This is a genomic window from Polaromonas glacialis (assembly GCF_000709345.1).
Lineage (GTDB): Bacteria > Pseudomonadota > Gammaproteobacteria > Burkholderiales > Burkholderiaceae_C > Polaromonas > Polaromonas glacialis.
The window spans coordinates 3,490,808-3,544,671 of record NZ_KL448323.1 but is presented as its reverse complement, the minus strand read 5'-3'; the positions used below and the strand labels follow the sequence as shown (position 1 = coordinate 3,544,671).

Genomic DNA, 53,864 nt, shown 5'->3' with positions numbered 1-53,864 from the left:
GACCGGGTGCTGGAGATCGGCTGCGGCTGGGGCGCTCTGGCCGAAATGGCGACGACCGAATTCGGCGCCATGCTGGTCGGCGTGACGCTGAGCACCGAGCAGCTCGACTGGGCCAAGCAGCGCATGGCCCGCCTGGGCGTACCCGCTTCAAGCCAGCCGGGGCCGCGGAACCGGCTTTGCCGGGCCGCAGGCGCAGCGGCCCCCTCGGGGGGCAGCGAACCACACGATGTGGGGAGCGTGGGGGCTGCAGAACTGCGGCTGCAGGACTATCGCGACATCGGCAAGACCACGCCGGACGAGCCTTTCGACGCGATCTGCTCGATCGAGATGGTCGAGGCGGTCGGCCGCGAATACTGGCCCGAGTATTTCCAGACCGTGGCGCGCCTGCTCAAGCCCGGCGGCCGTGCCTGCATCCAGAGCATCGTGATTGCCGACGAGCTGTTCGACCGCTACATCGGCTCGACCGACTTCATCCAGCAGTACATCTTTCCCGGCGGCTGCCTGCCGTGCCCGCGCGAGTTCCGGGCGCAGGCCGAGGCGGCCGGTTTTGACATCGTTGACGAGTTTTCCTTCGGCCTGGACTATGCGCGCACGCTGCGGCTCTGGCGCGACGATTTCCTGGCGAAGGAGCAGCGCGTGCTGCAACTCGGTTTTGACAAAAGGTTCATCCGCATATGGGAGTTCTACCTGGCTTACTGCGAAGCGGCTTTTGCGCAGGCCAACACCAGCGTGATGCAGTTCACGCTGCGCAAGCGCTGACGCCGGCCATGAGGCACGCGCTGCCCGCTGGACTGGCCGCGCTGTTGTGGACCGGTGCGGCGCTGGCGCAGCCGTCCGCGCCTCCCGCCGCGCTTGCGGCGCCCAGCATCGCCGGCGCGCCGCAAGCGCGGCCCGAACTGAGCGCCCTGCCCCGGGCCCGGCTGGTCGGCCAGGCGCGGCTGACAGTCTGGGGTTTCGACATCTACGACGCCCGCCTGTGGGCGCCGGCCCATTTCAGCGCTGCCGGCTTTGCCGCGTCGGCGCTGGCGCTGGAACTGAACTACCTGCGCAATTTCCAGGCGGCCGACATCGCCGAACGCTCCCTGAAGGAAATGCGCCGCAGCCAGCCGTTCAGCGACGCGCAGGCCGCACAGTGGAAGGCCGAGCTGCTGCGGGTGATTCCGGACGTGCGCAAGGGCGACCGCATCACCGGCGTTCACCGGCCCGGTGTCAGCGCGGCCTTCTGGGTCAATGGCCGGGCCAGCGGCGAGATCCTGGACGCCGACTTTGCCCGGCTGTTCTTCGGCATCTGGCTGTCGCCCGACACGTCCGAGCCCCGGATGCGCGAAGCCCTGCTGTCGGGAAGCGGCGAATGACACAGGCGGCGGCTTCGCAGGCCACCCGGGCATCCGCGCCGGCTGCGGCCGGGCCTGAGGCATTTTCTGCCCGCAACGGCCTGACCTACGGCCTGCTGGGCCTGCCGCTGGCCTTCGTGGCGCTGCCGCTCTATGTCATCCTGCCCAATCACTACGCACGCGAATTCGGCATGCCGCTGGCGCTGCTGGGCGCGATCTTGCTGGGCGCCCGGTTGTTCGATGCGCTGATCGACCCGCTGCTCGGCCGGCTGAGCGACCGGCTGTTCGCGCGCTCGGCGGCGTCGGTGCTGCGGCTGGGCGCGCTGGCCGCGCTGGCGCTGGCGCTGGGCTTCACGCTGCTGTTCTTTCCGCTGCAGGCCGTGCAGCACGCGCCGGTCGCGCTCGCCGCCTGGGCCGGCGCCAGCCTGGTGCTGACCTACGCGGCCTACAGCACGCTCAGCGTGTCGCACCAGTCGTGGGGCGCGATGCTGGGCGGCGACGAGGCGCAGCGCAGCCGCATCGTCGCCTGGCGCGAAGGCCTCGGCCTGGTCGGCGTGGTTTTGGCATCAATCATGCCGGTGGCGCTTGGCCTGCCTGCGACGACAGCTCTCTTTTTCATAGCGCTTTCAGCCGGCTGGCTGGCCTGGCGCCGGGCGCCCGTGCCGGTGGCGCGGCGCACCGGCCACACCCCGGCGGCCGGCGCGCTGTGGCTGCCCTGGCGCTCGCGCGCCTTTCGCCGGCTGCTGGCGGTGTTCATGCTCAACGGCATTGCCAGCGCCGTGCCGGCGACGCTGGTGCTGTTCTTCGTCCAGGACCGGCTTCAGGCGCCGCAAAGCATGGAGCCGCTGTTCCTGGGCAGCTATTTCCTTGCGGCGGCGCTGTCGATTCCGCTCTGGCTTGCCGTGGTCAAGCGGCTCGGGCTGGCGCGCACCTGGCTGATTGGCATGGCGCTGGCGATTGCCGTGTTTGCCTGGGCCACGCAGCTTGGCGCCGGGCAGACCGCCGCGTTTGCGCTGGTCTGCGCGCTGTCGGGCGTGGCGCTGGGCACCGACCTGGCGCTGCCCGGCGCGCTGCTGGCCGGCGTGATCCAGGCCGACGGCCAGTCGGGCCAGGCCGAAGGCGCCTACTTCGGCTGGTGGAATTTCGCCACCAAGCTCAACCTGGCGCTGGCCGCCGGGCTGGCGCTGCCGCTGCTCGGCGCGTTTGGCTACACGCCCGGCAGCCGCGACGCCAGCGCGCTCGATGCGCTGGTGGTGGCGTACTGTGTGCTGCCCTGCATCCTGAAACTGCTGGCGGCGGCCAGCACCTGGTTTTTCCTGATCCATCCTTCTGAAAGCGTTCCGACATGACCTGCATTTCGACACCCACCCGGCTTTTCAAGGGCGCGTTGCCGGCGCTCGTGCTGTCGCTCACGCTGCTGGCGGGCTGCGCCGGCCCGCAGGTCAGCGACTATGCCAGCGAGCAGCCGGTGCTCGACATGCGTCAGTATTTCAACGGCACGCTGGACGCCTACGGCCTGTTCACCGACCGCTCGGGCAAGGTCGTCAAGCGCTTCACCGTCGTCATGAAATGCAGCTGGCAAGGCCCGCCCGGCGCGGAGACCGGCGTGCTCGACGAGGACTTCACCTATTCCGACGGCACCAAGCAGCGCCGCATCTGGACGCTCAAGCGCCAGCCCGACGGCCGCTTCACCGGCACGGCCGATGACGTGGTCGGCGAGGCCGCCGGCCAGGAAAAAGGCAACGCCTTCCGCTGGGGCTACACGCTCAAGCTGCCGGTCGAGGGCCGCGTCATCGAGGTGCAGTTCGACGACTGGATGTACCTGATGAACGACAAGGTGATGCTGAACAAGGCCGAGATGCGCAAGTTCGGTGTCAAGCTGGGCGAGGTCACGCTGTCGTTCGTGAAGCGCTAGAAATCCGCCAAATAATGCATAAAATCGGCCTCTTTCGCAATCAGGACGGTCGCTTCCAGCTATCAAATTAATAACAAGAAAAGCAGTCAGCCATGCCCTTCAATCCCCCCCTGCCCGACTGGCGCGGCAAGAACGTCTGGCTGGTTGGCGCGTCCAGCGGCATCGGCCAGGCCACGGCGCATGCGCTGCATGCGGCCGGCGCCAAAGTGTTCGTCTCTGCCCGCAATGCCGGTGCATTGGCCGGCTTCGTGCAAAGCCATCCCGGCGCCGTGGCGCTGGCGCTCGATGTCACCGACCGGCCAGCGCTGAAGGCTGCGGCGCAAACCGTGCTGGCCGCAGGAAAGCTCGACCTGGTAATGTATTGCGCCGGCTATTACAAGGAACTGCGTGCCACCGGGTTCGAGCTGGCCGAGATGCTCAGGCACAGCGAGGTGAACTACCACGGCGCGCTCTACCTGCTGGACGCGGTGCTGCCGGCCCTGCTGGCGCAACAGTCCGGCCACATCAGCCTCATCAGCAGCGTGGCAGGCTACACCGGACTGCCCAAATCCCTGGCCTACGGGCCGACCAAGGCGGCGCTGATCAACCTGGCCGAAACGCTCTATCTCGACCTGAAGGACAGCCGCATTGGCGTGAGCCTGGTGTGTCCGGGTTTTGTCGAGACGCCGCTGACCGCGCAAAACGAATTCACCATGCCCGCGCTGATCACGCCCGAACAGGCCGCACAGGAAATCTTGCGGGGCTGGCGCCAGGGCGAGTTTGAAATCCACTTTCCCAAGCGCTTCACGCGCTGGATGAAGGCCCTGCGCCTGCTGCCCTACGGCGCGCGTTTCGCGGCCGTTCGCAAGATCACCTCTCTGTGAGGCGCCACGCCATGAAGACGAACCCGGAACATGAAAAAGCCCCGCCCATGCGCGAGGCGGCGTCGCATGTCGTCGATTTTTTTGAAAGCTTGAGCCCGGCCAGCCTGGACCGGCTCGGCGCGTTGTACGCACCCGGGGCGTATTTCAAGGACCCGTTCAACGAGGTGCGCGGCTTGCCCGCCATCCGGCAGGTGTTCGACCACATGTACGCATCGCTGGCGCAGCCGCGCTTCGTGGTGACCGGCTGCATCGTCGATGGCCGCGAGTGTTTCCTGACCTGGGATTTCATTTTCCACTTCAAACGCTTTGACACCGCAGCGCTGCAGACCGTGCGCGGCGGCTCGCACCTGAAGTTCAACCAAGCAGGGCTGCTCGATTTTCACCGCGACTACTGGGACGCGGCCGAGGAACTGTATGAAAAGCTGCCGCTGGTCGGCTGCCTGATGCGCTGGCTGAAAACCCGCGCCAACGCATAGGATCTGGTGGAGCTGCCCGGCTTCAGCCGGCCTGCGTTTCCACAAAACTGGGCCGCAGGGCCAGCTTGTCGTACAGCCTGGCCAGCTTGGGGTGCGCTTCGCGCCACTGGATTTCCGGAAAGCGAAAATCCAGGTAACCCAGGACCGATCCCACCGCCACGTCCGACAGGCTGAAGTGAACGCCGCTGCAATAGGCCTTGTCGCCCAGGCCCTTGCTCATGGCGTGCAGCGCGGTGTCGATCTTCCCCATCTGCCGCGCGATCCAGGCGTCGCAGCGCTGCTCGGCGCTGCGGCCGGACCAGGTGGCTTCCAGCCGGGCCAGCAGCGCGGCGTCCATGACGCCATCGGCCAGCGCTTCCCAGGTCTTGACTTCGGCGCGCTCGCGACCCTGCGCGGGAATCAGCTTGCCCACCGGCGAAAGCGTGTCCAGGTATTCGACAATCACGCGCGAGTCGAAAATCGCCTCGCCCGCCTCCATGACCAGACACGGCACCTTGCCCAAGGGATTGGACAGGCTCATGGCGGTTTTTTCGGCCCAGACGTCTTCGATCACAAACTGGTAGTCGAGCTTTTTCTCGGCCATGACAATGCGCACCTTGCGTACATAGGGACTGGTGACGGATCCGATGAGTTTCATCATGTGCTGTGTTCTTGTCGTGGCAGGGGGAAACAGCATTCTATCGATTCAGGGCGCGCGCTCAAGGTTAGCGGCGTCCGGTCAGGAAATTGTGCTGCAACGCAGCAGGGCCGGCAAGGGCGCCTGTGCGGCCTACAATCGCGCCCATGAGCTTTTCACCCATCAACGCCCTGTCGCCGCTGGACGGCCGATACGTCGCCAAACTTGCCACCCTGCGCCCCCTGATGTCCGAGCAAGGCTATATGCACCGCCGGGTCCAGGTGGAAATTGCCTGGTTCATCGCGCTGTCCGACGCCAAATTCGCCGAATTCAAGCCCCTGAGCCCCGGCGCGCGCACCTACCTGCTCGGCCTCGTGAAGAACTTCAGCGAAGCCGACGCACTGGCCATCAAGGCCATCGAAAAAACCACCAACCATGACGTCAAAGCCGTCGAATACTGGATCAAGTCCAAGTTCGAGGCCCGGCCAGAGCTGCAGGCAGCCAGCGAATTCGTGCATTTCGCCTGCACCAGCGAGGACATCAACAACACCAGCCAGGCGCTGCAGCTCAAAAGCAGCCGCGAGCAGGTCGTGCTGCCGGCGCTCGACAAGGTCATCGACAAGCTGCGCCAGATGGCGCATGCGCATGCCGACGTACCCATGCTCAGCCGCACCCACGGCCAGACCGCCAGCCCGACCACTGTCGGCAAGGAACTGGCCAATGTCGTGGTGCGCCTGGTGAACACGCGCGAAAAGATCGCCGGCATCAAGCTGATGGCCAAGATGAACGGCGCCGTGGGCAACTACAACGCGCACCTGGCCGCGTGGCCCGACTTCGACTGGGAGGCCTTCAGCCGCCACGTGATCGAAACGCCCGAGCCGCTGGGCCTGGGCCTGACCTTCCAGCCCTACAGCATCCAGATCGAGCCGCACGACTACATGGCCGAGCTGTTCGATGCGGTGGCGCGCACCAACACGATTTTGATCGACCTGGCGCGCGACATCTGGGGTTATGTCAGCGTCGGCTACTTCAAGCAGCGCCTGAAGGAAGGCGAGATCGGCTCCTCGACCATGCCGCACAAGGTCAACCCGATCGACTTTGAAAACGCCGAGGGCAATCTGGGCCTGGCCAACGCGCTGCTGCGCCACATGAGCGAGAAGCTGCCGATCAGCCGCTGGCAGCGCGACCTGACCGACTCGACCGTGCTGCGCAACATGGGCGTGGCGCTCGGTTACGCCGTGCTGGCCTACAACTCGCTGTGCATCGGCCTGAACAAGCTGGAGCTCAACGAGGAAAACCTGGCCGCCGACCTTGATGGCGCCTGGGAAGTGCTGGCCGAGCCGATCCAGACGGTGATGCGCCGCTATGCCGTCGCGGGCGCCTACGAAAAGCTCAAGGAAGTCACGCGCGGCAAGACCGTCAAGCCGCAAGACCTGCACGCGCTGATCCGCTCGCTGGAGATTCCCGAGGCCGAAAAAGAGCGCTTGCTGGTGATGACGCCCGCCAGCTACGTCGGCATGGCTGCCGAGCTGGCCCGGCGAGTGTAAGAAGCCCCCACGCTTGTCGCTTCGCGTACTGCGCTGCCCCCCCGAGGGGGCCGCTGCGCCTGCGGTCTGGCAAAGCCAGTCCCGCGGCCCCTGCTGGTGGGATGTGCCCTCCACGCTTGTCGCTTCGCGTACTGCGCTGCCCAGGGGCTGAACTGACCCGGGGCTGCGTTCAGGCCAGGTCCGCCGGCATTGCGGCGCCGCACTGCCAGCACTGCTCGAAGCCACCCTCGACGGTTTCCCCGCAGCGGCACAGCCAGCGCCGCTGCGGCATGTTGCGCAGCGCATCGAGCAAGGCCAGCGCGCCGGCCTGCTCATGGTCGTGGGTCAGCCAGATTTCCGGCTGGCACTGGTCGGGCGGCAACTCGCCGGCCACGCTGCCCAGGAAATAGCGCTGCACGCTGGCCGAATAGCCGGCCTGCTGCAGCGCGTCCGTCCACAGCGCGGCAATGGCAATGTTGGGGGCACGGGTCAGGCGAAGCATGTTGGCAGTTTACGCCGGAATCAGGAAACTCCTGAATTGATAGCTGTCGGCGCAAGCTGTATATGCAGAAACGGCTTTTTTTTACTTGAAAATCAGTCGCTATTAACGCTTTCGGTTCGCTCGCTGCTTTTGTTCTTTGGCTTTGGGTGGCTTCTTCTCTGGTTTCAGGGGTGAGCGCCTTCCCGCCGGGCAGGCGCTCCAAACCCAAAACCCAAGAAAAGCAGGAAAAAGAGACCGCAACCCTGCGCCATGCCAAGCAAGGCCAACGCGAAGGACCGACAAAGCCGTTGACCTGCGACAAAGTAAGTAGTGACAAAAAAGCAGGCACTCGCCAGGCTACTTGTTCTCCAGCGCCCGGTCGGCATAGCGGCCAAAGCGCCAGGCCGTGGCCTGCTGGGTGATGCGCCGCCAGGTGATGCGCTTTTCAACCGGGCTCATCGCCAGCCAGTGCTGCACCTCCTCAAACGTGCGGCCGCAGCCCTTGCACAGGTCATCGCCCTGGCTCGTCGAACAGATGGCAATGCACGGCGTGTCGGCGGTGGTGTCGTACCAGGCATGCCAGGCCGCCAGCGCCTCGGATGAAAAAGCGGCTTCATCGGCCGCGTCCTCACGGCGAAACACCATCAGCGCATACACCTCGGCCAGGGCGCGCACCTCGGGCGCCAGCGTGGTGCCGTCGGGAGAAGGATTTCTGGCGCGCCAGTAATTGATGGCGGCTTCAAGGTCGATGATGTGGATGCCAGGCATGGGAAGCGCATCATAGCCATCCCGGCCAGGCCGCGCTCTGCGGCTTGCCGGCTGGGGCTTATCCGCGTTTCACATCGGCCGACGCCGAACGCACGCTGAGCAGCATGGTGACTGCCAGCACGCCGACCACCACGCCCAGCGACACCATCACCGGAATCTTGTAGATGTCGATCAGGCACATCTTGGCGCCGATGAACACCAGGATCACTGCCAGGCCGTAGTTCAGCAAATGGAACTTGTTGGCCACGGCGGCCAGCAGGAAGTACATGGCGCGCAGGCCCAGGATGGCGAACACGTTGCTGGTCAGCACGATGAACGGGTCGCTGGTGATGGCGAAAATCGCCGGGATCGAGTCCACCGCGAAGATCACGTCGGTCAGCGCCACCAGGCAGATCACCATGAACAGCGGCGTGGCGATCTTCTTGCCATTCTCGACGGTCCAGAACTTCTCGCCGTCGTAATGCTTGCTGACCGGCAAAATGCGGCGCAGCAGCTTGAGCGCCGGGTTGTCGTCCAGCGCCGGCTCCTTGCCGGCGGCCCACCACATCTTGATGCCCGTGAGGATCAGGAAGGCGCCGAACACGTACAAGATCCAGTGAAACTGCTGCAGCAGCCAGCCGCCCACCAGAATCATGACGGTGCGCAGCACGATGGCGCCGATGATGCCGATCATCAGCACCCGCTTCTGGTAATGCGACGGCACCGCGAAGTAGGTGAAGATCATCAGGAAGACAAAGATGTTGTCCACCGCCAGCGATTTCTCGATCAGGTAGCCGGTCAAAAATTCCAGCGACTTGGTGTTGGCGATCTCGGTGGAACCGGTGCTGTCCTTCACCGCCCACCAGAAAAGGCCGTTGAACAAAAAGCTCAGCGCGACCCAGACCAGCGACCAGTTGAGCGCCTCCCTGACGCCGATGTCATGAGCGCCCTGCTTTTTCAGGACGACGAAATCAACGAACAGGGAAACAAGAACAATGCCGATAAAAGCGGCCCACAGCCACAGCGGCGCAATGGTTTGCATGACAAGACCTTTCAAAATTTGGAAAACGCGGATGCGCACCAAAAGGTCTTGCGGGAAAGAGCCGCACGGCTCTTTTTATGTGTTCCGGCTGCCGGTTTGACGGGCAACGTATTGACGAAACACAAGCGCTTGCGGCGCATTGGCCACAAGGTCGCTACTCCCCTTTCAGGTGAAAAAAGTATCGGTGATTTGGAAATTCCACACGGTTCCTGCGGATTTGCGTAGCTGGCTGCCGGCCCGCGCCGCAGGCGGTGCGGCGGGCCAGGTGCTATCCTTGAAGGCATGAAACTCATCCTCAAATGGCTGCTCAGCGCAGCCGCCCTGCTGGCGGTGGCCTACCTGTATTCCGGCGTGACGGTGACCAGCTTCACCGGCGCGCTGATCGCGGCGGCGGTGCTGGGCGCGCTGAACATGGTGGTCCGCCCCCTGCTGGTGCTGCTCACGCTGCCGGTGACGGTGCTGACGCTGGGATTGTTCCTGTTTGTCGTGAATGCCCTGATGTTCTGGGCAGCCGCCGGCCTGGTCAGCGGCCTGAACGTCAACGGCTTCGGCGCGGCGCTGCTGGGCTCGCTGATCTACTCGGTGCTGCAGCTAGCGATCGATTTTCTCCTGGAGCGCCTGTTCCTTAAGGATTGACTCGATCTGCCGCGTGCGCGTGTCAATGATCGAGCCCTCCACATAATCGGCGCTGCCCGGCTGGCTGCGCATCAGCCCCTGCGCCGCCTTGAAGCGGTCCAGCGCGGCGGCGTAGTCGAGCTGGGCGGCGCGGCTTTCGGCATCGGCCCGGATGGCGCGCACCGCCTGGCCCTGCTGGCCGTAGGCGGTGGCCAGCAGCTGCCAGGCGCCGGCATCGCGGGGATGCACGGCCACCCAGGTCTGCAGCGCCTGCGACACGTCCGGCGCGCGTTTCGCCGCCATCAGCGCCCTGGACATCAGCAGCAGTTCGGCCCGCGAGCCGGTCTTGCCGATATCAAGAGTGGCGGCCGCAGCCGGCAGCTTGCCTTCCATCAGGTCCACCTCGACGGCCAGCAATTGCACCGCCTTGCCCGCCGGGTCCGTCGCGGCGGCAAGCGCCCCTAGCCGGTCGAGCAGGCTGCGCGCTAGCGCGAAATCACGCAGTTGCGCAGCGGCAAAAGCGCCGCCATAGAGCGTGCCGGCATCGCGAGCACTGGTGGGCGAGGCCGCCGCCCTGCGCTGCGCTTCGGCCAGCAGGGTGCGCAGCACGTCCACGCCGGGAACGGCCAGAATGCGGGCGCGGACGGCCATCATCGCGTGCAGGCGCTGCGTGCGTTCGGCGGCCGCCTGCTGCCCGGCTGACGGCGCGGCGGCTGCCGACGCCAGCTGCACCCGGGCCTGCGCCTCGGCAATCCGCTCGGTGGTCAGCGGGTGCGAGCGCAGGTAGGGAAACGAGCCGTTGTCGTTCAATCGGTTGGCCTGCTGCAGCTTTTCAAACATGCCCGAGATGCCCCGGCTGGCATAGCCGGCGTCATTCATCACGCCAAAGCCGACGCGGTCGGCCTCGCGCTCCATGTCGCGCGAAAAATTCAGCTGGCCCTGCGCCAGGATCGCCTGGCCGCCGACGATCGCCGCCGAGCCGGCCTGCGGATTACGGCTGGCTGCCAGCGCCCCCAGCACCATGGCGGCGATCATCCACGGCGCCTGCCGCGACTGCTGCGTCATCAGCCGCGAGATGTGCCGCTGCGTGACATGGCTCATCTCGTGCGCCAGCACGGCGGCCAGCTCATCGGCGCTGCTCACGGTGCTGATCAGGCCCAGGTGTGCGCCGAAATAACCGCCGGGCAGCGCAAAGGCGTTGATGCTGCGGTCGCGGATCAGGAACACCTCCCAGGCAAAGCGCTCTTCCAGTTCAGCCGACAACTCGCCGCGCGCACGCGCCGCCGCCATCAGCGGCTGCCAGATGCCCTGCAGGTAATCGGCCAGCACCGGGTCCTCGACCAGGTCGGGGTCGCGGTAGATGCTGGCCGCGATGCGGTCGCCGATGCGGCGTTCGGCGGCTGGGGACAGGTCGGAGTTGTCGCCCAGCGACGGCAGCGAACGGGCGCCGCCCGGGGAGGAAACCGTTCCGCCGCCCGGCGCCTGGGCCAGCGAAGCAGTCGAGACCGCTACCATAATCATAGCTGCCAGCGCCCGCTGGACGTGCGCAAAAGCACGTTTTGGCTTAAAAATTTCGGAGCAGGTCAATAAAGTCAAGGGCAGTCACCTTTGGGGCCTAAAGAAAGACGCAAGCAGGCCTCTTATGATGCGGCATCGCTGTAAAGGTTCTGTATCACCATGACGACGCCCACTTCCCCCCTCACCCATTTCGACGCGCAGGGCCAGGCCCACATGGTCGATGTCGCGGCCAAGGCGGCCACGCACCGTATTGCCATTGCCCAGGGCCGCATCGCCATGCTGCCCGCCACGCTGGCGCTGATCATGTCCGGCACGGCCAAAAAGGGCGACGTGCTGGGCATTGCCCGCATCGCCGGCATCATGGCCGCCAAGAAAACCAGCGACCTGATTCCGCTGTGCCACCCGCTGGCGCTAACACGCGTTGCCCTTGCGTTTGTGACAAGCCCCGTTGAAGGCGAAACCGGCAGCGTGACCTGCACCGCCACGGTGGAAACCGTCGGCCCCACCGGCGTCGAGATGGAAGCGCTGACCGCCGTCACCGTCGCCCTGCTGACGATTTACGACATGTGCAAGGCCGCCGACCGGGGCATGACGATCACCGACGTGAAGCTGCTGGAAAAGCACGGCGGCAAGTCGGGCAGCTTTGTCAGCGCGTGATTTTCAAAGGCTTTGCAAGCCAGGGACAACGATGGGGGGATGACCTACTTCTACGGCGCCTTGCCGTTCCTGTTGTCGGCCGGCCTGGCCGCAGGCGCTGGCCTGACCGTGACGGAAAGCCGGTCGGCATCGCTGCGGGCAGACACCGGTTCAGGCGCCACGCTGGCGCCCTGAACGACCTCGGTATTCGGGAAGCTCGACAGCGAAATCTGTGACATGGCCGCCCTTCGCTCCACATCGGTCAGCATCACTTCGAACACCACAACCTCCTTCTTGAGCTCGACAATCTTTGAGCGAATCAATCGGGACTGGCCTTCCAGCGACAGGTTGGTAGGGGCCGGGGCCACCTTGGACCCTGTGCCTGAAGTGGAAAATTCGGGCACTGCGCAGCCCGAAAGCAGCAAAGCCGCCAGTCCGGCCAGGGTCATCAGTTTCTTCATCTCGTCCTCCCTTTCGTTGTTGATCTTTAGACGCCATCGACCGCCATCGCCTGCGGGCCGGTCCTGTTCATGGGGATTTTCATTAGCGCCAGGCCGTGGGACCGGGCGGCGTGCGCCCTTCGATCTCGCTCATCAGCTGGTCGCGCCGGTAGGCATACCAGCGCAGCAGGCAGCCGCGATCCCGGCACATCGACTCGCGCCGGCTCGCCTCCACATCATTCTGGCGCTGGAAAGCTGCGCGGTCAGGGGCGGCATTTTTGGCGCGCGCGTACACCCGGCCGACTTCATGGTTGAGCTGGAAAAGCTCGGCGTCCGAGCAAATCATCTTTTCCGGGGCGGACCGCGCCCTGCTGCAATCGAAACTGGCGTCAGAACGCATTCCCGGCCGTTGATTCTGCGGCGCTTCGGAGGCGGGCACAGCCGCTTTTGCAACCTCGACCCTGCGGACCGGCGGGCGGGCCACGGGCACCGGGGAAGTCGCCGGACCGCTTTGCTGCAGCGCCGGGCTGGCCGACGCAGTGGCTTGAGGCGGCGTCTCGGGCACAGGCGTGGGCTGCGCTGGCGGCGCCTGCGCCAGCGTCTGACGCACCGCCGCCAGCTCGTCGGCTGCAGACCGCGACCTGGCATCAGCCTGGCCGTGGACGGCGGAATAGATGCGCAGGCTGTCCAGGTAGAGGAATTCAGCGCGCCTGAGCAGTTCTGGCCGGCTGGCGTCAAGGGCGGAACCCGGGCCCAGCGCCAGCTTGGCATAGTGCGCGCCCAGCAGGTATTTGCCATCGGCCGATTCGGCCGAATCCGCACCCTTGAGCTTGTCGGCCAGGCGGCACGACATCAGGAAAGCCACCTCGGCATCGCGCGGCCGGCTGGATGCGGCGGCATCCTTGCCAATCACGATGAACGACGCCATGTCGGTCGCCGTCAAGCCGGGCACGTCGGGCTGGAAAGGAAACTTCCCGTCCTGGCTGCCAGAGGCGGTCGTTGCCGGCACCAGGGGACAGGTCGCGACCTGTCCCGACGCCTGCGGCGCCGAAGCCGAAGCAATCGTTACCGGCTTGCCAGGCATGGGTAACCCCAGGGGGTCCAGCAACAGCCATGCGCCGGCAATGGCGGCAGCAGCCAAAAAGCTGCCCGACACAAAAACCTTGAGCTGCCGTGCCGTTGGCGCGGCGGGCGGCAGCGGCGGAACAGCGGTTGTCAGCGACTCGGGCCAAGGCTGCCCTGGCGGAACCCGTGCTTTTGTTGACCTGCTTACAGTCTCGCGGGCTAGCGCCTGCGGTGGCGATACATTTTCCTGCGTTGGCCCGGCCACGAGCTGTGGAGACTGGGTACTTGCGTCCGGCTTGCCAGGCACCAGGCGAGGCGAGGGAACGCTGGTTTTCGGGATTTCCGGTGCCTGCGGTGAAGCAGGGCCACGTCTTTTCAATGCCCTGGCGACAGCCACGGCCCCGAGCAGCACCCCCGACGCAAAAACAGCCCCCTGACGCTTATCGATAGTCATGCCAGCACCATAGCGCGCCTCAGGATCAAGGGAATGCATAAGTCACACTTTGATGCAAAAGTTGCCCTTCTTGCCAGGCAGCGATTTACATGCCTTCGAGACGTTCGGGGCATGCCGCTCCGCTGGCTTTTTCCGGCGCCCGGCAAGCATCAGACCGCCCGCCGCGCCCCTGCGTGAACCGGCAGGAAGGCTTGCGGCCGGCCCTGCGTGCCGGGCGCCAGCGGAGCGGCATTTTTCCGGACCCAGCGCGCGTGTTCCTTTGGAAAAGCCGCCCGGTAGCGCACCAGGTAATACAGCGCCTCGTCATGGCGCCCCAGCATCACCGCGCTTTCAATCACCCTTTCGATGACGCGCGGCTCGGGCGAATAGTGGAGCAATTCAATCGCCATGGCATGCAGGGCGGCGGCATTCGCAGGCGTGAGCGGCGTGATGCTCAGCTCCGCAAAGCGCGCCTGCGGGCGAAACATCCAGTTGCCGCGCACCTTGGCCAGCGTATCGTCGCGGTAGGCGGCGCTGCGCTGGTCAGGCTGCAGGTAAATCTGGCTGACCCGGTAATAGCTGACGGCCACGCCGGCCATAACCACTATCATAATAATAGCTAGAAGCACCCGCAGATATTGCGGGAAAGGCATATTTTGTTTAAATTTTGAGATGTATGCGCCGTTCAAGGCGGGCACCGGCTCGCGCGGCGCAAACAGCAGCCAGGCCGCCAGCGCCGCAGCGATCTGGAACGGCCCGTACCACAGCGGATACTCCAGCAGGCTGTGCAGCGCGATGACCGCCAGCACGCCCCAGGCCATCTGCCGCACCGGGTTTTCTTCACGCCACGGCCGGGCGCGCCACGCCATCCACCCCAGGCCGCCGCAAATGGTGATGGCCGCCGGAACGCCCAGCTCGACCGCCAGGTGCAGCGGCAGGTTGTGCGCGTTGTCCAGTATTTCGCAAAAGCGTGGCCCCGGGTACAGCGTGACGAAATGGGCATAGTCCAGCTCGCCCCAGCCCCAGCCCAGCCATGGCTTCTGGGCAATCAGCGTGAGCACGTTGGACCACAAAACCTTGCGGCTGGAGCAGGCCGGTATCTCCTCCACCAGCCGGCCAAACAAGCCGCCGCTTTGCGCGCCCGTCGCCCACTCCAGCAGCCCCGGCAGCGCAAGCACGGCGATGCCGTAGGCCAGCAAGGCCTGCACGGCAAACACCCCCAGACGCCAGCGCCCCGGCAGCGCCCACCAGGCGGTGAGCACGGCAATCAGCCCCCATTGCAGCAGGCCGGTGCGCGAACTGCTGGCGGCATTGCCCAGCGCCAGCAGCAAGGCCAGCGGGTAAGCCCACCCCGGCACGCGCCAGGTTTCGATGTGCGACTGCTTGACCCGCAGCCCTAGCCAGCCGATCAGCGCGAGCAGGCCGATGCTGGTCAGCGTGGCGAACTGGTTGCGCTGGCGCAGGTTGGCAAACGCTTCGCCAGCCTGCTGCGTCTGGCTAACCCACGGCTCCAGCGCTGGCGCAAGCCCAAAATACTGCGCCAGGCCGATGAACGCGCTGCTTACTGCGGCGACCAGCCAGCCGGCGGTGACCAGTTGGGGCGAGAGACGATGGCGGTAAAACCACAGAAGAAGCGCGCACAGCGCCGACAGCAGCAGCGGCCAGACATTGGGGGTGGGGCCGGCGGTGAAAGGGCTGAGCCAAGGCAGGATCAGGAACGCAAGCAGCCACCCGTTCGGCCGGTCATGGATGTTGAAGGTTGGGGGCACGGGGAAAGCTAACGGGTTACGGGTTAGGGTTGACGTGGGGCCAGGGACAAAAATCGGTCTGACGGACGGTTGCCGATGGATTGGAACATGAGAACCTGAGCTGATGGGCTCGATACCGCGATGGACAAGGGCTACCGCGCCATGAGCAATGACCGCCAGCGCGTAACCGAGGCATCGGAGTGGATCAACGGCTTGATTGGGGATGCGGCGAATGCAGCGCGGTGAAGTGTGGTGGGTGGAGTTCGATCCGGCCGGGAATCATCGTCAGCAACAGCGCTGCCAACCGCAATCTGTCCCGCGTCATCGTCGTGCCATTGACCAGCAACACTCAGTAGGCTCAGTGCGCTTGCCCAGCTCAATGCCGTTGTTGGCTCACCCGGCCTATGGCGAAAGTTGCATTATTGGTGCAGAATTAGTTCTGATAAATGAATGACAACTGTCCGGAGTACGTATGAATCCCCAAGCCTCAACCTGCAGCCCTCCCAGCTATGACGACTTCTTGTACTCGCTGCAAGACCCCGAGATTCCGGCTCCGGCTTTGTCTCCCAGGCTTTTCAGCCAGGCGCTGCAACTAGACCTTCAAAGCCTGGCGGATCAGGCTCATGTCCACCGCAACACCTTGCGCCGGGCGCCTACCACGCCGAGCGTTCAACGCTATATCAGGGAGTCGGTGAAAGTGATCAAAGCCGCTTTCAGCCTGTCAGGCGACATGGCAAAAGCTCTGACCTGGTATCGTAACGATGGCATTGAGTCTTTCGGCTATAAAACAGCCGAAGAGTTGGTGAGTGACGGTCGCACAGACGATATATTGCGGTACATGGCATCTTTGCAGGCAGGGGCCGCAGGGTGAAATCCGTTCAAGCTTATGCCGGTACTGCGTATCGGATGCATGCCCCACGTTGGGCTCACAGCCCGACCAGCGGTGCCGGTGCGGGAAAGCAGGGAGGCCGAGCAAATCGAGTGGGCGTCAACGCGCTGTATCTCTCAAAAGAATCTCAAACTGCAGTCAGTGAATATCAGCAGCTTTCAAGCCTGATGGCGCCTGGCACGCTGGTGTGTTACGAGCTGAATATAGGGCCGGTGCTGGACTTCGCCAACGGCTATCAATCGGGCGAGTGGGACGAGCTGTGGGAGGATTTCTTTTGCGACTGGCGCAGCCTGTGGTTTGACAAGCGTATCGAGCCGCCCTCGTGGGTGCTCGGCGATATCGCTATTGCTGCAGGAGCCAAGGGCATTTTGTTTTCTTCCAGGCTACCTGCTGGCGGTGTCAATCTGGTGGTTTATACCGACCAGCTTGGTCCTGGCGACATTCTCAAGCCTTACGATCCCACAGCTCTGCTGCCCAGGAACGCTGACTCATGGAAATAGAGACGCTTGAGCACTAACGCCATGCGCGCAAGAGATTGAATTGGAATCTGACCCCTGTACTTAACCTCCGTTACCTTGAAAGAAGGTTGAATTAGCTCTATATTAAGAGCTTAATTTACTCATCTTATGGAGCAAGCCATGGACGCTATTTTTGCTGATTACACGGTCAGCATGTCGGAGTTCAAGAAAAATCCCGCACAGGTGCTGCGCACCGCTGGCGAAAAACCGGTGGTCGTGCTCAACCACAATCGCCCGGCGTTTTACATGGTCACCCCCCAGCTGTTTGAAGCACTGCTGGAGGACGTGGCTGATCTGGAACTGATTGAAGTAGTCAGGCAGCGCCTGGCCCGCAAAGACAGCGCGATCGAGGTCGATATTGAGCAAATCTGAGAATGCAGCCCAGCCCGCTCCCTACCGCCTCAAGTTTTTGCCTGAAGCGCTGGCCGAATGGAACGCGCTGGACGGAAGTGTGAAAGAGGTCTTGCGCAAAGCCCTTAAAAAGCGGCTCATGCAACCGCGACTGCCCGGCGCCGAGCTTCACGGCTCATTGCGCGACTGCTACAAAATCAGGTTGCGCCAGAAGGGTTATCGACTGGTCTACAACGTCGATGACGGTGTACTTACCGTGCTGGTACTGGCCGTTGACAAACGCGAGAACATGGCGGCCTACCAATCTGCCCTCGAACGTCTTCTTTCGCGCAGATAAGGCAGTACCAAATTGGAATCCGACCCTCAATATCACCCTCAATATCTATGGCATCTTTGCAGGCAGTGACCGCAGGGTGAAATTCGTTCAAGCTTATGTCGGTACGGCCTATCGGATGCATACCCCTTCATTGCTAAAAAGGAAGCACCGCATAACTTGCATCTTCTGCCGCCAGCTTCAGCAATTGCGCATCGTTTGTCACCAATATCGCCTGACGCCATACCGCGCTCGCCGCGACAATCGCATCCGGCAACTTGACGGCGCTAGCAGCCCTTCATGCCCTTGAAGCAAAGCGACTAAAGCGTTGGTATCGAGCAGATAACGCTTAGGGAGACGGAAATTGCAAAAGTGCCGGTTTCAAATGGCTTTCATTGCGGCCCCGGATCAGGTCCGGGGTTTCAGCACCCGCAATCCATGGCTCCGAATTCATGGATGCCAGGTCAAGCCCGGCATGACATGGGTACATCGGAAATTTCCGTTTCCCTTACCAGGCGTCACGCTGCATCCGCTGGGCCTGAAGTGCATCGCCATGCCATTGCAACCGGCCCGCCAGATCAGCCAGTTGATAGTGCCTGTCTGGGCTCGCTTCTGCGACCGTTTTTGAATCTTCCACCACAACCAGTACACGTTGGCGCACCAATCGCTTAGGCGGCTTTTCAAGCCAGACAAGCTGGGAACCATTTAGCTCTGCGCTGTAGCTACGTAACATGGCAGTACTTTCAGGGTGGTTGTACGAGGAAGCAAAGCACATTCTATTCAATGCGGCCTTCACGGTATTTGACGAGCCAGCGCATTGGTCAGAGTTTGGTCGCCAGCGCTTTCAAGCTTCACTCCGTCCCGATATTTGATCACCCATTCAGCCTCTGGCACTCGTCCTGCAAGCGCAGGCAGCTACTAAAATAATAGCAAATTGGGTTTAATTGGAATCTGACCCCCTATTACTGTTCAAAGCCATCAAAAGGCGCAAAGCCGAGCACCTCGCCTGCGGCGTCCAATAAAACTACCCAACTCCCGGCCCTTGCTTCCAATGGCAGGAAGCGAACCTCGTTGATAGCACAAGGAGGAAGTAAGTAGGCCTTACAAAATTCTGGGGCCGAAAGTGAGAATCGACTCAATAGCTCTGATAAAGGTCTGCCACGCAAATAGGCTTGCTGCTGTTGCTTCGAGAGTGGCTCCCAGTACATAGGACGCTGAGCCAAGTCATAGCCTTGAGAGGCCAAGAGGACCGCGTCGAATGTCTCAGTCCCAGCTGATAGTCGAGTAGCGAGCAACCGAGGCCCCGACCATGACAAACGCTGAAATTCTGACGCAGCGTGTGGCAATTCTTCTTGACGCACATTGTTTGCAGAAACCAAGGTGAACCGATCAACCGAAAACACCAATGCGACTGGCCTGGCCTCCACCGCCACCGAAATACCGTAGATCAGCGCTGCGGCTTGCAGGAGCGCCACCAGCAATAAATCACGCTTCAGAATTGCAGGTGACTTTCGCGCATCAAGCACCAAAAAAGTCACCAGTGGGCCTAAACACATATGAATACCGAGCAGCAGAGAGAAAAGACTCCATCCTCCAGCAACATTCCGATAGGCCGCCGGGTACCACAGCGGCAGCACAACAGCGGCCACAAAACCGGCAACAAAAGCCGAAACCAGAAAATGCATGCCCGCCACACGCAGTCTTCCACGCCATGCAGATACATTCGCGCCAGCAACCTTTATCCCGTTTATCTTCATTTACTACCCACTTACTTATTGACATTCTGGTAACTAACTGATGCATTTAGCAAGCGCTGCGGCGGGCGTTAATTGCGTGAACTCAAGATAGGCCACAGGGAACATGTTCTCAAACCGCCTTGCCAACTCCCTTGCCTGTACGCCGCCTCCAAGTTGACAGCGTGCAGCCAACCCAGGCCATAAATTTAACGGCGCTGGACCTGCGTGCATCAGATGCTCAGAAAGCTGCCACATGGCTTGGGCATTGCCCGGTGTCACCCTGGCGTGCTCTGCCAAAACTCTGTCGGCATAGACACCAAAAATCCAGGTTTTTTTCGCTCCAACATAAGCTTCTGGATCGGCAGCAGCGCGTCCGTCGCCGGAGAACGCGGGCAAAATACGCACGTAGTCGTAGCTTGCTACAACAGTTCCAACTAAGAGCACTAGGGCAGCGCCAAAGACAACAAAGGGCCTATTTTTCCGGACTTTAATATCAACAAGCTGCGCTTCTTTATGGCTCACAACAATGCCGAATGCCAGAGCCATAGGAATGATGAAATTCATGTACCACAAGGGGTACTCGACCATACTGTGCAATCCGATGGTCAAAATAACCAGCCATGCCCAACGGACAGACAAACTTGTGCTGCGCCACGGTTTTCGGGAAAACAACAACCAAACCACTGGCGCGAGGATCAGAAAGGTACTCGCAAAACCCACATTGGCCAATAGATGCAAAACCAAATTGTGGGCATTGTCAGTAATTTCGCTGCCGGCAACGATAGGCTCTTCCATAAACTGGGCATATCTAAACTCTTCCCAGCCGACTCCCTGCGTCGGATGCTTGATAGCCAAATTCCATGCCGCTTGCCAAAAAACCCAGCGCGTTGATAGCGATTCTGTGCCACGGTCAGAAATTGCTAGCGCCGTGGTGGAGAACCAAACCGAAAAGAACTGCAGCGCCAGCGACCAGGTAAAAACCCAGAGAGGGGCCAAACCGAAAAGAATGCGATTGAACTTTGTTTTCCCATCGGTCCAGCACGTTACAAACACGGCCAGTGCAATCATCTCCACCCACCCGATGCGCGAAACCGATAAAGCCAGCCCCGACATCGCCACAAGGGACACAGCCCCCACCACCCCGCTGCGCCAATAACCAGACTGGCCAGCCCACCAAGCACTGGCCAAGCCCATGACACACAAGGTAGCCAAGTGGTTGGCTTGGCGGAGGTTGCCGTAGGGCCGCGCCCCGTCGTGCATGCTCACGAATGGGTAAAGGAGAAGCTCCTGATCAAAAAACTGTAGCCACGCCACCAACACGTTCACGACCATGCTTACCACCAGCACAAAAACAAATGCCCGCATCAGGCCGTCTTTGGCCGCGCATGCTTGACCGAGCGCCATCGCCACCCAACTCGCCAAAGCAGCCCCCACAACACTCCACATCATGAGAGATTGCGTCCATGGTCCCAAGGTGATGAGGCCCAGAACCAACAACAACCATGCGGCCAAGCGCAGGTTCCCATAGGGACGAATGGCCAGCCCGGCCACCGCCACTGCGGCCAAGCCCATTAAAAATGGTGAGATCATCAATGATGGCCCATAGCTGCGCGGCCAAACCAGTGATAGTGCATAAGGCAAAAAAACAAGCCCAACCCACCACGAGGGGCTGGGCCGAATAAATTTCATCTTCATGGCGGGCAGATCGGAAAATTCGTGAATACGGGGATGCTGAAGGCAAAAAAAAATAGGCGCACAAGGCGCCTATCTTCAAACCATCAAGCAGTTTTTACTTACGGCATTCGGAAGGCACGTACTTAGCAGCAAGCGTACCGGCACTGCCGTTTGATGCGCCAGTCGTTCCAGCGGAGTTGCAATACCAGTTGATGGAGCCCGACGTTGGCGGAGTGCCTTGTGCGAGCGCATTGGCTCCGTCGCGAGGCGCCAAAACCAGCGTATTGGAACCAGAAGCAGCCACTTTTGTGGTGTAAGAGATGGTGATTTCACCGTTGCTGGATGAGACAGCTAGGCCGGATACTGCTGCCGTGGCAGTAGGCGCGGTCCAGCCAGAAGCGAAAGGACTGCCATTTGCGGCGTTTTCTGATACGGCCGTTTTGGCGGATGAGGCCAAACTCAGACCTTCGGTCACTTTTGCCCGGACCGTGTAATCTTGGTAAGCCGGCAAAGCCACGGCCGCCAAAATACCAATGATCGCCACAACGATCATCAATTCGATTAGGGTGAAACCCTTTTGAACCATCTGCATAGAACGCTTCATGAAAAACTCCTTGGTTGATAAAAAACTTGCCAAAAAGTATTGCAGATTGTGTGCCAGGTTATGAGAAGTTACTTTCACGCCTAGGACAGCGCATTTTCTTGAAGTTTTGACGAATAAAGTTACTCTTTTGGCATATCAGGCAACGGCAAGTGACATTTTTGTCGTGTTTCGGTTACCCAAACCACTGGTTGCCCTCAAAACGCCGGTTTCAAGCCAACTGGTTACGCAGGTGGCGTCAATCGCCATGGCGAAAGCGCATCGCTGGTGACTTTTCACGCCCCAAGCGGCTTTCATCGCAATCCGCCTTCTTCTCAGGCTTGGGCCATCAGCCGCCTGATGCTGAAAGGAACGGCGCTGTTTCAGCGCCATGGTCCTGTCCACCGATTCGATGCTTCGAAAACTGAAATGGCCTGCTTGCACTCTCAGAAAGTTAGAAGTAAGATAAAAAATAAGCTTTCTTACTATTGACTACCGAATCTGGAGCCTTATGGCGCAAGTCACTCTCCGCCCCAAGGGGCAAGTCACTATTCCGTCAAGTATTCTCGCGCAATGGAATGCCCGGCCCGATGACGTCCTGGACGTGCAGCTGGCTAATGGGGTTGTCATGTTCACGCCCGTAAGCCGCCGGCAAACGCCACCCGATCTGATGGCTTTTGCAGGCCTGGGCAAAGGGTTGTGGGGCGATACGCCTGAACAGGTGGACGCCAGCATTCAGAGTCTTCGCGACACATGGGTGCGCTAGGCGCAGCACTCGCCCGCATGGCGGGTCAGCGCGTTTACTTCGACACCAACGTCTTCATTTACTTTCTGGATCAGGGCGCGCTGTTTAACATGGTGGCTCCCTTGCTGGCGGCCTGTGTTGAAGGCCGAATGACGGGTTGCACGGGAGACGCTGCCGTGGCAGAAACCATGGTGATGCCGTACCGGCACAACAACACGGCAAAGATTGCGCAGTTCAAAGCCTTTTTTGGGCTGCAAGGTTTTTTGACGCTGCATGCCCATACCGCCCAGACGTTTGACCTGGCGGCGCAGTTGGCGGGCACGCAAGGCATGCGCCTGATGGATGCCTTGCATTTTGCCACGGCTATTGAATCAAGCTGCCGTTTCCTGGTTACCAATGACGCAGGCATCAAAAGCAGTGACGAGATTGAAGTTATTTATGTCAAGGCTTTGCAAGCTTGACGGTTTGGTGCAAACCGGGTGAAGCCGCAATCTGCCAGAAACACGAAACCTCAGCCCCGCCCTTCAACCCAGCACAAACTGCATCTGCGTGCCCGCCAGGTCGATGCGGTCGCCATCCCTGAGCGCAACCGCCTGGCTGCCGACCGCCGCGCCATTGACCATCGCCGCGATGTTGCCTTCGGCGTGGGCGATCACAAAGCCCGTGGGGCCTTTGGTGATGGTGGCCACTGACACGCCGGCTTTGCCCAGGCTGGTCACAGGCTTGACCAGGGCCATTTCACGACCGGCTGCAGGGCCCGAAAGAACCTTGATGACGCCATTGGCCAGCTGGGCCTGCTGGGCTTCATCGACATACTGAATCTTGTACTTGCCGATTTCAATGGTGTCGCCATGGTGCAGTTGCTGCTTCTTGACGGTCTTGCCATTGACATAGGTGCCGTTGGTGCTGTTGAGGTCTTCGATGTAGCCTTCGATGCCCAGCATCTGCACCACCGCATGCTCGCCGCTCACGGCCATGCTGTCGATCACGATGTCGTTGTAAGGCCGACGGCCCAGCGACGTGCGGTCTTTCGTCAACTGGACGTCCTTCAGGACTGTGCCGTCCAGGGAAATGATCATTTTCGGCATTGCCGGTTCCTCTGAGTTTTGATTTTTTTCGTCACAGAACTATTTTCCCAGCATTCTGGACAGCAGGCCGCGCCGGGACTCGTCTTGCGCCGCCTGTACCAGCAGGACCGTGATATTGTCCCACCCGCCGCTGTCGTTGGCCACCCGGATCAGGGTTGATGCTTTTTGCCGCAAGGTGCCGGGGGCGTTCAGGATGGCTTCGATCACGGGGTCCAGGACCATGTCCGACAGGCCGTCGGAGCACATCAGGTACAGATCGCCCGGTTCGACCCGGTGTTCGTTGATTTCGACCAAAACCGTATCCTCGACGCCCAGGGCGCGGGTGATCAGGTTGCGGTGTGGCGACGTCAGCGCCTGCTCGGCCGTCATCAGCCCGGCGTCCACCTGCTCTTGCCGCAGCGAATGGTCCTTGGTGATTTGTTCCAGGGCGCGTGCGCGCAGCCGGTAGCAGCGCGAGTCGCCAATATGGCCAAGCACCAGCCGGGCTTGCAGAAAGACACCTGCCACCAGCGTAGTGCCCATGCCGGCCTGGTCAGGGTTGGAGGAGGCGGCGCTCAAGATCGAATGATTGACCTGGTTCACGCAGGCTTCCATCGTTCGGCGAAGTTCCCTGCCGGAAGTCTGGTTGCCGGGCTGCGATAGCCATTGGCTCAATGCCTGATGGAGAAAGGCGACCGCCATGCTGCTGGCCACCTCTCCGGCGTTGTAGCCGCCCATGCCGTCGGCCAGCAGGCACAGGCCGGTCTTCGGGTCAAACGCCACCGCGTCTTCATTGTTTTTGCGCACCAGGCCCTGGTCGGTTTGCGCGCAGATTTCGTACATCATGGGGTGCTGGGCTTGAGCTCTGTTTGGGTGGCTTGACCCCGTTGACTGGTTTTGCGTGTCCGGTCGTTCCGGGGAAAACCGGCGTGTCCAGCCAGTCAAGAACTGGACATTAACAGAGCGCCAAGCACCCGACAAGGAATTTATACGCAGTATTCAACCCGCACCCACCGGCTTTCGGGCCTGTATTCCCTTGCCAATCGCCAGCACCAGCAGCGCGCCGGCAGCGGCCACCGCATAACTCCAGTACGCGCCTTCGGGCAGGTAGGGCTTGAAAGCCGGGTCGGTGTAAGCCATCTGCCCGGCAATCCAGCCCAGCAGCATCGCGCCCAGGGTGATGATGACCGGAAAGCGTTCCATCAGCTTGAGCACCAGCTGGCTGCCGCCGATGATGATGGGAATGCTGACCAGCAGGCCAAAAATCACTAGCGCCAGTTGGTGCTCCTGGTGCGCGCCCTGCGCCGCGCCGGCAATCGCCAGCACGTTGTCCACACTCATGACCAGGTCGGCAATGATGACGGTCTTGACAGCGCCCCAGAGCTTGTCGCTTGAGCTGATGTTGTGGTCGCCTTCGGCTTCGGGCACCAGCAGCTTCACGCCGATCCACAGCAGCAACAGGGCGCCGACGACCTTCAGGTAGGGAATGGACAGCAGCGCCAGCGCAAAGGCAATCAGGATCACGCGCAGGATGATGGCGCCGGCCGTGCCGTAGATGATGCCCTTGGTGCGCTGCTTGGCCGGCAGGTTCCGGCAGGCCAGCGCAATGACCACGGCGTTGTCGCCCCCCAGCAGAATGTCGATCATGATGATCTGACCCACTGCCAGCCAGAAGCTGGCTGTCATGAACTCTTCCATGGAAACCTCTTGAAAAATGAAAAAGACCGATTGTCAGTGATGACAACCGGTCTGTCTGTTGTGGCTAACCGCAATACGCGCAACGTTCAAGGCGCGGATTGCGTCAGCGAAGCGCTTATTTCAACAGGGCCTTGAGCAGTTTCGCCATTTCGGACGGATTGCGCGTGATGGTGAAGCCGCAGGCTTCCATGATGGCCAGCTTGGCGTCAGCCGTGTCGGCACCGCCCGAGATCAAGGCACCGGCATGGCCCATGCGCTTGCCGGCAGGCGCCGTCACGCCGGCGATGAAGCCGACGATGGGTTTTTTCATGTTGAGCTTGCACCATTCAGCGGCTTCGGCTTCGTCCGGGCCGCCGATTTCGCCAATCATGATGACGGCGTCGGTGTCCGGGTCATCATTGAAGGCGCGCATCACGTCGATGTGCTTGAGGCCATTGATCGGGTCGCCGCCAATGCCAACGGCGGTGGACTGGCCCAGGCCGATTTCGGTCAGCTGCGCCACGGCTTCGTAGGTCAGCGTGCCCGAACGGGACACGACGCCGATGCGGCCGGCGCGGTGGATGTGGCCGGGCATGATGCCGATCTTGATCTCGTCGGGCGTGATCAGGCCGGGGCAGTTGGGGCCGAGCAGCAGCGTACGCTTGCCGCCGGCGGCTTCCTTGGCCTTCATGCGGTTGCGCACTTCGAGCATGTCCTTGACCGGGATGCCTTCGGTGATGCAGATGGCCAGGTCGAGGTTGGCCTCGACGGCTTCCCAGATGGCGGCGGCGGCGCCGGCTGGCGGCACGTAGATCACCGAAACCGTGGCGCCGGTGGCATCGGCCGCTTCGCTCACGTTGGCAAAAATCGGGATGCCTTCGAAGTCTTCGCCGGCGCGCTTGGGGTTCACGCCCGCCACGAACGCTTCACGGCCGTTGGCATAGTCGCGGCACATGCGGGTGTGGAATTGACCGGTCTTGCCGGTAATGCCTTGCGTGATGACTTTGGTGTTTTTGTTGATGTAGATCGACATGATGGGTTCCTGATCGTTTGCGCGGGCTTACTTGGACACGGCTTCGACGATTTTGGTCGCAGCGTCGGCCATGGTGTCTGCGGCAATGATCGGCAAACCGGAGTCGGCCAGCATTTTCTTGCCCAGGTCTTCGTTGGTGCCCTTCATGCGCACGACCAGCGGCACGCTCAGGTTCACGGCCTTGCACGCGGCGATGATGCCGTCGGCAATGGTGTCGCACTTCATGATGCCGCCGAAGATGTTGACCAGGATGCCCTTGACTTCAGGGTTCTTGAGCATGATCTTGAACGCTTCGGTGACCTTCTCGGCCGTGGCGCCGCCGCCGACGTCCAGGAAGTTGGCCGGCTCGCCGCCGAACAGCTTGATGGTGTCCATGGTCGCCATGGCCAGGCCGGCGCCGTTGACCAGGCAGCCGATGTTGCCGTCCAGGCTGATGTAGGCCAGGTCGAACTTGGAAGCTTCGACTTCGGCCGGGTCTTCCTCGTCCAGGTCGCGGTAGGCGACGATCTCGGGGTGGCGGAACAGCGCGTTCGGGTCCAGGTTGAACTTGGCGTCCAGCGCCATGAGCTGGTTCTTGCTGTCGCGGTTCAGCGGGTTGATCTCTACCAGCGACGCGTCGGTGTCCGTGTAGCACGTGTAGAGCTTCTGGAAGATGTCCACGGCCTGGGCGGTGGATTCAGCCGGCAGGCCGATCGCGTTGGCTATTTTTGCAGCTTGCTCGTCGCCCAGGCCCGTCAGCGGGTCGATGAACTCGGTGATGATTTTCTCGGGCGTGGAATGGGCCACTTCCTCGATGTCCATGCCGCCTTCGCTCGATGCGATGAAGGCGACTTTTTGCGTGGCGCGGTCGGTGACCAGCGACACGTAGTATTCCTTCTGGATGTCGGCGCCGTCTTCGATGTACAGGCGGCGGACCTTCTGGCCCTCGGGGCCGGTCTGGTGCGTCTTGAGCTGCATGCCGAGGATTTCGCCGGCGATGCGCTTGACGTCTTCAATCGTCTTGGCAACCTTCACGCCGCCGCCCTTGCCGCGTCCGCCCGCGTGGATCTGCGCCTTGACCACCCACACCGGGCCGCCGAGCTTTTGCGCGGCTTCCACCGCCTCTTGCACCGTGAACGCAGGAATACCGCGCGGCACTGGCACACCAAAGTTGCGCAAGATTTCCTTGCCTTGGTACTCGTGAATTTTCATGAAAAACCTTCAGAATTCAGTAAAAGAGGGGTGCAACAGGGTAGTGGGCAGGGCTGTTGGATAGACAAGAAACAGGCCATATCGGCTCAAAACCAGCATGTTAGCGGTCACTGCGGGCAGCAGCACGGAACTGTATCATGCTGCGACGCACCAAACTTATATGGTTCTTACATACGGAATAGTGCGCAATTATCCAAAAACCCTTGCCCATAGGCAGTGTTTTTAGCTGAAAGTATTTATGCCCAAAATTTTTATCGACGGGGAAGCCGGCACCACCGGCCTGCAGATTCGCGAACGGCTGCAGGCCATGCCGCAGATTGAACTGGTCAGCATCGCACCCGAACTGCGCAAGGATCCGGCCGCCAAGCGCGACCTGATGGCCCAGGTGGACCTGGTGATCTTGTGCCTGCACGACGACGCGGCGCGTGAATCGGTGGCCATGATCGACTCGCTGCCGGGCAAAAAGCCCAAGATCATCGATGCCTCGACCGCGCACCGCACGGCGCCGGGCTGGGTGTTTGGTTTTCCCGAACTGGTCCGGGGCCAGCAGAACGCCGTGATGGCGGCCGACCGCGTCGCCAATCCGGGCTGCTACGCCACCGGCGCGATTGCGCTGATTCGTCCGCTGGTCGATGCAGGCCTGATGCCAGCCGACTTTCCCCTGAGCCTGCCGTCGGTCAGCGGTTATTCGGGCGGCGGACGCCAGATGATCGAGGCCTACGAAGCCGGCACGGCGCCCGCTTTCGAGCTGTACGGACTGTCGCTGGAACACAAGCACCTGCCGGAAATCATGAAATACACCGGCTTGACGCGCCGGCCGGTGTTCATCCCCTCGGTGGGCAATTTCATCCAGGGCATGCTGGTGCAGTTGCCGCTGCACCTCGACCTGCTGCCCGGCCAGCCGACGGCGGCGCAGCTGAAGGACGTGCTGGCCCGGCATTACGCCGGCAGCGAATGGGTGACGGTGGAAGACGCCCCCGAGTCGGGAAAGCTCGACGCGCTGGCGCTCAAGGACACCAACAAGATGGAACTGCGCGTGTTCGGCAACGACGCCTATCACCATGCGGTGCTGGTGGCCCGGCTTGACAATTTGGGCAAGGGCGCATCGGGCGCTGCGGTGCAGAACCTGCAGCTGATGCTGGGGCTTTGAACCTTGGCATTCATGACGCCTCAAGACCCCAAGCGCTTTGACCTGAAAGAAGGCCAGGCCAGGATGAAGGCGGTGGTCACGACCGGCCACGGCGGCTACGAGCAGCTGGTCTACCGGGACGTGCCGGTTCCCGTGCCGGGGCCTGGCGAGGTGCTGCTGCAGGTGCTGGCGTCCAGCGTCAACAACACCGACATCAACACCCGCCTGGGCTGGTATTCGGCTGCCGTCACCACGGCCACGCAAGACGCGGCAGCAGCAAGGGATGCCAACGCGGCCAGCGCGACGCCCGACGGCGGCTGGGGCCAGGCCACGCCGTTTCCCTTCATCCAGGGCACCGACTGCTGCGGCCGCGTGGTGGCCGTGGCGCCGGGCGGCGACGCGCGCCTGATCGGGCAGCGCGTGCTGGTGCGCCCCAGCATTCGGCCTGCGGGCTTCGGCTCGCTGGACAACCTCTGGATGGGCTCGGACTTTGACGGCGCTTTTGCGCAGTTCGTCAAGGTGCCCGCCAGCGAGGTGTTTGCGGTCCACAGCGACTGGAGCGATGCCGAGCTGGCCACCATTCCGTGCGCCTACGGCACCGCCGAAAACATGCTGCACCGGGCCAATTTGCGCGCGGGCGAGCAGGTCGTGGTGGCGGGCGCGTCGGGCGGCGTCGGTTCGGCCGTGGTGCAGCTGGCCAGGCGGCGCGGCGCCATCGTCACGGCGATCGCGGGGAAATCCAAAATGGACCACGTGAAGTCGCTGGGGGCCGACCGCGTGGTGGCGCGCGATGACGACCTGGTGGCCTGCCTCGGCGAAAACACGGTGGACCTGGTGGTGGACAACGTCGCGGGGCCGGCGTTTGGCGGCATGCTCAAGCTGCTCAAACCAGGCGGCCGTTATGTCTCGTCGGGCGCGATTGCCGGCCCGCTGGTGACGCTGGACCTGCGCACGCTGTACCTGAAGAACCTCACGCTGCTGGGCTGCACCGCCTGGGACGAGCCGGTGTTTGCCAACCTGGTGGCCTACATCGAGCGCGGCGAGCTGCGGCCGCTGGTGGCGCAAAGCTTTGCGCTGGTGCAGATCGCGCAGGCGCAGCGGGCGTTTCTGGAAAAAACCCATGTCGGCAAGTTTGTGCTGATTCCGCCCCCGGCGGGCCAGCCGTAAGCGACCGGCTGTGCGCCCACATCGGGCGCCTTGTTTGCTATTGAATATATAGCTGCTAGCGCCCGAATTCGTTGCGCCGATCAGCTTTTTTGCTTGAATTTAGTAACAACCCAGGTGTTTTTCGTCTGGCGCGCAATCCTTGAAAAAAACCAGCGTCATCCTCGCGAAGGCGTGGATCCAGAACGGTTTGAAGGGCCAGCGAATGTTCCTTCTGGATTCCCGCCTGCGCGCATAAGCGCTAACCTAAAAATTATTCCATTCGTCAATCTTGAGTTTTCGTTTTCGAGGCGGCTCGGCCAGACGATAGCGCACGCACCTCCACTGGGTAAGGGCCTGCACAAGTGACAAAGCCGGCAGCACGGCGCGACACAGCAACTCATGCATCAGCGAGAACTCCCGCCACAGGCACGGACTTCTCGTTTTCGTTCGCGCCCTGCTCGCCAGTGGCGCTGCGGTTGCCAGTGAGTTCGATGTAACCCCAGGGGGGAAAAGCCTCGCCGGCGACCCGCAAGGCATCAATGAGAAGCGCCACCAAAAGCTTGCCCTGTAGCCACGCGCGAGCGGCCCGGGGGTCATGCTTTTTTAGATGTCCCAGCCCGGCTAAAGACTTCAGCCGCTTGAACACCAGCTCAATTTGCCAGCGCGCCCGGTATAAATCGAGCACCTCAGCGGCGCTTAGCTCGTCGCCAACGGTTGTGAAGACCAGCACATAGTCGGCCGCCAGCAGCGTGCGCGGCTGCAGCTCGGTGCCATTGCGCTGGCTTTCGCGCGTCACGCGCTGGCGCGCCTTGAGCGCCGAGGCGGCGTCTTTCTTGACCGCGCACAGCCGCCCCGCAATCAGGCGCTTGCCGTGGCTGACGTAGGCGGGCCATGCACCGCACTGCCCGGTCTCCAGTGCGCTGACGCACTCAAGAATCCCCAGCGGCTGGCCTTGCGCGGTTTTTAGCGGCAAGGTGACCAAATTGGTACGCACCACCACGGCGCCTCCCGCATCGTGGACATGGGCCACGCCCGGCGGGTTGGCAAAACCCCGGTCTGCGACCAGTACCTCTCCAGGCAGAACCGTAAAGCGGCGCAGCGTCTCTCCCTCTTTGCTGGTGCTGACAATGACCTCGTCGGCGCGCAGGCTAGGCCACTGCACGGAGTAGTGCAAGCGCCACTTGGAGCCGCTCGCGCCAGGCTCGCTGACCATGGTGCCATCGACCAGGCGGATGCAGTAGTTGCCCCAACAGGGCCGCAAGGCCTGGCTCGCCTTGAGCGCGGCCGGCATCCACTGCTGGCGTAGCTGGCTGCCCATCCATTCAAACCAGCTCGCGCAGTGACGCAGGCGCTTCAAAACAGCAACATCGCTGAGCGCGGCGATCCCGCCCAGGCGTGCCCGCTGCGCAGTCTCCCGCAAGCCGCAGCCCTGAGCAATGTGAATGAGCATGACGCGCAGCAGCGCTGCTGCATCCGCGACGCCTCGCGTGCGCCTGAGCGCGTGCAGCTCACGCGCCTTGGCTTGCCAATGCTCGGGCAGCAGGCGCTCTATCGCCGCCCAGTCTTCGTCAGCCAGCTTTGACGGCACGCTTTGCTCTTGCCGTGTTGAAGAGTCCGCTTGTTCGGTGTGAAAAACCATGCCTGCATTATCTCTGATATCTGCAATGACTCGTATATTAAGTTAGCGCTTATGTGCCTTCGCGGGAATGACGGCTATCGCAGGCCGCTGGGTAGTCACTGAATTGACGGGCGGCATCAGTCCTCGTCGGCGTCCGTGTGCGTGACGACGCGGCGGATCACGTCGCCGCCAAAGCCCCGGGCGGCTAAAAACCGCATCTGTTTGGCGCGCCCGGCGGCATCAACTGCCGGTCCGTCAAACTTCTTGCACCAGATCTCGCGGGCGCGTTCGAGTTCGCTGCCCTTGAGCCGGTTGACCGCCTCGGCCACCGCCTCGGCGCCCAGCCCCTTGTTCAGCAACTCGTACTTGATGCGCGATGCGCCAAAACGCGCGGCGCGCCGGTGGATGACCGATTCGACCACCCTTGCCTCGCTGATGAAATCCTTGGCCTGCAGGTCATCGAGCACCTGCGCCAGCTGGCCCGGCGTTTCTTCATGGTCTTTGAGCTTTCGCTCCAGCTCGGTGCGCGAATGCTCCCGGGCGGCCAGCAGGCGCAGGGCGCGGCCCTTGAGCGACACGCCAAAGCCCGCGCGGGCGGCAGGTTTGGCTTGGTTCATGGGGCGGCTGTGGCGCATGCAGGCGTTGCAGGGGGCAAGTCAGCTACATTTTTGATAGCTGACTGCACCCATGGACTGTGCGCAAACGCCTGATTTTGCATAAAAAAACCGGGTCAAGGCACGCTGATGGGAGCCACTGACGGCAAGGGGGCCGGCTGCGCTTTGTCGGCCATCACCTTCATGGGCTTTTCGGCCTTCTCGGGCTTGGCGGCCTTCTCGGGCTCAGTGCTGCCCAGCGCCGCTTGCAGCAAGGGAATGCCCAGCGATTCGCGCACCTTGTTCTCGATCTCGATGGCCAGCGCCGGGTTTTCCTTCAGGAATTCACGCGAGTTGTCGCGGCCCTGGCCGATTTTCTCGCCCTTGTAGGCATACCAGGCGCCGGCTTTCTCGACGATGTGGCCGGCCACGCCCAGGTCGAGCACTTCGCCCAGCCGGCTGATGCCTTCGCCGTACAGGATGTCGAACTCGGCCGTCTTGAACGGCGAGGCGACCTTGTTCTTCACCACCTTGACGCGCGTTTCGTTGCCGATGACTTCGTCGCCCTTCTTGATCGAGCCGATGCGCCGGATGTCGAGCCGCACCGAGGCGTAGAACTTCAGCGCATTGCCGCCGGTCGTGGTTTCGGGGCTGCCGAACATCACGCCGATCTTCATGCGGATCTGGTTGATGAAAATCACCATGCAATTGGCTTTCTTGATGGTGGCCGTTAGCTTGCGCAGCGCCTGGCTCATCAGCCTAGCCTGCAGGCCGGGCAGCGAGTCGCCCATTTCGCCTTCCAGCTCGGCCTTGGGCGTGAGCGCCGCGACCGAGTCGATGACGATCAGGTCCACCGCGCCGGAGCGCGTCAGCGAATCGACGATTTCCAGCGCCTGCTCGCCGGTGTCGGGTTGCGAGATCAGCAGCTCCTGCAGGTTGACGCCGAGCTTTTGCGCGTACTGGATGTCCAGCGCGTGCTCGGCATCGACAAACGCGCAGGTGCCGCCGATTTTCTGCATTTCGGCAATCACCTGCAGCGTCAGCGTGGTCTTGCCCGACGACTCGGGGCCGTAGATTTCGACCACCCGGCCGCGCGGCAGGCCGCCGACGCCGAGCGCAATGTCCAGGCCCAAAGAGCCGGTCGACACCACCTGGATGTCTTCAATCACCTCGCCGGCGCCCAGCTTCATGATGGTGCCTTTGCCGAACTGCTTTTCAATTTGCGCCAGCGCGGCGGCCAGCGCCTTGGCTTTTTCGGTGTTCAGGCCGGGAGCGGTCTTGATCGGTGCGTCCATGAAAAATCTCCTTAAGAATCAATGGGATGAAAAGCTTTGCACACGCTTTTCAACAAAAATTTCAGCCTGCTCTTCAATGCAGTACTGGGTGCATGAACAGTACTTTATGGGCAACATAGGTCAAAGTAAACCCTGTTTTTAGTCAGTTTGCCTGATGAAATTGAGCTGAATCAAGTAGCATGGCGAGATGGATGAAATGACGCTTTCCAGCGCCCATGCGGGCTACGACACCACCTGGCGGCTGACGCACCTGGGCCGGCTGATGGGCGAGGCGCTGCGCCGTTTCGACGCGCGAGTGCTGCAGCTCATGGCCGGCAGCATCGACGTGCCGCTGGCGCTGTCCAACCTGGCGGCGCGCGACCAGGTCGGGGCCGCGCACATCCACATCACGCGGCATCTGGCCGTCGGCGGCTCGCGCCTGACGGACCTGGCGCTGAGCGCCGGCATGAGCAAGCAGGCCATGGGCGACCTGGTCGACCAGTGCGAAGCCTGGGGCATCGTCAGGCGCGAAGCCGACCCGCACGACCGGCGCGCCCGCCGCGTGGTGTTCACCGAATCGGGCCTGGCCTGGCTGGAGGCTTTTCGCTGCGCCGTGGCGCAGGCCGAGGACGAATTCCGGCAGGCGGTGGGCGACGATGTGGCGACCGTGGTGGCGCTTGGCCTGGAGGCCTATGCCGGTCCCTGAGCGGGCCCGGCGCATCTGCAAGCGCATCGGCAACATGACCGCGCCAATCTGTGTGCCAGCCCGATGGTTACCCTGTCCGGAGCCTAAAATCCGAAGGGACAATAGCGTTCATTCCGCACGTCTTGATGCGGCTGATTTCTGGGAGACAAGCCTATGCGTATCTTGATTGCCGAAGACGACCAGGTTCTGGCCGATGGCCTGCTGCGCACCCTGCGCGCGTCGGGCGCTGCGGCGGACCATGTGGCCAGCGGCACCGAAGCCGACGCCGCGTTGCTGACCAACACCGAATTCGACCTCTTGATCCTGGACCTGGGCCTGCCGAAAATGCACGGCCTGGAAGTGCTCAAGCGCCTGCGCGCGCGCGGCTCGGTGTTGCCGGTGCTGATCCTGACCGCCGCAGACAGCGTCGAGGAGCGCGTCAAGGGGCTGGACTACGGCGCCGACGACTACATGGCCAAGCCGTTTTCGCTGCAGGAGCTGGAAGCGCGGGTGCGCGCGCTGGTGCGCCGGGGCATGGGCGGCGCCAGCAGCACCATCAAGCACGGCCCGCTGGTCTATGACCAGGCCGGCCGGGTGGCGACCATCGACGGCCACATGATCGAGCTGTCGGCGCGCGAGCTCGGCCTGCTCGAAGTGCTGCTGCAGCGCGTCGGCCGCCTGGTCAGCAAGGACCAGCTGGTCGAACGCCTGTGCGAATGGGGCGAGGAAGTCAGCAACAACGCCATCGAGGTGTACATCCACCGGCTGCGCAAAAAGATCGAAAAAGGCCCGGTGCGCATCGCCACCGTGCGCGGCCTGGGCTACTGCCTGGAAAAAATCCCAAGCTGATGCCCCCACGCTCCCCACTTCGTGTGGTTCGCTGCCCCCCGGGGGGGCCGCTGCGCCTGCGGCCCGGCAAAGCCGGTTCCGCGGCCCCGGCTTGCAATTCGCCGATCAGCAAACGGTCGGAGCCCGCTTTCACCAGTTCAAGCCGCAGGGCCGGCTTTGCCGGACTGCAGGCGGGCGTCCCCCTCGGGGGGCAGGGAGCTACACGCAGTGAGCGACCGTGGGGGCCTGTACTTTGAGGCTTTTTCAGCGCGAGCGGCGCAGCCTGTTTGGCGAAATCCTCGACTGGATGCTGACGCCGCTGCTCTTGCTGTGGCCGATCAGCCTGGTGCTGACCTGGCTGGTGGCGCAGAACATTGCCGGCAAGCCCTTCGACCGGGCGCTCGAATACAACGTGCAGGCGCTGGCCAAGCTGCTGGTGGTCCGAAACAACCAGGTCCAGTTCAACCTGACCGCGCCGGCGCGCGAGATCCTGCGGGCCGACGACACCGACCTGATCTACTACCAGGTCATGGGCACGCGCGGCGAATACCTGAGCGGCGAGCACGCCATGCCCGCACCGCCCGACGAGGAAAAAGCCGGTGACGGCGAAGTGCGGCTGCGCGAGGACATCATCCTGGGCGAGGAGGTCCGCGTCGCCTACACCTGGATCAAGGTGGACCTGAAAGGCGCGACGCCGGCCACGCTGCCGGTGCTGGTGCAGGTGGCCGAGACGCTGGAAAAGCGCAAGACGCTGGCCACCGAGATCGTCAAGGGAACGATGGTGCCGCAGTTCGTCACGCTGCCGCTGGCGGTGCTGCTGGTGTGGCTGGCGCTGGTGCGCGGCATCAAGCCGCTGGCGCAGCTTGAAAAACGCATCCGCGCCCGCAAGCCCGACGACATGAGCCCGCTCGACGAGACCGGCGTGCCCGAGGAAGTGGTGCCGCTGGTCGATTCGGTCAACGACCTGCTGAGCCGGCTCAAGGCGTCGCTGTCCACCCAGCGGCGCTTCCTGGCCGACGCCGCGCACCAGCTCAAGACGCCGCTGGCCGGCCTGCGCATGCAGGCCGACCTGGCGCAGCGCGAAACCGATGCCGAGCAGCTGAAGAATTCGCTTCGGCACATCGGCCAGGCAAGCATCCGCGCGACCCACACCGTCAACCAGCTGCTGGCGCTGGCGCGCGCCGAGACCAGCGGCCGGGCGCTGGCCAAGCAGCGCGTGGACCTGGTGAAAATCGTCTCGGAGGTCATGGCCGATTCGGTGCCGCGCGCGCTGGACAAGCGCATTGACCTGGGCTATGACGGCCCGGACGCCGGCGAGCCGGCCACGCACCTGCAAGGCAACGCGACGCTGCTCGGCGAGCTGGTGCGCAACCTGGTGGACAACGCCATCAACTACACGCCGGTGGGCGGCCATGTCACGGTGCGGCTGATGGTGGACCGCTTCAGCGGCATCCTGGTGCTGATCGTCGAGGACTCGGGGCCGGGCATTCCGGAGTCGGAGCGCGAACTGGTGTTCCAGCCCTTCTACCGCGCGCTGGGCACCAACGTCGATGGCTCGGGCCTGGGCCTGGCCATCGTGCAGGAAATCGCGCAGCAGCATGGCGCGTCGATCACGGTCGAGGATGCCCACCTGCCCGACCATCCGGAGTCGCCGGGCACCCGCGTGACGCTGCGCTTTGTCGGCATGGCCTGATTCGGCCGGGCCAAACGCCAAAACCGCATCAAAACGGGGTCTTGCGCAATCCCTGCCTGCACATCCAGCTATGGTTTAAATAGCGTGTAGCCCGTCGTGGCAGCCGCGCGACATCGGGCAGTCGTCCTATACCCGCCGGGCGCGGGCAGGCGCAAACTTTCAGCCTGCCTTGCCTGACTGGAATCAGCTGGCGGCAAGGAGGCGAAATTCACCTGGCGCACCAGCGCACCGGACCCACCGCAAGGAGTTCAGCATGGCGACACCCGCATCGGAGAACCGGCTTCATCCCGCCGTGGAAGCGCTCAAGGCGTCGGGCGCCAGCAAGGTGAAAGTGGCGGTCAGCGACATCGATGGCGTGCTGCGCGGCAAGCTGCTGCACAAGGACAAGTTCTTCGGCGTGGCCGACCCGTATCCGGACGGCGGCTTTGGCTTTTGCGACGTGGTGATGGGCTGGGACATGACGGACAGCTGCTATGACAACACCGCCGTCACCGGCTGGCAGCACGGTTTCCCCGATGCGCTGGCGCGGCTCGACCTGGCCACCTTCCGCCAGGTGCCGTGGGACGACGGCATCGCGTTTTTTCTGGGCGAGTTCGTCAACGCCGACGGCTCGGCGCACCCGGTCTGCCCGCGCCAGACGCTCAAGCGGGTGCTCAGGCGAGCCGAAAAAATGGGCTTTTCGGTCATGGCAGGCATGGAATTCGAGTGGTTCAATTTCCTGGAAACGCCGCAAAGCTGGGCCGCCAAGAAAGGCGTGAACCCGGAGCCGCTGACGCCCGGGATGTTCGGCTATTCGCTCTTGCGCATGAACCGCAACCGCGAATTCTTCAAGGCGCTGATGGACGAGATGCTGGCCTTCGGCATCCCGATCGAGGGCCTGCACACCGAGACCGGCCCCGGCGTGCTGGAAGCGGCCATCGGCTTCAGCGAGGCGCTGGAGCAGGCCGACCGGGCCATCCTGTTCAAGACCGGCGCGAAGGAAATCGGCGCGCGCTTTGGCATCATGCCCAGCTTCATGGCCAAGCCGCACCAGAATTTGCCGGGCTGCAGCGGCCATATCCACCAAAGCCTGTCCGACGGCAAGAACAACCTGTTCTACGACGCCGCCAGCCCGCGCAAGATGAGCCCGCTGTTTGAAAGCTACGTCGCCGGCCAGGTCGCCTGCATGATGAACTTCGGCCCGATGCTCTGGCCGACCATCAACAGCTACAAGCGGCTGGTCGATGGCTTCTGGGCGCCGGTCAAGCCGACCTGGGGCCTGGACAACCGCACCGCCAGCTTCCGCGTGATTGCCGGCAGCCCCAAGGCGACGCGGCTGGAAACCCGCTGCCCCGGCGCCGACGTGAATCCCTACCTGGCGATGGCGGCGGTGATTGCCGCCGGGCTCGACGGCGTGGAAAAAGGCCTGAAGCTCACCACGCCGCCCATCAGCGGCAGCAACTTCGGCGCCGAGCACATCGCCCGCGCGCCGCGCACGCTCATCGAGACCAACCGCATCTTCCAGCAATCAAGCATCGCCCGCGACTGGCTGGGCGATGCCTTTGTGGACCATTTCGCCGCGACGCGCGACTGGGAATGGCGGCAGTGGCTGGACGCGGTGACCGACTGGGAACTCAAGCGCTATTTCGAGATCATCTAGCCCATGCACATACGCCCCTTACTGATTTCCGATGCGCCCGTGTACCGCGCCTTTCGCCTGCGCGGCCTGCGCGAGCATCCGGACGCCTTCACGTCGAGCTTCGAGGAAGAAAGCCTGCGCCCGCTGCTGGACACCGAACGGCGGCTGGCCGCAGCCGGCACGGAAAAACTCTGGGGCGTGTTTGTTGACGGCGTCATGGCCGGCATGGTTGGCCTGAGCCGTGAAACACGCTCCAGGAACCGCCACAAGGCCGCGCTGGTCGGCCTGTACGTGGCCAATGAATTCACCGGACTCGGCCTGGGCCACGCGCTGGTGGAAACGGTGGTGCGCGATGCCAGAGCCTGCGGCATCGAACTCGTCATCCTGACCGTGACCGATGGCAACCGGCCCGCCTGCAGGCTTTACGAAAACGCCGGTTTTGCATCTTTCGGCATGGAGCCCGACGCCATCCGGGTCGATGGCGTTTCATTCGGCAAGCAGCACATGTTCCTTCAACTCAAGGCCTTATGAGCATCACCACCTTTTCCTTTCCCACGCCCATCCATTTCGGTCTTGGCGCGCGCAAACAGGTGGCAGCGCACCTGCGGCAGGCCGGTTACGGGCGCCCGCTGGTCGTCACCGACCGGGCGCTGGCCGCGCTGCCGGTGATGGCTGAATTCCTGACGCACCTGGACGGCCTGGAAATCGGAGTGTTTGACGGCGTTTTCGGCAACCCGACCCGCAGTCAGGTCATCGCGGCCAGCGCCGCCTACCAGGCGCACATGGCCGACTGCGTGATCGGCTTTGGCGGCGGCGCGGCGCTCGACGTGGCCAAGGTCACCGGCCTGGCCGCCACAGGCGCGGGCGACATCCTGGACTACGCCTGGGACCATCCGCAGGCACGGGCCATCGAAGGCGAACTGCCGTATTTCATCGCCCTGCCGACGACGGCAGGCACCGGATCGGAAGTCGGCCGCTCCAGCGTCATCAGCGAGGACGACACGCACCTCAAGCGCGTGGTGTTCAGCCCCCGGCTGATGGCCAGTGCGGTGTTTGCCGACCCCGAACTCACGCTCGGCCTGCCGGCGCATGTCACGGCCGCCACCGGCATGGACGCGCTGACGCACAACATCGAAAGCTACCTGTCGCCGGCCTGGCATCCGCTGTGCGACGGCATTGCGCTGGAGGGCACGCGCATTGCGGCGCGCGCGCTGCACACCGCCGTCAGCGAGCCCGGCAACCTGGCCGCGCGCAGCGACATGATGATGGCCTCGATGATGGGCGCGATTGCCTTCCAGAAAGACCTGGGCGCGGTGCATTCCTGCGCGCATGCGCTGGGCGCGGTCTGCGACATGCACCATGGCCTGGCCAATGCCTTGATGATCGACACGGTGCTGGCCTGGAACCATGAGGCGGCGCCCGCCAAGTTTGACGAACTGGCGCATGTCTGCGGCTTGAGAGGCGGCGGCGAGGCGCTGGTGCCATGGCTGCGGCAGCTTAAAAGCAGCATCGGCCTGGGCGGCACCTTGTCGGGCCACGGCGTCAAGGCCGCGCAATTGCCCCGGCTGGTCGAGATTGCCACAGCCGACATCTGCCACCAGACCAATCCCCGGCCTTGCAGCGCGGCCGATTTTGAAAAACTGTTCAACGCCGCCTTGTGAGGACGCGGCCTGGCACCCAAATCGGTGGCAGCGTTTGTGAATTCCAAAAAAATAGTCCTCCTCCTCTCACCAAGAAAAAATCATGCCCGCCTCCAGCCGTTTGAAAATTGGTCTTTCCGCGTGTTTTTCCCATGCCGACCCGACACGTTCGCTTTTCTCGGGCAAGACGCTGCAGTATGTCGAGCAGTCGATTGCCCACTGGCTCATGTCCTCCGGCTCGATGGTCGTGATGGTGCCCTGCCCGACCGGCAGTACCCAGCGCGGCGACGTGACCTATGCGCATTACGCCCAATGGCTCGACGGCCTGGTGCTGCACGGCGGCGCCGACGTCTGGCCCGGCAGCTATGGCGAGATGCCGCTGGAAGACCGCTGGTCGGGCGACAAGGTGCGCGACGAGTACGACAAGGCGCTGGTCGCCGCCTTCGAGGCACTCGGCAAGCCGGTGTTCGGCGTGTGCCGGGGCCTGCAGCTGCTCAACGTGGCCTTTGGCGGAACCCTCTACCAGGACATCACGACGCAGGTGCCGGACTCCTTCGTGCATCGCGACGCCGACACCTACGACCTGAACTTCCACAGCGTGGACATCGTTCCCGGCACGCAGCTGTCGCGCCTGTACCCCGGCGTCGAGCGGGTGCGCGTCAACAGCATCCACCACCAGGCCATCAAGGACCTGTCGCCAGAGTTCGAGGCCGAAGCCTTCAGCGTGACCGACGGCATCGTCGAGGCGATACGCCGCAAGGATCCGGCCAAAAGCTATATTGCCGCGCTGCAGTGGCACCCCGAATTCCACAAGCCCGGCTCGGACACGATTGACGACGGCGCGGTGCTGAAGGACTTTCTCGGCGCCGTGGCGGCCGCCAAAACCGCACGCGCCGCCGGATCATGAACCGGCTCGCCGTCCACAACCCCGCCACCGGCGAGCTGGTCACCGAACTGCCGGCAGACGATGCGTCGTCTGTGGCCGCCAAGGCCGTCCGGGCGCGCGCCGCCCAGCCGGCGTGGGCCGCCTTGCCTTTGGCCAAACGTAAAGCTTGCATCGAATGCTTTCGCGCTGGCATCATGGCCGAACTGGAGTCATTGGCGTTCATCATGACGCTAGAAACCGGAAAGCCCATCAGCATGTCGCGCAACGAACTGAACGGCCTGCTGGCGCGCATCGACTTCTTTCTGGCACAAGCCGGGGCTGCCACGGCGACGCAAACCGTCTTCAGCGACGGCGGCATGACCGAGCAGATCGAGCACCTGCCGCTGGGCGTGGTGGCCAACATCTCGGCCTGGAACTACCCGTGGTTTGTCGGCGGCAACGTGTTCATCCCGGCGCTGCTGACCGGCAATGCGGTGCTCTACAAGCCGTCCGAACATGCCGCCATGACCGGACTGGCTATCGCCCGCCTGCTGCATGCGGCGGGTGTGCCTGTCGATGTGTTCACGGCGCTGATCGGCGGCGGCGAGGTCGGCGCCACCTTGCTGGCGCAAAAGATCGACGGCCTGTTCTTCACCGGCTCGCATGCCACCGGCGTGAAGATTGCCCAGGCGCTGGGGCCGCGCCTGCTCAAGCTGCAACTCGAACTCGGCGGCAAGGACCCGACCTATGTCTGCGAGGACGCCAATGTCCGGAACGCCGCCGCATCGCTGGCCGATGGCGCGATGTACAACACCGGCCAGAGCTGCTGCTCGGTCGAGCGCATCTATGTGCATGAACGCATCCACGACGCGTTCGTCGATGCCTTCGTGGCCACGGTCAAGGCCTTCAAGGTCGGCGACCCGATGCATGACGACACCTACATCGGCGCCATCACCCGCGCGCCGCAGCTTGAGGTGCTCGATGCGCAGGTGGCCGATGCCTTGGCCCAGGGCGCGACCTTGCTGACCGGCGGGCATCGCTTGAGCGGACCGGGCAACTGGTACGCGCCGACGGTCTTTTCAAATGTCAGCCACGCCATGGAACTGATGCGGGAGGAAAGCTTCGGCCCGCTCATCGGCATCCAGAAAGTCTCGGGCGACGACGAAGCGGTGGCGCTGATGAACGACAGCCGCTACGGCCTGACCGCCGGCGTCTTCACGCCCGACGGGGCACGCGCCCGCCGGTTGCTGGCGCAAGTCAACGCCGGCAGCGTGTACTGGAACTGCTGCGACCGCGTCAGCCCGCGCCTGCCGTGGAGCGGCTGTGGCGATTCCGGGCTGGGGCTGACGCTGTCCACCTACGGCATCCAGGCATTTACCCGGCCCAAGGCCTGGCATTTGCGGCGCTCCTGAAAAGTCGCAGCGGGCGGACTGCTGAAAATGGAAGCAGGCTGCTTGAACACCTGTTCCGGGCGCGGCAGTCATTTCTTCCCATAAGTGCTGTCATGGTCAGGGGCCACGGTTAGCAAGCGGATGAAATCCCCCTCGCGGTAAGCCATGCAGCGTCGTGATTGGGTGATCCGCAACGAATAAACCGCGTCAATACCCTGCGGCGGCTTCACGCTGACAATTTTTTCCCACTTCAATCCCTTGTCACGATAGAGCTGGCCCCAGCTCAACTGCCTGATTTTTTTCAGGGTATCAATGGCTGCGTGACGTTCCGGCTTTTGCAGGGCGAACAGTTGTTCCTGAAAAACCGGGTTGTTCAGATCAAGTCGCACCAAGGCATCTGTTGCACCCATCAGCTTTTTTCAGAGGCGGCTGCAAGCAAAATAGCGTCCGTTTCAGCGTCCGTGGCGGGGTGTTGCATGGACCATTCCAAGGCACGGGACAAGTCTGCAGCAGCTTGCGGTTCGTGCAGCCAGCGTTCATTGTCAGGAATTACCGTGGCAGTGCGAATCAGCCAAACGCCGGCCTCCTGTTCCTCGACCAGCACTTGACGACCGGCAAACTGTTTGCCGAGGGAGATTTGCCCGTTGGCACCGATGACTTTGACGATGGGGGTAGAAACGATGGCTGGCATGGGTTTGCTCCTTGGTGCAACGCTACTTTAGTGCAGCACCAACAAATTTTAGTTTCTTGTTGCTGGCAGTCAAGACTGCAAGATGCGCGTGATGCAGGATTGGCTGGGCGGCTTGCCGAACACCGCCAGCAGTTTGGTATCAACATTAATCGACCGTTTGATGGCAGGGTCTTGCAGGTTTTGGGCCTTGATGTAGTTTCACAGCTTTTAAATGTCTTGCGGACGGTACACTGCTCGGTGCCGATCACAGCAGCAAACGCATCGCTGGGCTTTAATTGAAATCTGACCCAGATTAAACAAGGTAAGTAACAGCCTTCATTTGAGCGTCCTAACGTTTGAATTCAGCGGCCGCCGGAGGCGGTCCGCTGGAATGATGGGTTAGCGTCACTGCGATGGTGGCTTCTTGGCTGCGGCTGCGGCGACCAGATGGCCCATCCTCGCACGGCGCTCTTCGCGGTTGATGTACCACTCACGCATAAGCGTTTCGATCAGTTCGATGAGCAGGTTGGCTTCGTTCGGATCCACATCGACGATGATGTCAATGTCCCTCTCCATATGTGCACCGATGTTTCCAATCTTGCGGACCGCCTCGATGGCATCCCAGGTCAGTGGGTCTACATGAGGTTGAATCGCGGAGATCTCGTCTACTAGCCGGCCTGGCTTGACTTTCCAGAAGTCGCGGATCATCCCTTGAAGGCAGCGGCGCGAGAGCGTCGCGGACGCTTTCGGGCTTAGGTCTCTAATAAGGCACGCCTCACGATAGTCATCGAGGATGGCCTTCGGGATGTAGTCGGGAAAGTTCTTCGCCCTGGAGTCAGGTATCAGGTTCCAATGTTGAATGGCAGTGCCCACTCTTTCTCCACCGTTCTGCCATGTACTTTCACAAAGAGTCGCCGTGAGCGTAAACCGCTTGCAGTCGGGATTTGGACAGACAAAGAACCGGGAAACGAAGGACCGTCTGCCTTCGGCGTTCTCTATGCCCAAGGTGTGGCGATCGTTGGACAGGCGCTCGTCAGTGATGGTGACAGCGCGTTCGCAGTGTGGACAATTCCAATTGAAGTTGGCCATGAGGTATTGGTTCGGTGACAGCTAACGTAATGTATACCGCAAGATACTGCGGTATAACGTGGCAACTTTAACTATAAAAACTGGCATTCCCACTCGACCCACCTAAATAGTTTGCTCCATTAAAAATAGCAAAAAAACCGGCAATTTATAAAATTGGCTGAATCCACATCCAGCGCAATCCTCACCAAAACATGAGGTAGAAAGCGGGGCTGGATTCCGATTGAATTCTTTTCAGCATCAAAACCCGCTCTTATGCACGTCCGGCTTGAGCAGGCAGCTATCAAAAAAATAGCTGCCAGCTTCCACCCAAGCCGTCAGCTCAAATGCTTGCCCACGATCCCGGCCAGTTCGAACATCGTCACCTGCGGTTTGCCGAAGACCGGCAGCAGTTTGGCGTCGGCATTGATCGAGCGCTTGTTGGCCGGGTCCTGCAGGTTTTGTTCCTTGATGTAGTCCCACAGCTTCTTGATGACCTGCGGGCGTGCCACCTGCTCGGTGCCGATCACGGCGGCCAGCGCGTCGCTGGGCTTGAGGCCGGCGCCTGGCGTGGTCTTGCGGGCGACCTTGGGCTTGTCGGTTTTCACCGCGACTTTCTTGGCGGCGACCTTCTTGACCGCCGCTTTTTTCGCCGCCGGCGCCGCGGCCGACTTGGCGGCCACGGTCTTGCCGAACGGCGTCTTCACCGTGCCGGTAGCAGCCCTGGCGATGGCGCCCGGCTTGGGCGGGAACTTGGACGGCGCAAACTCGAAATTCACCTTGCCAGCTTCCTTGTCCCAGACCAGCATGGCCTTGAAGGCGCGGCGCGTGCGCATTGAGACAAACTTGTCGAGCAGGTCGGTCTTGCCGGTGGCCAGCAGTTTGCCCATCTGCTCGCGCTCGATGGGCTGCTGCAAGATCACCTGGCCGGTCTTGAAGTCGCAGCTTGGAACGGGCTGGTCGAGCGTGGACACCGACTTTTCACAGACGTAGTTTTTGCCCAGTTCGTACACGGCGCCGGCGCACTTAGGACACGCGCCCAGAGAAACCTGGTCGCCAAAATCGATGATCTCGCCGCTATCTTCCTTCTTGTCGTCGCCAAAATCGAATTCGAGCTTGTAGTTCTTCGTTTCCTCGTCGAACTTGATGACCATCTCGGCGGTGAACGGCCAGCCCGCCTTGGAGCGGAAACCCTCCAGCGGGCCAATCTTGCGGTCACGCAGGAATTGCTCGACCTCCGCCAGCTCAAAGGTCCGGCCGGCGGGCGTCTTGCCGAAGCTGAAGCCGCAGCCCTCGCCGCTGTCGGTGTTGCCGACGCAGGCATAGCGGCGGTAGTTTTCCCGGATCAGGCCGCCGCAGTTCGGACAGCGCGCCTGCAGCGTCGCATAGTCGCCCGGAATGCTGTCGCGGCTGTAGCCCTTGGCCTTGGCCACCAGGCGCTCGGTCATGGTGGCAATCTCGGCCATGAAGGTCTCGCGGCTGAGCTTGCCCTGCTCCATCTGCGCCAGCTTGTATTCCCATTCACCGGTCAGTTCGGCCTTGGACAGTTCCTGCACATCCAGGCCGCGCAGCAGCGTCATGAGCTGGAAGGCCTTGGCCGTCGGGATCAGCTCGCGGCCTTCGCGCAGCATGTATTTCTCAGCGATCAGGCCCTCGATGGTGGCGGCGCGCGTGGCCGGCGTGCCCAGGCCTTTTTCCTGCATGGCTTCGCGCAGCTCGTCGTCGTCAATCGTCTTGCCGGCGCCTTCCATCGCGCCGAGCAGCGTCGCTTCGCTGTAGCGCGCGGGCGGGCGGGTCTTCAGGCCCTTGGCATCGGCCGATTCGACACCGACGCGCTCGCCGGGCTTGACCGGCACCAGGCTCTGGCCCTTGTCGCCTTCCTTGGCGTCGGCCACCTCGTCGGCGGCTTCCTTGCCGTAGATCGCCAGCCAGCCCGGCTTGATGAGCACTTTTCCTTCAGTTTTGAAGCTGTGGCCGACCGACACCGAAATGCGCGTCGTCACCAGGTATTCGGCGCTCGGGAAAAACACCGCCATGAAGCGGCGCACCACCAAGTCGTAGAGCTTTTGCTCGGCGTCGGACAGGCCGCTGGGCGCCTGCAGCGTCGGGATGATGGCAAAGTGGTCGCTGACCTTGGCATTGTCGAAAATGCGCTTGGTCGGCTTGACGTAGTTGCCCTTGAGCGCCGTGGCCGCATGCGGCGCCAGGTGGCGCATGGCGCTGTTGGCCAGCATTTCAAAAGTCTGCTTGACCACCGGCACATAGTCCTCGGGCAGCGCGCGCGAGTCGGTACGCGGATAGGTCAGCGCCTTGTGCCGCTCGTACAGGCTCTGCGCAATCGACAGCGTGGTCTTGGCCGAAAAGCCGAACTTGCCGTTGGCTTCGCGCTGCAAAGAAGTCAAGTCGAACAGCAGGCCGGCGGCCTGGCTGGTCGGCCTGGATTCCTCGGTCACCGTGGCGGTCTGGCCGCGCACCGCGTCGGCAATCGCCTTGGCATCGCGCTCGGTCCAGAGCCGGTCGGCCTTCAGTTCGGGGTCGGGTTCCGCGCCTTCGCCATTGGCGGCATTGGCGGCCGCGCGCTTCCACTTCGGGTCGAACCATTTGCCCGGGTATTCGCCCGCCTCGGCGGAAAACAGCGCGTGGATTTCCCAGTAGTCTCTAGAGACGAACTTGCGGATTTTTTCCTCGCGCTCGACGACCACCGACAGTGTCGGCGTCTGCACCCGGCCGACCGTGGTCAGGAAGAAGCCGCCGTCGCGCGAATTGAATGCCGTCATGGCGCGCGTGCCGTTGATGCCGACCAGCCAGTCGGCCTCGGAGCGGCAGCGCGCTGCGTCGGCCAGCGGCAGCATCTGCGCGTCGCTGCGCAAGGACGCAAAGCCGTCGCGGATGGCGGCGGGCGTCATCGACTGCAGCCACAGCCGCTTGATCGGGTGTTTGCTCTTGGCGTACTGCTGGATCAGCCGGAAGATCAGCTCGCCCTCGCGGCCCGCGTCGCAGGCGTTGACCAGCGCGCCCACGTCTTTTCGCTTGGTCAGCTTGACGATGGCGTTGAGCCGCGTCTTGGTCTTGTCCATCGGTTTGAGGTCAAAGTACGGCGGGATCACCGGCAGGTTGGCAAAGCTCCACTTGCCGCGTTTTACGTCGAATTCCTCGGGCGCCTGGATCTCGACCAGATGGCCGACGGCCGAGGTGATGACCCAGTCGTCGCTTTCAAAGTATTCGTCGTGCTTGTCGAACTTGCCCGCCGTGGGCGTGAGGGCGCGCACGATGTCTTGCGCCACCGAAGGTTTTTCGGCAATTACCAGTGTTTTCATAAATACTTCTTCTGACTTTTCATCTTCGGGGAACGTGGTCCCCGGTTTGCGCCAAAGCGGCTTTTCAATTTCTGGGGCAAGAAAACGGCTGTCAGCCACGGGCCAAGGTCCGTCACTACAATACCGCTTCCTCGCGCAGGCATGCGCGCCGGTGCGCACGCACACACATGAATTAACCATACCAAAAAACCGCCGTGCCCAAAAAACAGGTCCCTGCTTACCCTGCAATGCCTGAGGCTGGCAGCGACAAGCGCCGCATCCAGACGCGGCGCTCGGGCGTGCATGGCAAGGGCGTGTTTGCCTTGCAGGACCTGGCCGAAGGCGAGACGCTGATCGAGTACACGGGCGAGGTCATCAGCTGGCCCGAGGCGCTGCGCCGCCATCCGCACGACCCGGCGCAGCCGAACCACACGTTTTACTTCCACATAGACGACGGCCGCGTGATTGATGCCAAGGTCGGCGGCAACTCGTCGCGCTGGATCAACCACAGCTGCCAGCCGAACTGCGAGGCCGATGAAGAAAACGGGCGGGTGTTCATCAAGGCGCTGCGCAATATCGCGGCCGGCGAGGAACTTTTCTATGACTACGGCCTGGTGATTGACGCGCGCTACACGCCCAAGCTGCTGGCCGACTACCCCTGCTGGTGCGGCGCCGGCAACTGCCGGGGCACCTTGCTGGCGCCCAAGGCCAGAAAAAAAACACGCAAAAGCGCCCAAGGCTGAGCCTGCGCGGCCTGCCTGAATCGTCCTTCCCACCCTTTTCCCGCCGCCCGCCCATGACCTCGCCATTGCCTTCCCCCCCGCCGATCCGCTGGCCCGCCGAAGCCATCTGGGAAGCGGTGGCGCCCGACCTGCCGGGCTTCACGGTCGAGGTGCTGCCCGGGATCGATTCGACCAACAGCGAGCTGATGCGCCGCTTCAAGGGCGGCCCCGGCATGCCGCCGCAGCTTGAACCGGTGCTGCTGGTGGCCGAGCAGCAAAGCGCCGGGCGCGGCCGGCTGGGCCGCAGCTGGCAAAGCCGGCGCGGCGACAGCTTGACCTTCTCGCTTGGCCTGCCTTTGGCGCCGGCGGACTGGTCCGGCCTGTCGCTGGCGGTCGGCATCAGCGTGGCCGAAAGCCTGGACCCGCCTGAAGCCGGCCAGGCGCGCCATGCCGCCAGGCCTCGAATCGGCCTGAAATGGCCCAACGACCTGTGGCTGTCCACGCCGGAAGGCGAGCGCAAGCTGGGCGGCATCCTGGTCGAGACGGCCAGCTGGGACGGCCTGCGCTGCCTGGTCATCGGCGTGGGCATCAACATCCGGGCCGTGCCGCTGGCTGATTCGGCCCCGGTGGGGGCGGCTGTGGTGGCGCCTGGCGGCTTGCAGGAACTGGACAGCGGCCTGGACGCGCCCGAAGCGCTGCTGCGCATCGTGCCGGCGCTGGTGCAGGCGGTGCAGGGTTTCGCGCAGTTCGGCTTCGAACCCTTCCAGGAGCGGTTCGCAGCGCGCGACGTACTCGCCGGCCGCATCGTGAAGCTGTCAGACGGAACGCAGGGCACGGCCCACGGCGTTGCCGACAACGGCGCGCTGCGCGTGCATACCGCTGGCGGCATGGTCGAAGTCACCAGCGCCGAAGTCAGCGTCCGGCCCGTGGCCTGCGGCAAGCCGTCATGCTGAGGGCCATCGCCCTGGCGCTGCTGCTGGCCAATGCGCTGTATTTCGCCTGGGGCCAGGGCCTGCTGGCGGCCTATGGCCTGGCGCCGGCCCGGCAGTCCGAACCCGAACGGCTGGCGCAGCAGATCCGGCCCGAGGCGATGCAGCTGGTCCTGCCCGCCGTGCCGGCGCCCTCGCCTCCGATGACGGCCAGCGCCGCCGTCCAGGCGCCGCCCGCGCTTCCCGCCGGCGTGTCCTGCCTGCAGGTTGGCGTGTTCACCGAACGGCAGGCGCGCACGCTGCGCCCGCGCCTGAAGGCCGGCCTGCCCGAAGGCAGCTGGTCTTTTGAAAGCAGCGGCGACTCGGTCCGCTGGATCATCTACATGGGCAAGTACATCAGCAAGGCAGCGATGAACCGCAAGCGCCAGATGCTTGAGCAGCTGGGACTGCCGTTCGAGCCGCCCCTGAGCCCGATGCTCAACCCCGGGCTGTCACTGGGCAGTTTTGCCTCGAAAGACGAGGCTGAAGCGGCCCTGGCGCAGATGAACCAGCGCGGCCTGCGCAGCGCGAAGGTGATGCTCGAACGCCCCGAACTGCCCAGCCTGTGGCTGAGACTGCCGGCGGCCGATGCCGCCATGCGAACGCGGCTTGACGCGCTCAAGCCGCTGCTGGCGGGCAAGGCGGTCCAGGACTGCGCGTAGAGCGGTGTAGGCCAACTACCTGGTGTGCCAACTCGCGGCACTGGCGATGAACTTGCTGCATCTGATTGGGCAAAACACCTTGAACGAGCCTAATTCTCCGGTGCGTCATGCCGCCAAACGCCGCCGCATCAGGACCGTGATGCAGGAGATGATGTTGAAGGCCGCGCGCATGGTCAAGCACGCCGGCGCTGGATTGTGGGCTTGGGCGAAAGTGATGGCGGCTTAGCGGTGTTTAAGCGCCATTACGGGCAGATCAAGACAGCGGCGGCAGCTCATACACCAGCACAGTCGTCCGCGCCCTCTCGCACAGCGCCACCCAATGGGCTGGCTCAAGCAACTGCCCGCTGCGCGGCGGCCTGCTGGCAGTTTCCTTCAACCACGGCGCGGATATTCGCTTGCAAGACCCCGTTGGTGCTGGCCGCGAGAACCCGCATCTTGATTGCTTCCAGCGAATCGGGCGCTTTTTGGCGTACTTCTTTGGCCGCCGCCTCATAGCCCTCGATCGCCGCCTGCGCTTCTTGCGCCGTCAGGCCGGAATGCTCGACGATGCGGCCCGGCATGGCCCGGTATTCGACCTGGCCGGCAACCGGGCGGCGCAGCGGCTGGGCCGCCTCGCGGGCCTGCTGCACCAGGGCGGCGGGAAGTTTGACGGATGAAAAACCGGTGGATGGTGATGCCATGAAAATCACCTGATTGGCGCAAATTGCGCCAATCAGGACCGGACATCAAGAATGCCATGCCGGAAACCGGTCAAAAAAAGCAAAGACGCAAGGTAACCAGCGGAGCCCAACACTGCGGTGAAGGCCACTTTGATTTGTAAGCCCGGCCCGCGCTTGTTTTCACCCCTCCTCACGGTCGTTGACAGGCGAGAAACCAGGGTCTGGCGCCGCATGCCGCCCTGGATTTCGCCGCCCGGCGTTGCCTGGGCGCTACGGCGTTCACCCCGGCCAGCCTGTTCCGTAAAAGGCAAAAGCCGTATTCTTTTTCGGGCAAACCGGCCTGCGCGCCACTTGCCTTGGGTCCCTCCATCTTCAAACTTCGGGAGAGAAAAATGCCTTTGTCCAATCGACTCGCCGCCGAGTTCTTCGGCACTTTCTGGCTGGTGCTCGGGGGTTGCGGCAGTGCCGTGATCGCGGCGGCCTTTCCGGGCGTGGGCATCGGCCTGACCGGGGTGTCGCTGGCCTTTGGCCTGACCGTGCTGACCATGGCCTTTGCGCTGGGCCATGTCTCGGGCTGCCACCTGAACCCGGCCGTGTCCTTTGGCCTGGTCATTGGCGGCCGGTTCAAGGCTAAAGACCTGTTGCCGTATGCCCTGGCCCAGGTGGTCGGCGCCATCGCGGCGGCCGGCGTGCTGTACCTGATCGCCAGCGGCAAGGCGGGCTTTGACCTCAGCGGCGGGCTGGCCTCCAACGGCTAGGGCGAGCATTCGCCGGGCGGCTGCACGATGACGGCCGCGCTGGTGACCGAGTTCGTGATGACCTTCTTTTTCCTCATGATCATCATGGGCGCGACCGGCGAGCGCGCGCCCAGCGGCTTTGCGCCGATTGCCATCGGCCTGGGGCTGACGCTGATCCACCTGATCAGCATTCCGGTCACCAACACCTCGGTCAACCCGGCGCGCAGCACCGGCCCGGCGTTCTTTGTCGGCGACTGGGCGCTGTCGCAGCTGTGGCTGTTCTGGGTCGCCCCCTTGCTCGGCGCGGGCGCGGCGGGCGTGGTGTACCGGCTGGTCAGCGGCGAACGCAGCCTGGCGGCGGGCATCGAGGGACCGGCCAACACCAGCCAGCTGGCGAAATCGAGGTGACGAAAAAGGCATGAGCGGGCCGGCGCGCTGCCGTCCTACGCCAGCTTGCGCTGCGGCTGATAGCCAGGCCTGGCGGACCCCCTAAGCTTGCTGCCAGCACCGGCAACCCGCCGGTTCAATGCAAGGAGTCTTCCGATGAGCACTGTTTCCGACGTCATGACCCGCAATCCACGCAGCCTGCGCCCGACCGACACCATCCTGCTCGCCGCGCAGGCCATGGAAGAGCTGAACGTGGGCGTGATTCCGGTTTGCGAGGGTGACCAGCTGGTTGGCATGGTGACGGACCGCGACATCGTGGTGCGCGGCGTGGCCCAGGGACTCGACGCCGGCACGGCGACGCTGGCCGACGTGATGAGCACCCATGTGCGCACCGCCCGCGAAGACGACGACCTGGACGACACCCTTGGCACGATGGGGATGAACCAGATCCGCCGCATGCCGGTGGTGGACCAGCAAAAACGGCTGATCGGCATCGTGTCGCTCGGCGACATTGCCGCCAAGGGCCCGGACGGCGATGTGGACGTGGCCAATTCGCTGGGCGACATCTCCTCGCCCGCCGAACCGGACCGCACCAGCCCCTGATTCGCCGCAGCAGGCGCGGGGAGTTCATGCTCTTGAAAAAGGAGCTGCATGCGCACGTTCAGCCTGCGCAAACGCGGTATTTTGCATAAAAAATGCAAGCACTCCGTTCATTCTTGAAGCGTCTTTTCCCCCTGTCATTGCGGGCCTGACCCGCAATCCACAGCACCCCAACCAAGCTGCAGCCAGGCAGCGGCCTGAATTCAGCGCACCTTTGACTGCGCATGGATGGATTGCGGGTCAGGCCCGCAATGACAAAAAAAAGGGGACATGCTGTTGTCCGGCGATTCGACGCCATGGCCGTTGCCAGATCCAGCAGAAAAAATGCCTTGGCTATGGCTGGCTTAGGCAAATCCAACTGGTCTTTTGCATAGTCAAATATTATTATTAATAATACTTGATTGATGCTTTAAAGCTATTGATAACTGCGGATGACCTGACCAGAACGCCAGAGCACTGCGCCATATCAGCTACTTTTTTGATAGCTGCCTGCAATGGTGGATAGTGCGCAAAAGGCATTTTTTGACTATAAAACTGAAGGAGAAACCATGACCCAGCTTGCCCGTGACAATTTGCCGGCTCTGAAAAAGACCGGAACCTATTACCTGCTGCACGTCACGGTCGCCGCCCTGGTGGCCTATGCGGTCACCGGCGACTTCCTGCTGTCGCTGACGCTCAGCCTGCTCGAACCCACGGTGCAGGCCTTTGCCTTTTTCTTCCATGAAAAAGCCTGGCAGCGCTGGGGCCGGACAGACCAGGCGTCGCCCGGCCTGTCAGCGGCCTCGTCCTGAGGCTTGCCGCCTCAGGCGAAGGCCTTGGCCAGCTCGGTTTCCACCGCCCGGTGCTTTTCCAGCATGGTGGCCGAAGGCTGGCCGAGGCGGCTCACGATCACGGCGGCAAGCCAGGCCAGGACGAAGCCGGGAACGATCTCGTACAGGCCGAACCAGCCGCCCTGCTTCCAGAGCACGACCGTCACCGCGCCCACCACAATGCCGGCCAGCGCGCCGTTGCGCGTCATGCGTGACCAGAACAGCGACAGGATGATGACCGGCCCAAAAGCTGCGCCAAAACCGGCCCAGGCATAGCTGACCATGCCGAGCACCTTGGCTTCGGGGTTGCTGGCGATGCCGATGGCGACCAGCGAAATGAGCATCACCATCGCGCGGCCGACCCACACCAGTTCGGTCTGGCCGGCGTTCTTGCGCAGGAAGGTGCGGTAGATGTCCTCGGTCAGCGCGCTGGAGCAGACCAGCAGCTGGCATGACAGCGTGCTCATCACGGCGCCCAGGATGGCGGCCAGCAGCACGCCGGCGACCCAGGGGTTGAACAGCTGCTTGGCCATTTCGATGAACACGGTTTCGGAATTGGCGTTCACCGCCGCCGCGCCATCCGGGTGCGCCAGAAAGTAGGGAATGCCGATGAAGCCGACCGCCACCGCGCCGCCCAGGCACAAAATCATCCAGGTCATGCTGATGCGGCGCGCGGCCGGAATCGTCGCCACCGATTCAGCCGCCATGAAGCGCACCAGGATGTGCGGCTGACCGAAGTAGCCCAGGCCCCAGGCCATCAGCGAAACGATGCCGACGAACGAGGCGCCTTTCATCATGTCGAGCTTGGCCGGCTCCATCAGGTCGGCGATCGACTGCGCCGGCTGCAGGTTGCCGGTCACGGCGAAATAGCCCACCACCGGCGCGACGATCAGCGCGGTGATCATCAAGGAAGCCTGGATGGTGTCGGTCCAGCTCACGGCCAGAAAGCCGCCGATGAACACATAGGCGATGGTGCAGGCGGCGCCGACCCACAGCGCGGTCTGGTAAGGCAGGCCGAACATGTTCTCGAACAAGCGCGCGCCGGCGACCACGCCCGAGGCGCAATAGACGGTGAAGAACACCAGGATCACCACGGTGGTCAGGATGCGCAGCAGGTTCGCCTTGTCCTCGAAGCGGTTGGCGAAATAGTCGGGCAGCGTCAGCGCATTGCCGGCCCGCTCGGTGTACAGCCGCAGCCGCGCCGCGACGAAGCGCCAGTTCAGGTAGGCGCCGGCGATCAGGCCGACGGCGATCCAGGCTTCGCTCAGGCCCGACAAATAAATTGCGCCGGGCAGGCCCATCAGCAGCCAGCCGCTCATGTCGGAAGCGCCGGCCGACAGGGCCGTGACAAAGCTGCCCAGGCTGCGGCCGCCCAGGATGTAGTCGTCGAGGTTGTCGGTGCCCCGGTAGCCCAGGAAGCCGATGAACAGCATGGCAAACAGGTAGATGCCGAAGGTGATCACGGTGGGATCGGTGAAGTTCATGAATGTCTCCTCAAGGTGGACGTGATAGGTCAAAAAATGGGCGCCAGCCCCGCCGGTAGGCAGGGTGCGACGGGGCGCCCCCGGGGGCGGGGCGGC

61 protein-coding genes and 2 pseudogenes (1 of these 63 cut by a window edge) are annotated in these 53,864 nt (G+C 62.9%); 36 read left to right on the top strand and 27 right to left on the bottom strand.

The features are described 5' to 3' along the window. The 6 genes from EC86_RS0117435 to EC86_RS0117410 form a co-directional block, all read left to right on the top strand. Window positions 1–759, top strand: partial view of an SAM-dependent methyltransferase gene (locus tag EC86_RS0117435; protein ID WP_029527093.1) — the 3' portion only. 576 nt of this gene lie to the left of the window's left edge; only the last 759 of its 1,335 coding nucleotides appear in the window; its start codon lies off the left edge, out of view; the stop codon is at window positions 757–759. A gap of 8 nt (window positions 760–767) precedes the next feature. Beyond that, complete coding sequence (locus EC86_RS0117430) at window positions 768–1,355, top strand: chalcone isomerase family protein (protein ID WP_084181422.1); 588 nt, start codon at window positions 768–770, stop codon at window positions 1,353–1,355. After that, window positions 1,352–2,683: an MFS transporter gene (locus EC86_RS0117425; protein WP_036773450.1), complete on the top strand. Its 1,332-nt coding sequence runs from the start codon at window positions 1,352–1,354 to the stop codon at window positions 2,681–2,683. The genes EC86_RS0117430 and EC86_RS0117425 overlap by 4 nt, the downstream gene beginning before the upstream one ends. Next, window positions 2,680–3,249: a DUF3833 domain-containing protein gene (locus EC86_RS0117420; protein ID WP_051676029.1), complete on the top strand. Its 570-nt coding sequence runs from the start codon at window positions 2,680–2,682 to the stop codon at window positions 3,247–3,249. Before EC86_RS0117425 ends, EC86_RS0117420 begins: the two co-directional genes overlap by 4 nt. 92 nt (window positions 3,250–3,341) lie before the next feature. Beyond that, window positions 3,342–4,112: an SDR family NAD(P)-dependent oxidoreductase gene (locus EC86_RS0117415; RefSeq protein WP_029527088.1), complete on the top strand. Its 771-nt coding sequence runs from the start codon at window positions 3,342–3,344 to the stop codon at window positions 4,110–4,112. 11 nt (window positions 4,113–4,123) lie between these two features. After that, window positions 4,124–4,588: a nuclear transport factor 2 family protein gene (locus EC86_RS0117410; protein WP_084181420.1), complete on the top strand. Its 465-nt coding sequence runs from the start codon at window positions 4,124–4,126 to the stop codon at window positions 4,586–4,588. A gap of 22 nt (window positions 4,589–4,610) precedes the next feature. Here the strand turns inward: EC86_RS0117410 and EC86_RS0117405 are convergent, their stop codons facing one another. Then, a complete protein-coding gene (locus tag EC86_RS0117405) occupies window positions 4,611–5,225 on the bottom strand; it encodes a glutathione S-transferase N-terminal domain-containing protein (protein WP_029527085.1) in 615 nt (204 codons plus the stop codon). 146 nt (window positions 5,226–5,371) lie between these two features. Here EC86_RS0117405 and purB point away from each other — a divergent pair, with 146 nt between their 5' ends. Further along, on the top strand, window positions 5,372–6,751 hold the full coding sequence (purB, locus tag EC86_RS0117400) for an adenylosuccinate lyase (protein ID WP_029527084.1): 1,380 nt from the start codon (window positions 5,372–5,374) through the stop codon (window positions 6,749–6,751). Between the two features lie 169 nt (window positions 6,752–6,920). Here the strand turns inward: purB and EC86_RS0117395 are convergent, their stop codons facing one another. From EC86_RS0117395 to EC86_RS0117385, 3 genes are all read right to left on the bottom strand, one after another. Next, entirely contained in the window at window positions 6,921–7,232 is a 312-nt protein-coding gene (locus tag EC86_RS0117395; protein WP_029527083.1) for a hypothetical protein, read from the bottom strand. A gap of 336 nt (window positions 7,233–7,568) precedes the next feature. Then, window positions 7,569–7,979 (bottom strand): DUF3717 domain-containing protein, encoded by a 411-nt coding sequence (locus EC86_RS0117390; protein ID WP_029527082.1) that lies wholly within the window; start codon window positions 7,977–7,979, stop codon window positions 7,569–7,571. A 58-nt stretch (window positions 7,980–8,037) separates the two neighbouring features. Then, complete coding sequence (locus EC86_RS0117385; protein WP_029527080.1) at window positions 8,038–9,000, bottom strand: TerC family protein; 963 nt, start codon at window positions 8,998–9,000, stop codon at window positions 8,038–8,040. Here EC86_RS0117385 and EC86_RS28940 point away from each other — a divergent pair. After that, complete coding sequence (locus EC86_RS28940) at window positions 8,995–9,225, top strand: hypothetical protein (protein WP_156955351.1); 231 nt, start codon at window positions 8,995–8,997, stop codon at window positions 9,223–9,225. The two genes, EC86_RS0117385 and EC86_RS28940, sit on opposite strands and share 6 nt — an antisense overlap. A gap of 57 nt (window positions 9,226–9,282) precedes the next feature. Continuing rightward, entirely contained in the window at window positions 9,283–9,636 is a 354-nt protein-coding gene (locus EC86_RS0117380; RefSeq protein ID WP_029527078.1) for a phage holin family protein, read from the top strand. Here the strand turns inward: EC86_RS0117380 and EC86_RS0117375 are convergent. Continuing rightward, window positions 9,592–11,136: a M48 family metalloprotease gene (locus EC86_RS0117375; RefSeq protein WP_456299399.1), complete on the bottom strand. Its 1,545-nt coding sequence runs from the start codon at window positions 11,134–11,136 to the stop codon at window positions 9,592–9,594. The genes EC86_RS0117380 and EC86_RS0117375 overlap by 45 nt on opposite strands. 156 nt (window positions 11,137–11,292) lie before the next feature. Here EC86_RS0117375 and moaC point away from each other — a divergent pair, with 156 nt between their 5' ends. Continuing rightward, window positions 11,293–11,790: a cyclic pyranopterin monophosphate synthase MoaC gene (moaC, locus tag EC86_RS0117370; RefSeq protein ID WP_029527075.1), complete on the top strand. Its 498-nt coding sequence runs from the start codon at window positions 11,293–11,295 to the stop codon at window positions 11,788–11,790. Window positions 11,791–11,840: 50 nt separating this feature from the next. On the opposite strand, the gene EC86_RS0117365 is transcribed toward moaC, so the two are convergent. The 3 genes from EC86_RS0117365 to EC86_RS0117355 all read right to left on the bottom strand — a co-directional run bounded on the left by EC86_RS0117365 (window position 11,841) and on the right by EC86_RS0117355 (window position 15,476). Then, entirely contained in the window at window positions 11,841–12,230 is a 390-nt protein-coding gene (locus tag EC86_RS0117365; protein ID WP_029527074.1) for a hypothetical protein, read from the bottom strand. An 82-nt stretch (window positions 12,231–12,312) separates the two neighbouring features. After that, window positions 12,313–13,728: a hypothetical protein gene (locus tag EC86_RS27150; RefSeq protein ID WP_232229928.1), complete on the bottom strand. Its 1,416-nt coding sequence runs from the start codon at window positions 13,726–13,728 to the stop codon at window positions 12,313–12,315. A gap of 149 nt (window positions 13,729–13,877) precedes the next feature. Continuing rightward, window positions 13,878–15,476, bottom strand: coding sequence for a PglL family O-oligosaccharyltransferase (locus tag EC86_RS0117355; RefSeq protein ID WP_232229927.1), 1,599 nt, complete (start codon window positions 15,474–15,476; stop codon window positions 13,878–13,880). Between the two features lie 179 nt (window positions 15,477–15,655). Here EC86_RS0117355 and EC86_RS30575 point away from each other — a divergent pair, with 179 nt between their 5' ends. The 5 genes from EC86_RS30575 to EC86_RS0117330 all read left to right on the top strand — a co-directional run bounded on the left by EC86_RS30575 (window position 15,656) and on the right by EC86_RS0117330 (window position 17,550). After that, window positions 15,656–15,811: a type II toxin-antitoxin system PemK/MazF family toxin gene (locus EC86_RS30575; RefSeq protein ID WP_198026811.1), complete on the top strand. Its 156-nt coding sequence runs from the start codon at window positions 15,656–15,658 to the stop codon at window positions 15,809–15,811. 116 nt (window positions 15,812–15,927) lie between these two features. Then, window positions 15,928–16,326, top strand: coding sequence for a hypothetical protein (locus tag EC86_RS0117345; RefSeq protein ID WP_029527069.1), 399 nt, complete (start codon window positions 15,928–15,930; stop codon window positions 16,324–16,326). Further along, entirely contained in the window at window positions 16,323–16,844 is a 522-nt protein-coding gene (locus tag EC86_RS0117340) for an RES family NAD+ phosphorylase (protein WP_029527068.1), read from the top strand. The genes EC86_RS0117345 and EC86_RS0117340 overlap by 4 nt, the downstream gene beginning before the upstream one ends. Window positions 16,845–16,982: 138 nt before the next feature. Further along, window positions 16,983–17,234 carry a type II toxin-antitoxin system prevent-host-death family antitoxin gene (locus EC86_RS0117335; RefSeq protein WP_029527067.1) on the top strand — a complete coding sequence of 84 codons (252 nt, stop codon included), beginning with the start codon at window positions 16,983–16,985 and terminating at the stop codon, window positions 17,232–17,234. Beyond that, window positions 17,221–17,550 (top strand): type II toxin-antitoxin system RelE family toxin, encoded by a 330-nt coding sequence (locus tag EC86_RS0117330; protein WP_029527066.1) that lies wholly within the window; start codon window positions 17,221–17,223, stop codon window positions 17,548–17,550. Before EC86_RS0117335 ends, EC86_RS0117330 begins: the two co-directional genes overlap by 14 nt. A 484-nt stretch (window positions 17,551–18,034) precedes the next feature. Here EC86_RS0117330 and EC86_RS28935 read toward each other — a convergent pair whose 3' ends face one another. The 5 genes from EC86_RS28935 to EC86_RS28930 all read right to left on the bottom strand — a co-directional run bounded on the left by EC86_RS28935 (window position 18,035) and on the right by EC86_RS28930 (window position 21,909). Then, a complete protein-coding gene (locus tag EC86_RS28935; protein WP_156955350.1) occupies window positions 18,035–18,259 on the bottom strand; it encodes a hypothetical protein in 225 nt (74 codons plus the stop codon). 229 nt (window positions 18,260–18,488) lie between these two features. Beyond that, window positions 18,489–19,283, bottom strand: coding sequence for a hypothetical protein (locus EC86_RS0117320; RefSeq protein ID WP_029527063.1), 795 nt, complete (start codon window positions 19,281–19,283; stop codon window positions 18,489–18,491). A 33-nt stretch (window positions 19,284–19,316) separates the two neighbouring features. Continuing rightward, the gene (locus EC86_RS0117315) at window positions 19,317–20,957 is read right to left on the bottom strand and encodes a PglL family O-oligosaccharyltransferase (RefSeq protein ID WP_084181418.1); all 1,641 of its coding nucleotides are present in this window, start codon (window positions 20,955–20,957) and stop codon (window positions 19,317–19,319) included. 94 nt (window positions 20,958–21,051) lie between these two features. Continuing rightward, window positions 21,052–21,540 (bottom strand): pilin, encoded by a 489-nt coding sequence (locus EC86_RS27875; RefSeq protein ID WP_269635728.1) that lies wholly within the window; start codon window positions 21,538–21,540, stop codon window positions 21,052–21,054. A gap of 135 nt (window positions 21,541–21,675) precedes the next feature. Then, a complete protein-coding gene (locus EC86_RS28930; RefSeq protein WP_156955349.1) occupies window positions 21,676–21,909 on the bottom strand; it encodes a hypothetical protein in 234 nt (77 codons plus the stop codon). A 118-nt stretch (window positions 21,910–22,027) separates the two neighbouring features. On the opposite strand from EC86_RS28930, the gene EC86_RS0117305 reads away from it, so the two are divergent. Both EC86_RS0117305 and EC86_RS0117300 read left to right on the top strand, forming a co-directional pair. Then, a complete protein-coding gene (locus tag EC86_RS0117305) occupies window positions 22,028–22,282 on the top strand; it encodes an AbrB/MazE/SpoVT family DNA-binding domain-containing protein (protein WP_029527058.1) in 255 nt (84 codons plus the stop codon). Further along, window positions 22,270–22,722, top strand: a complete 453-nt coding sequence (locus tag EC86_RS0117300) for a type II toxin-antitoxin system VapC family toxin (RefSeq protein WP_029527056.1) — start codon at window positions 22,270–22,272, stop codon at window positions 22,720–22,722. The genes EC86_RS0117305 and EC86_RS0117300 overlap by 13 nt, the downstream gene beginning before the upstream one ends. Before the next feature lie 63 nt (window positions 22,723–22,785). Here the strand turns inward: EC86_RS0117300 and EC86_RS0117295 are convergent, their stop codons facing one another. The 5 genes from EC86_RS0117295 to sucC all read right to left on the bottom strand — a co-directional run bounded on the left by EC86_RS0117295 (window position 22,786) and on the right by sucC (window position 27,229). Beyond that, window positions 22,786–23,349: an FHA domain-containing protein gene (locus EC86_RS0117295; RefSeq protein WP_029527054.1), complete on the bottom strand. Its 564-nt coding sequence runs from the start codon at window positions 23,347–23,349 to the stop codon at window positions 22,786–22,788. Between the two features lie 39 nt (window positions 23,350–23,388). Beyond that, window positions 23,389–24,174, bottom strand: a complete 786-nt coding sequence (locus tag EC86_RS0117290; protein WP_029527052.1) for a Stp1/IreP family PP2C-type Ser/Thr phosphatase — start codon at window positions 24,172–24,174, stop codon at window positions 23,389–23,391. A gap of 153 nt (window positions 24,175–24,327) precedes the next feature. Next, window positions 24,328–25,026 carry a TerC family protein gene (locus tag EC86_RS0117285; protein ID WP_029527051.1) on the bottom strand — a complete coding sequence of 233 codons (699 nt, stop codon included), beginning with the start codon at window positions 25,024–25,026 and terminating at the stop codon, window positions 24,328–24,330. 115 nt (window positions 25,027–25,141) lie between these two features. Further along, entirely contained in the window at window positions 25,142–26,038 is an 897-nt protein-coding gene (sucD, locus tag EC86_RS0117280) for a succinate--CoA ligase subunit alpha (protein WP_029527050.1), read from the bottom strand. A 27-nt stretch (window positions 26,039–26,065) separates the two neighbouring features. Then, complete coding sequence (gene sucC / locus EC86_RS0117275) at window positions 26,066–27,229, bottom strand: ADP-forming succinate--CoA ligase subunit beta (RefSeq protein WP_029527049.1); 1,164 nt, start codon at window positions 27,227–27,229, stop codon at window positions 26,066–26,068. 238 nt (window positions 27,230–27,467) lie between these two features. Between sucC and argC the strand changes: the two genes are divergently transcribed. From argC to EC86_RS28925, 3 genes are read left to right on the top strand one after another with little or no spacing between them, the layout of a single operon-like run. Then, window positions 27,468–28,379, top strand: a complete 912-nt coding sequence (gene argC, locus EC86_RS0117270) for an N-acetyl-gamma-glutamyl-phosphate reductase (RefSeq protein ID WP_029527047.1) — start codon at window positions 27,468–27,470, stop codon at window positions 28,377–28,379. Between the two features lie 12 nt (window positions 28,380–28,391). Next, the gene (locus tag EC86_RS0117265; protein WP_051676023.1) at window positions 28,392–29,525 is read left to right on the top strand and encodes an alcohol dehydrogenase family protein; all 1,134 of its coding nucleotides are present in this window, start codon (window positions 28,392–28,394) and stop codon (window positions 29,523–29,525) included. A 30-nt stretch (window positions 29,526–29,555) separates the two neighbouring features. Further along, complete coding sequence (locus tag EC86_RS28925; RefSeq protein WP_156955348.1) at window positions 29,556–29,870, top strand: hypothetical protein; 315 nt, start codon at window positions 29,556–29,558, stop codon at window positions 29,868–29,870. 31 nt (window positions 29,871–29,901) lie between these two features. On the opposite strand, the gene EC86_RS0117255 is transcribed toward EC86_RS28925, so the two are convergent. From EC86_RS0117255 to recA, 3 genes are all read right to left on the bottom strand, one after another. Continuing rightward, window positions 29,902–31,092 (bottom strand): IS4 family transposase, encoded by a 1,191-nt coding sequence (locus EC86_RS0117255; protein WP_198026729.1) that lies wholly within the window; start codon window positions 31,090–31,092, stop codon window positions 29,902–29,904. 167 nt (window positions 31,093–31,259) lie between these two features. After that, window positions 31,260–31,739 (bottom strand): recombination regulator RecX, encoded by a 480-nt coding sequence (recX, locus tag EC86_RS0117250; RefSeq protein ID WP_029527045.1) that lies wholly within the window; start codon window positions 31,737–31,739, stop codon window positions 31,260–31,262. A 113-nt stretch (window positions 31,740–31,852) separates the two neighbouring features. Continuing rightward, a complete protein-coding gene (gene recA / locus EC86_RS0117245; protein WP_029527044.1) occupies window positions 31,853–33,010 on the bottom strand; it encodes a recombinase RecA in 1,158 nt (385 codons plus the stop codon). Between the two features lie 187 nt (window positions 33,011–33,197). Between recA and EC86_RS0117240 the strand changes: the two genes are divergently transcribed. From EC86_RS0117240 to EC86_RS0117205, 8 genes are all read left to right on the top strand, one after another. Next, window positions 33,198–33,695 carry a MarR family winged helix-turn-helix transcriptional regulator gene (locus EC86_RS0117240; protein ID WP_029527043.1) on the top strand — a complete coding sequence of 166 codons (498 nt, stop codon included), beginning with the start codon at window positions 33,198–33,200 and terminating at the stop codon, window positions 33,693–33,695. A 153-nt stretch (window positions 33,696–33,848) separates the two neighbouring features. Then, the gene (locus EC86_RS0117235) at window positions 33,849–34,523 is read left to right on the top strand and encodes a response regulator (RefSeq protein WP_029527041.1); all 675 of its coding nucleotides are present in this window, start codon (window positions 33,849–33,851) and stop codon (window positions 34,521–34,523) included. A 232-nt stretch (window positions 34,524–34,755) separates the two neighbouring features. Beyond that, window positions 34,756–36,195 (top strand): sensor histidine kinase, encoded by a 1,440-nt coding sequence (locus EC86_RS0117230; protein WP_029527040.1) that lies wholly within the window; start codon window positions 34,756–34,758, stop codon window positions 36,193–36,195. Window positions 36,196–36,448: 253 nt separating this feature from the next. Next, window positions 36,449–37,834, top strand: a complete 1,386-nt coding sequence (locus tag EC86_RS0117225; RefSeq protein ID WP_029527039.1) for a glutamine synthetase family protein — start codon at window positions 36,449–36,451, stop codon at window positions 37,832–37,834. A 3-nt stretch (window positions 37,835–37,837) separates the two neighbouring features. Then, window positions 37,838–38,344, top strand: coding sequence for a GNAT family N-acetyltransferase (locus EC86_RS0117220; protein ID WP_029527038.1), 507 nt, complete (start codon window positions 37,838–37,840; stop codon window positions 38,342–38,344). Beyond that, entirely contained in the window at window positions 38,341–39,474 is a 1,134-nt protein-coding gene (locus EC86_RS0117215; RefSeq protein WP_029527036.1) for an iron-containing alcohol dehydrogenase, read from the top strand. The genes EC86_RS0117220 and EC86_RS0117215 overlap by 4 nt, the downstream gene beginning before the upstream one ends. An 82-nt stretch (window positions 39,475–39,556) precedes the next feature. Further along, the gene (locus EC86_RS0117210; RefSeq protein ID WP_029527035.1) at window positions 39,557–40,360 is read left to right on the top strand and encodes a gamma-glutamyl-gamma-aminobutyrate hydrolase family protein; all 804 of its coding nucleotides are present in this window, start codon (window positions 39,557–39,559) and stop codon (window positions 40,358–40,360) included. Continuing rightward, window positions 40,357–41,730, top strand: a complete 1,374-nt coding sequence (locus EC86_RS0117205) for an aldehyde dehydrogenase family protein (RefSeq protein ID WP_029527034.1) — start codon at window positions 40,357–40,359, stop codon at window positions 41,728–41,730. The genes EC86_RS0117210 and EC86_RS0117205 overlap by 4 nt, the downstream gene beginning before the upstream one ends. A gap of 68 nt (window positions 41,731–41,798) precedes the next feature. Here the strand turns inward: EC86_RS0117205 and EC86_RS0117200 are convergent, their stop codons facing one another. Further along, window positions 41,799–42,119, bottom strand: a complete 321-nt coding sequence (locus EC86_RS0117200) for a hypothetical protein (RefSeq protein WP_029527033.1) — start codon at window positions 42,117–42,119, stop codon at window positions 41,799–41,801. Then, entirely contained in the window at window positions 42,119–42,400 is a 282-nt protein-coding gene (locus EC86_RS0117195) for a hypothetical protein (protein ID WP_029527031.1), read from the bottom strand. The genes EC86_RS0117200 and EC86_RS0117195 overlap by 1 nt, the downstream gene beginning before the upstream one ends. 30 nt (window positions 42,401–42,430) lie before the next feature. On the opposite strand from EC86_RS0117195, the gene EC86_RS30690 reads away from it, so the two are divergent. Next, entirely contained in the window at window positions 42,431–42,679 is a 249-nt protein-coding gene (locus EC86_RS30690) for a hypothetical protein (protein WP_456299398.1), read from the top strand. A 105-nt stretch (window positions 42,680–42,784) separates the two neighbouring features. Here EC86_RS30690 and EC86_RS0117190 read toward each other — a convergent pair whose 3' ends face one another. Together EC86_RS0117190 and EC86_RS0117185 are read right to left on the bottom strand one after the other, a co-directional pair. Continuing rightward, a complete protein-coding gene (locus tag EC86_RS0117190) occupies window positions 42,785–43,468 on the bottom strand; it encodes a DUF4145 domain-containing protein (protein WP_029527030.1) in 684 nt (227 codons plus the stop codon). 314 nt (window positions 43,469–43,782) lie between these two features. Continuing rightward, the gene (locus EC86_RS0117185) at window positions 43,783–46,761 is read right to left on the bottom strand and encodes a DNA topoisomerase III (RefSeq protein WP_029527029.1); all 2,979 of its coding nucleotides are present in this window, start codon (window positions 46,759–46,761) and stop codon (window positions 43,783–43,785) included. A gap of 227 nt (window positions 46,762–46,988) precedes the next feature. On the opposite strand from EC86_RS0117185, the gene EC86_RS0117180 reads away from it, so the two are divergent. From EC86_RS0117180 to EC86_RS0117165, 4 genes and pseudogenes are all read left to right on the top strand, one after another. After that, window positions 46,989–47,483, top strand: coding sequence for an SET domain-containing protein (locus EC86_RS0117180; RefSeq protein ID WP_036772337.1), 495 nt, complete (start codon window positions 46,989–46,991; stop codon window positions 47,481–47,483). A gap of 53 nt (window positions 47,484–47,536) precedes the next feature. After that, window positions 47,537–48,415 (top strand): biotin--[acetyl-CoA-carboxylase] ligase, encoded by an 879-nt coding sequence (locus tag EC86_RS0117175; RefSeq protein WP_029527027.1) that lies wholly within the window; start codon window positions 47,537–47,539, stop codon window positions 48,413–48,415. After that, the gene (locus EC86_RS0117170; protein WP_029527025.1) at window positions 48,409–49,092 is read left to right on the top strand and encodes a hypothetical protein; all 684 of its coding nucleotides are present in this window, start codon (window positions 48,409–48,411) and stop codon (window positions 49,090–49,092) included. The genes EC86_RS0117175 and EC86_RS0117170 overlap by 7 nt, the downstream gene beginning before the upstream one ends. A gap of 13 nt (window positions 49,093–49,105) precedes the next feature. Next, window positions 49,106–49,291, top strand: a pseudogene (locus tag EC86_RS0117165) (IS1380-like element ISCARN34 family transposase); the annotation flags it as partial. A 130-nt stretch (window positions 49,292–49,421) separates the two neighbouring features. On the opposite strand, the gene EC86_RS0117160 reads toward EC86_RS0117165, so the two are convergent. Next, a complete protein-coding gene (locus EC86_RS0117160) occupies window positions 49,422–49,772 on the bottom strand; it encodes a TA system antitoxin ParD family protein (RefSeq protein WP_029527023.1) in 351 nt (116 codons plus the stop codon). 371 nt (window positions 49,773–50,143) lie between these two features. Between EC86_RS0117160 and aqpZ the strand changes: the two are divergent. The 3 genes and pseudogenes from aqpZ (at window position 50,144) to EC86_RS0117145 (ending at window position 52,266) form a co-directional block, all read left to right on the top strand. Continuing rightward, a pseudogene (gene aqpZ, locus EC86_RS26270) lies at window positions 50,144–50,896 on the top strand (aquaporin Z). A gap of 135 nt (window positions 50,897–51,031) precedes the next feature. Then, window positions 51,032–51,478: a CBS domain-containing protein gene (locus EC86_RS0117150; protein ID WP_029527022.1), complete on the top strand. Its 447-nt coding sequence runs from the start codon at window positions 51,032–51,034 to the stop codon at window positions 51,476–51,478. A 545-nt stretch (window positions 51,479–52,023) separates the two neighbouring features. Further along, window positions 52,024–52,266, top strand: coding sequence for a DUF2061 domain-containing protein (locus EC86_RS0117145; RefSeq protein ID WP_029527021.1), 243 nt, complete (start codon window positions 52,024–52,026; stop codon window positions 52,264–52,266). Window positions 52,267–52,277: 11 nt separating this feature from the next. Here EC86_RS0117145 and putP read toward each other — a convergent pair whose 3' ends face one another. After that, complete coding sequence (gene putP, locus EC86_RS0117140) at window positions 52,278–53,768, bottom strand: sodium/proline symporter PutP (protein WP_029527020.1); 1,491 nt, start codon at window positions 53,766–53,768, stop codon at window positions 52,278–52,280. Between the last annotated feature and the right edge of the window lie 96 nt (window positions 53,769–53,864).

Excerpts from the sequence above, each read along its gene's own strand:
- EC86_RS0117365 (WP_029527074.1), bottom strand. The coding sequence starts at position 12,230 with ATGAAGAAACTGATGACCCTGGCCGGACTGGCGGCTTTGCTGCTTTCG.
- EC86_RS0117240 (WP_029527043.1), top strand. The coding sequence starts at position 33,198 with ATGGATGAAATGACGCTTTCCAGCGCCCATGCGGGCTACGACACCACC.
- EC86_RS0117265 (WP_051676023.1), top strand. The coding sequence starts at position 28,392 with ATGACGCCTCAAGACCCCAAGCGCTTTGACCTGAAAGAAGGCCAGGCC.
- EC86_RS28935 (WP_156955350.1), bottom strand. The coding sequence starts at position 18,259 with ATGTTACGTAGCTACAGCGCAGAGCTAAATGGTTCCCAGCTTGTCTGG.
- EC86_RS0117235 (WP_029527041.1), top strand. The coding sequence starts at position 33,849 with ATGCGTATCTTGATTGCCGAAGACGACCAGGTTCTGGCCGATGGCCTG.
- EC86_RS0117170 (WP_029527025.1), top strand. The coding sequence starts at position 48,409 with ATGCTGAGGGCCATCGCCCTGGCGCTGCTGCTGGCCAATGCGCTGTAT.
- EC86_RS0117195 (WP_029527031.1), bottom strand. The coding sequence starts at position 42,400 with ATGCCAGCCATCGTTTCTACCCCCATCGTCAAAGTCATCGGTGCCAAC.
- EC86_RS0117180 (WP_036772337.1), top strand. The coding sequence starts at position 46,989 with ATGCCTGAGGCTGGCAGCGACAAGCGCCGCATCCAGACGCGGCGCTCG.
- EC86_RS0117410 (WP_084181420.1), top strand. The coding sequence starts at position 4,124 with ATGAAGACGAACCCGGAACATGAAAAAGCCCCGCCCATGCGCGAGGCG.
- EC86_RS28930 (WP_156955349.1), bottom strand. The coding sequence starts at position 21,909 with ATGGCGCTGAAACAGCGCCGTTCCTTTCAGCATCAGGCGGCTGATGGC.
- EC86_RS0117290 (WP_029527052.1), bottom strand. The coding sequence starts at position 24,174 with ATGATGTACGAAATCTGCGCGCAAACCGACCAGGGCCTGGTGCGCAAA.
- EC86_RS0117395 (WP_029527083.1), bottom strand. The coding sequence starts at position 7,232 with ATGCTTCGCCTGACCCGTGCCCCCAACATTGCCATTGCCGCGCTGTGG.
- EC86_RS0117405 (WP_029527085.1), bottom strand. The coding sequence starts at position 5,225 with ATGAAACTCATCGGATCCGTCACCAGTCCCTATGTACGCAAGGTGCGC.
- EC86_RS0117160 (WP_029527023.1), bottom strand. The coding sequence starts at position 49,772 with ATGGCATCACCATCCACCGGTTTTTCATCCGTCAAACTTCCCGCCGCC.
- EC86_RS0117305 (WP_029527058.1), top strand. The coding sequence starts at position 22,028 with ATGGCGCAAGTCACTCTCCGCCCCAAGGGGCAAGTCACTATTCCGTCA.
- sucC (WP_029527049.1), bottom strand. The coding sequence starts at position 27,229 with ATGAAAATTCACGAGTACCAAGGCAAGGAAATCTTGCGCAACTTTGGT.
- EC86_RS0117320 (WP_029527063.1), bottom strand. The coding sequence starts at position 19,283 with ATGAAGATAAACGGGATAAAGGTTGCTGGCGCGAATGTATCTGCATGG.
- EC86_RS0117175 (WP_029527027.1), top strand. The coding sequence starts at position 47,537 with ATGACCTCGCCATTGCCTTCCCCCCCGCCGATCCGCTGGCCCGCCGAA.
- EC86_RS27150 (WP_232229928.1), bottom strand. The coding sequence starts at position 13,728 with ATGACTATCGATAAGCGTCAGGGGGCTGTTTTTGCGTCGGGGGTGCTG.
- EC86_RS0117150 (WP_029527022.1), top strand. The coding sequence starts at position 51,032 with ATGAGCACTGTTTCCGACGTCATGACCCGCAATCCACGCAGCCTGCGC.
- EC86_RS0117430 (WP_084181422.1), top strand. The coding sequence starts at position 768 with ATGAGGCACGCGCTGCCCGCTGGACTGGCCGCGCTGTTGTGGACCGGT.
- purB (WP_029527084.1), top strand. The coding sequence starts at position 5,372 with ATGAGCTTTTCACCCATCAACGCCCTGTCGCCGCTGGACGGCCGATAC.
- EC86_RS0117225 (WP_029527039.1), top strand. The coding sequence starts at position 36,449 with ATGGCGACACCCGCATCGGAGAACCGGCTTCATCCCGCCGTGGAAGCG.
- EC86_RS27875 (WP_269635728.1), bottom strand. The coding sequence starts at position 21,540 with ATGAAGCGTTCTATGCAGATGGTTCAAAAGGGTTTCACCCTAATCGAA.
- EC86_RS0117205 (WP_029527034.1), top strand. The coding sequence starts at position 40,357 with ATGAACCGGCTCGCCGTCCACAACCCCGCCACCGGCGAGCTGGTCACC.
- EC86_RS0117415 (WP_029527088.1), top strand. The coding sequence starts at position 3,342 with ATGCCCTTCAATCCCCCCCTGCCCGACTGGCGCGGCAAGAACGTCTGG.
- EC86_RS0117380 (WP_029527078.1), top strand. The coding sequence starts at position 9,283 with ATGAAACTCATCCTCAAATGGCTGCTCAGCGCAGCCGCCCTGCTGGCG.
- EC86_RS0117200 (WP_029527033.1), bottom strand. The coding sequence starts at position 42,119 with ATGGGTGCAACAGATGCCTTGGTGCGACTTGATCTGAACAACCCGGTT.
- EC86_RS0117390 (WP_029527082.1), bottom strand. The coding sequence starts at position 7,979 with ATGCCTGGCATCCACATCATCGACCTTGAAGCCGCCATCAATTACTGG.
- EC86_RS0117295 (WP_029527054.1), bottom strand. The coding sequence starts at position 23,349 with ATGCCGAAAATGATCATTTCCCTGGACGGCACAGTCCTGAAGGACGTC.
- EC86_RS0117190 (WP_029527030.1), bottom strand. The coding sequence starts at position 43,468 with ATGGCCAACTTCAATTGGAATTGTCCACACTGCGAACGCGCTGTCACC.
- EC86_RS0117315 (WP_084181418.1), bottom strand. The coding sequence starts at position 20,957 with ATGAAGATGAAATTTATTCGGCCCAGCCCCTCGTGGTGGGTTGGGCTT.
- EC86_RS0117220 (WP_029527038.1), top strand. The coding sequence starts at position 37,838 with ATGCACATACGCCCCTTACTGATTTCCGATGCGCCCGTGTACCGCGCC.
- EC86_RS0117145 (WP_029527021.1), top strand. The coding sequence starts at position 52,024 with ATGACCCAGCTTGCCCGTGACAATTTGCCGGCTCTGAAAAAGACCGGA.
- EC86_RS0117375 (WP_456299399.1), bottom strand. The coding sequence starts at position 11,136 with ATGATTATGGTAGCGGTCTCGACTGCTTCGCTGGCCCAGGCGCCGGGC.
- EC86_RS0117285 (WP_029527051.1), bottom strand. The coding sequence starts at position 25,026 with ATGGAAGAGTTCATGACAGCCAGCTTCTGGCTGGCAGTGGGTCAGATC.
- putP (WP_029527020.1), bottom strand. The coding sequence starts at position 53,768 with ATGAACTTCACCGATCCCACCGTGATCACCTTCGGCATCTACCTGTTT.
- EC86_RS0117420 (WP_051676029.1), top strand. The coding sequence starts at position 2,680 with ATGACCTGCATTTCGACACCCACCCGGCTTTTCAAGGGCGCGTTGCCG.
- argC (WP_029527047.1), top strand. The coding sequence starts at position 27,468 with ATGCCCAAAATTTTTATCGACGGGGAAGCCGGCACCACCGGCCTGCAG.
- EC86_RS0117215 (WP_029527036.1), top strand. The coding sequence starts at position 38,341 with ATGAGCATCACCACCTTTTCCTTTCCCACGCCCATCCATTTCGGTCTT.
- moaC (WP_029527075.1), top strand. The coding sequence starts at position 11,293 with ATGACGACGCCCACTTCCCCCCTCACCCATTTCGACGCGCAGGGCCAG.
- EC86_RS0117385 (WP_029527080.1), bottom strand. The coding sequence starts at position 9,000 with ATGCAAACCATTGCGCCGCTGTGGCTGTGGGCCGCTTTTATCGGCATT.
- EC86_RS0117345 (WP_029527069.1), top strand. The coding sequence starts at position 15,928 with ATGAATCCCCAAGCCTCAACCTGCAGCCCTCCCAGCTATGACGACTTC.
- recX (WP_029527045.1), bottom strand. The coding sequence starts at position 31,739 with ATGAACCAAGCCAAACCTGCCGCCCGCGCGGGCTTTGGCGTGTCGCTC.
- EC86_RS0117300 (WP_029527056.1), top strand. The coding sequence starts at position 22,270 with ATGGGTGCGCTAGGCGCAGCACTCGCCCGCATGGCGGGTCAGCGCGTT.
- EC86_RS0117425 (WP_036773450.1), top strand. The coding sequence starts at position 1,352 with ATGACACAGGCGGCGGCTTCGCAGGCCACCCGGGCATCCGCGCCGGCT.
- EC86_RS0117210 (WP_029527035.1), top strand. The coding sequence starts at position 39,557 with ATGCCCGCCTCCAGCCGTTTGAAAATTGGTCTTTCCGCGTGTTTTTCC.
- EC86_RS0117335 (WP_029527067.1), top strand. The coding sequence starts at position 16,983 with ATGGACGCTATTTTTGCTGATTACACGGTCAGCATGTCGGAGTTCAAG.
- sucD (WP_029527050.1), bottom strand. The coding sequence starts at position 26,038 with ATGTCGATCTACATCAACAAAAACACCAAAGTCATCACGCAAGGCATT.
- recA (WP_029527044.1), bottom strand. The coding sequence starts at position 33,010 with ATGGACGCACCGATCAAGACCGCTCCCGGCCTGAACACCGAAAAAGCC.
- EC86_RS0117185 (WP_029527029.1), bottom strand. The coding sequence starts at position 46,761 with ATGAAAACACTGGTAATTGCCGAAAAACCTTCGGTGGCGCAAGACATC.